General features: G+C 54.6%; 50 protein-coding genes (1 of these 50 running past the window's edge). 34 read left to right on the forward strand and 16 right to left on the reverse strand.

Annotated features, from left to right (window positions below; genetic code table 11):
- Positions 1–605: 605 nt before the first annotated feature.
- The 4 genes from AB8B75_RS14310 to AB8B75_RS14325 all read right to left on the reverse strand — a co-directional run bounded on the left by AB8B75_RS14310 (position 606) and on the right by AB8B75_RS14325 (position 3,821).
- A complete protein-coding gene (locus tag AB8B75_RS14310) occupies positions 606–2,183 on the reverse strand; it encodes an arylsulfatase (RefSeq protein ID WP_405363238.1) in 1,578 nt (525 codons plus the stop codon).
- A gap of 109 nt (positions 2,184–2,292) precedes the next feature.
- The gene (locus AB8B75_RS14315; protein ID WP_405363239.1) at positions 2,293–3,159 is read right to left on the reverse strand and encodes a DUF302 domain-containing protein; all 867 of its coding nucleotides are present in this window, start codon (positions 3,157–3,159) and stop codon (positions 2,293–2,295) included.
- A gap of 17 nt (positions 3,160–3,176) precedes the next feature.
- Positions 3,177–3,557 carry a DUF4345 domain-containing protein gene (locus AB8B75_RS14320; RefSeq protein ID WP_405363240.1) on the reverse strand — a complete coding sequence of 127 codons (381 nt, stop codon included), beginning with the start codon at positions 3,555–3,557 and terminating at the stop codon, positions 3,177–3,179.
- A 105-nt stretch (positions 3,558–3,662) separates the two neighbouring features.
- Positions 3,663–3,821, reverse strand: coding sequence for a hypothetical protein (locus tag AB8B75_RS14325; protein ID WP_405363241.1), 159 nt, complete (start codon positions 3,819–3,821; stop codon positions 3,663–3,665).
- 347 nt (positions 3,822–4,168) lie between these two features.
- Between AB8B75_RS14325 and AB8B75_RS14330 the strand changes: the two genes are divergently transcribed.
- Positions 4,169–5,263, forward strand: coding sequence for a hypothetical protein (locus AB8B75_RS14330; RefSeq protein ID WP_405363243.1), 1,095 nt, complete (start codon positions 4,169–4,171; stop codon positions 5,261–5,263).
- A 483-nt stretch (positions 5,264–5,746) separates the two neighbouring features.
- On the opposite strand, the gene AB8B75_RS14335 is transcribed toward AB8B75_RS14330, so the two are convergent.
- From AB8B75_RS14335 to AB8B75_RS14360, 6 genes are all read right to left on the reverse strand, one after another.
- The gene (locus AB8B75_RS14335; RefSeq protein ID WP_405363244.1) at positions 5,747–6,745 is read right to left on the reverse strand and encodes a HupE/UreJ family protein; all 999 of its coding nucleotides are present in this window, start codon (positions 6,743–6,745) and stop codon (positions 5,747–5,749) included.
- Positions 6,742–7,572, reverse strand: a complete 831-nt coding sequence (locus AB8B75_RS14340) for a peptidyl-prolyl cis-trans isomerase (RefSeq protein WP_405363245.1) — start codon at positions 7,570–7,572, stop codon at positions 6,742–6,744. The genes AB8B75_RS14335 and AB8B75_RS14340 overlap by 4 nt, the downstream gene beginning before the upstream one ends.
- Positions 7,573–7,653: 81 nt before the next feature.
- Positions 7,654–7,845: a hypothetical protein gene (locus tag AB8B75_RS14345; RefSeq protein WP_405363247.1), complete on the reverse strand. Its 192-nt coding sequence runs from the start codon at positions 7,843–7,845 to the stop codon at positions 7,654–7,656.
- Positions 7,846–8,045: 200 nt separating this feature from the next.
- Positions 8,046–8,996, reverse strand: coding sequence for a DMT family transporter (locus AB8B75_RS14350; RefSeq protein ID WP_405363248.1), 951 nt, complete (start codon positions 8,994–8,996; stop codon positions 8,046–8,048).
- Positions 8,997–9,195: 199 nt separating this feature from the next.
- Complete coding sequence (gene leuB, locus AB8B75_RS14355; protein WP_405363250.1) at positions 9,196–10,302, reverse strand: 3-isopropylmalate dehydrogenase; 1,107 nt, start codon at positions 10,300–10,302, stop codon at positions 9,196–9,198.
- Between the two features lie 152 nt (positions 10,303–10,454).
- Positions 10,455–11,390 carry an AraC family transcriptional regulator ligand-binding domain-containing protein gene (locus AB8B75_RS14360; protein ID WP_405363252.1) on the reverse strand — a complete coding sequence of 312 codons (936 nt, stop codon included), beginning with the start codon at positions 11,388–11,390 and terminating at the stop codon, positions 10,455–10,457.
- Between the two features lie 171 nt (positions 11,391–11,561).
- Here AB8B75_RS14360 and AB8B75_RS14365 point away from each other — a divergent pair, with 171 nt between their 5' ends.
- Positions 11,562–12,230, forward strand: coding sequence for a DUF2306 domain-containing protein (locus AB8B75_RS14365; RefSeq protein ID WP_405363253.1), 669 nt, complete (start codon positions 11,562–11,564; stop codon positions 12,228–12,230).
- Here AB8B75_RS14365 and AB8B75_RS14370 read toward each other — a convergent pair.
- The 3 genes from AB8B75_RS14370 to leuC form a co-directional block, all read right to left on the reverse strand.
- Positions 12,220–13,398: an endonuclease/exonuclease/phosphatase family protein gene (locus AB8B75_RS14370; RefSeq protein WP_405363255.1), complete on the reverse strand. Its 1,179-nt coding sequence runs from the start codon at positions 13,396–13,398 to the stop codon at positions 12,220–12,222. The genes AB8B75_RS14365 and AB8B75_RS14370 overlap by 11 nt on opposite strands.
- A gap of 318 nt (positions 13,399–13,716) precedes the next feature.
- A complete protein-coding gene (gene leuD / locus AB8B75_RS14375; RefSeq protein ID WP_405363256.1) occupies positions 13,717–14,322 on the reverse strand; it encodes a 3-isopropylmalate dehydratase small subunit in 606 nt (201 codons plus the stop codon).
- A gap of 175 nt (positions 14,323–14,497) precedes the next feature.
- Entirely contained in the window at positions 14,498–15,904 is a 1,407-nt protein-coding gene (gene leuC, locus AB8B75_RS14380; protein WP_405363257.1) for a 3-isopropylmalate dehydratase large subunit, read from the reverse strand.
- A gap of 286 nt (positions 15,905–16,190) precedes the next feature.
- Between leuC and AB8B75_RS14385 the strand changes: the two genes are divergently transcribed.
- The 4 genes from AB8B75_RS14385 to rlmH all read left to right on the forward strand — a co-directional run bounded on the left by AB8B75_RS14385 (position 16,191) and on the right by rlmH (position 19,165).
- Entirely contained in the window at positions 16,191–16,385 is a 195-nt protein-coding gene (locus AB8B75_RS14385; RefSeq protein WP_405363258.1) for a hypothetical protein, read from the forward strand.
- Positions 16,386–16,794: 409 nt separating this feature from the next.
- On the forward strand, positions 16,795–18,120 hold the full coding sequence (locus AB8B75_RS14390) for a mechanosensitive ion channel family protein (RefSeq protein ID WP_405363259.1): 1,326 nt from the start codon (positions 16,795–16,797) through the stop codon (positions 18,118–18,120).
- 181 nt (positions 18,121–18,301) lie between these two features.
- Positions 18,302–18,670: a ribosome silencing factor gene (gene rsfS / locus AB8B75_RS14395; RefSeq protein ID WP_405363260.1), complete on the forward strand. Its 369-nt coding sequence runs from the start codon at positions 18,302–18,304 to the stop codon at positions 18,668–18,670.
- 24 nt (positions 18,671–18,694) lie between these two features.
- Positions 18,695–19,165, forward strand: coding sequence for a 23S rRNA (pseudouridine(1915)-N(3))-methyltransferase RlmH (rlmH, locus tag AB8B75_RS14400; RefSeq protein ID WP_405363261.1), 471 nt, complete (start codon positions 18,695–18,697; stop codon positions 19,163–19,165).
- Positions 19,166–19,408: 243 nt separating this feature from the next.
- Here the strand turns inward: rlmH and AB8B75_RS14405 are convergent, their stop codons facing one another.
- Both AB8B75_RS14405 and AB8B75_RS14410 read right to left on the reverse strand, forming a co-directional pair.
- Complete coding sequence (locus AB8B75_RS14405; protein ID WP_405363262.1) at positions 19,409–19,759, reverse strand: hypothetical protein; 351 nt, start codon at positions 19,757–19,759, stop codon at positions 19,409–19,411.
- 41 nt (positions 19,760–19,800) lie between these two features.
- Complete coding sequence (locus AB8B75_RS14410) at positions 19,801–20,505, reverse strand: DUF599 domain-containing protein (RefSeq protein WP_405363263.1); 705 nt, start codon at positions 20,503–20,505, stop codon at positions 19,801–19,803.
- A 68-nt stretch (positions 20,506–20,573) separates the two neighbouring features.
- Between AB8B75_RS14410 and AB8B75_RS14415 the strand changes: the two genes are divergently transcribed.
- From AB8B75_RS14415 to AB8B75_RS14550, 28 genes are all read left to right on the forward strand, one after another.
- Positions 20,574–22,022 (forward strand): FAD-linked oxidase C-terminal domain-containing protein, encoded by a 1,449-nt coding sequence (locus tag AB8B75_RS14415; RefSeq protein WP_405363265.1) that lies wholly within the window; start codon positions 20,574–20,576, stop codon positions 22,020–22,022.
- Positions 22,023–22,085: 63 nt separating this feature from the next.
- Entirely contained in the window at positions 22,086–23,213 is a 1,128-nt protein-coding gene (locus AB8B75_RS14420; RefSeq protein WP_405363266.1) for an FAD-binding protein, read from the forward strand.
- 103 nt (positions 23,214–23,316) lie between these two features.
- Positions 23,317–24,603 carry a glycolate oxidase subunit GlcF gene (glcF, locus tag AB8B75_RS14425; RefSeq protein WP_405363268.1) on the forward strand — a complete coding sequence of 429 codons (1,287 nt, stop codon included), beginning with the start codon at positions 23,317–23,319 and terminating at the stop codon, positions 24,601–24,603.
- Between the two features lie 148 nt (positions 24,604–24,751).
- A complete protein-coding gene (locus AB8B75_RS14430; RefSeq protein WP_405363269.1) occupies positions 24,752–25,573 on the forward strand; it encodes a trypsin-like serine peptidase in 822 nt (273 codons plus the stop codon).
- Positions 25,574–25,576: 3 nt separating this feature from the next.
- On the forward strand, positions 25,577–26,413 hold the full coding sequence (locus AB8B75_RS14435) for a trypsin-like serine peptidase (protein WP_405363271.1): 837 nt from the start codon (positions 25,577–25,579) through the stop codon (positions 26,411–26,413).
- Positions 26,414–26,539: 126 nt separating this feature from the next.
- Positions 26,540–27,007: an Hsp20 family protein gene (locus AB8B75_RS14440; RefSeq protein WP_405363272.1), complete on the forward strand. Its 468-nt coding sequence runs from the start codon at positions 26,540–26,542 to the stop codon at positions 27,005–27,007.
- Between the two features lie 249 nt (positions 27,008–27,256).
- Positions 27,257–27,844 carry a DUF4157 domain-containing protein gene (locus tag AB8B75_RS14445; protein WP_405363274.1) on the forward strand — a complete coding sequence of 196 codons (588 nt, stop codon included), beginning with the start codon at positions 27,257–27,259 and terminating at the stop codon, positions 27,842–27,844.
- Positions 27,845–27,952: 108 nt separating this feature from the next.
- Entirely contained in the window at positions 27,953–29,134 is a 1,182-nt protein-coding gene (locus AB8B75_RS14450; protein WP_405363276.1) for a substrate-binding periplasmic protein, read from the forward strand.
- Entirely contained in the window at positions 29,134–29,925 is a 792-nt protein-coding gene (locus AB8B75_RS14455; RefSeq protein ID WP_405363277.1) for a class I SAM-dependent methyltransferase, read from the forward strand. Before AB8B75_RS14450 ends, AB8B75_RS14455 begins: the two co-directional genes overlap by 1 nt.
- Positions 29,925–31,616, forward strand: coding sequence for a transporter substrate-binding domain-containing protein (locus AB8B75_RS14460; protein WP_405363381.1), 1,692 nt, complete (start codon positions 29,925–29,927; stop codon positions 31,614–31,616). The genes AB8B75_RS14455 and AB8B75_RS14460 overlap by 1 nt, the downstream gene beginning before the upstream one ends.
- The gene (locus AB8B75_RS14465) at positions 31,613–32,209 is read left to right on the forward strand and encodes a hypothetical protein (RefSeq protein WP_405363279.1); all 597 of its coding nucleotides are present in this window, start codon (positions 31,613–31,615) and stop codon (positions 32,207–32,209) included. Before AB8B75_RS14460 ends, AB8B75_RS14465 begins: the two co-directional genes overlap by 4 nt.
- A 172-nt stretch (positions 32,210–32,381) precedes the next feature.
- On the forward strand, positions 32,382–32,963 hold the full coding sequence (locus AB8B75_RS14470; RefSeq protein ID WP_405363281.1) for a DUF4255 domain-containing protein: 582 nt from the start codon (positions 32,382–32,384) through the stop codon (positions 32,961–32,963).
- Positions 32,963–33,691 (forward strand): hypothetical protein, encoded by a 729-nt coding sequence (locus tag AB8B75_RS14475; RefSeq protein ID WP_405363283.1) that lies wholly within the window; start codon positions 32,963–32,965, stop codon positions 33,689–33,691. The genes AB8B75_RS14470 and AB8B75_RS14475 overlap by 1 nt, the downstream gene beginning before the upstream one ends.
- Before the next feature lie 13 nt (positions 33,692–33,704).
- Positions 33,705–35,879, forward strand: a complete 2,175-nt coding sequence (locus AB8B75_RS14480) for a cadherin-like domain-containing protein (protein ID WP_405363285.1) — start codon at positions 33,705–33,707, stop codon at positions 35,877–35,879.
- Between the two features lie 29 nt (positions 35,880–35,908).
- Positions 35,909–36,367: a phage tail protein gene (locus AB8B75_RS14485; protein WP_405363286.1), complete on the forward strand. Its 459-nt coding sequence runs from the start codon at positions 35,909–35,911 to the stop codon at positions 36,365–36,367.
- A gap of 4 nt (positions 36,368–36,371) precedes the next feature.
- Positions 36,372–36,827: a phage tail protein gene (locus AB8B75_RS14490; RefSeq protein WP_405363288.1), complete on the forward strand. Its 456-nt coding sequence runs from the start codon at positions 36,372–36,374 to the stop codon at positions 36,825–36,827.
- Positions 36,827–37,000 carry a hypothetical protein gene (locus AB8B75_RS14495; RefSeq protein ID WP_405363289.1) on the forward strand — a complete coding sequence of 58 codons (174 nt, stop codon included), beginning with the start codon at positions 36,827–36,829 and terminating at the stop codon, positions 36,998–37,000. Before AB8B75_RS14490 ends, AB8B75_RS14495 begins: the two co-directional genes overlap by 1 nt.
- 3 nt (positions 37,001–37,003) lie before the next feature.
- On the forward strand, positions 37,004–37,693 hold the full coding sequence (locus AB8B75_RS14500; RefSeq protein WP_405363290.1) for a peptidoglycan-binding protein: 690 nt from the start codon (positions 37,004–37,006) through the stop codon (positions 37,691–37,693).
- 3 nt (positions 37,694–37,696) lie between these two features.
- On the forward strand, positions 37,697–39,463 hold the full coding sequence (locus AB8B75_RS14505) for a phage baseplate assembly protein V (protein WP_405363292.1): 1,767 nt from the start codon (positions 37,697–37,699) through the stop codon (positions 39,461–39,463).
- A gap of 11 nt (positions 39,464–39,474) precedes the next feature.
- Positions 39,475–39,765 carry a PAAR domain-containing protein gene (locus AB8B75_RS14510; protein ID WP_405363294.1) on the forward strand — a complete coding sequence of 97 codons (291 nt, stop codon included), beginning with the start codon at positions 39,475–39,477 and terminating at the stop codon, positions 39,763–39,765.
- Position 39,766: 1 nt separating this feature from the next.
- Positions 39,767–40,204 carry a GPW/gp25 family protein gene (locus tag AB8B75_RS14515; protein WP_405363296.1) on the forward strand — a complete coding sequence of 146 codons (438 nt, stop codon included), beginning with the start codon at positions 39,767–39,769 and terminating at the stop codon, positions 40,202–40,204.
- Positions 40,205–40,212: 8 nt separating this feature from the next.
- Complete coding sequence (locus AB8B75_RS14520) at positions 40,213–41,163, forward strand: hypothetical protein (protein ID WP_405363297.1); 951 nt, start codon at positions 40,213–40,215, stop codon at positions 41,161–41,163.
- Between the two features lie 116 nt (positions 41,164–41,279).
- Positions 41,280–45,245, forward strand: coding sequence for a baseplate J/gp47 family protein (locus AB8B75_RS14525; protein ID WP_405363299.1), 3,966 nt, complete (start codon positions 41,280–41,282; stop codon positions 45,243–45,245).
- On the forward strand, positions 45,242–46,099 hold the full coding sequence (locus AB8B75_RS14530) for a hypothetical protein (RefSeq protein ID WP_405363301.1): 858 nt from the start codon (positions 45,242–45,244) through the stop codon (positions 46,097–46,099). Before AB8B75_RS14525 ends, AB8B75_RS14530 begins: the two co-directional genes overlap by 4 nt.
- Positions 46,096–48,273: a hypothetical protein gene (locus tag AB8B75_RS14535; RefSeq protein ID WP_405363302.1), complete on the forward strand. Its 2,178-nt coding sequence runs from the start codon at positions 46,096–46,098 to the stop codon at positions 48,271–48,273. Before AB8B75_RS14530 ends, AB8B75_RS14535 begins: the two co-directional genes overlap by 4 nt.
- Positions 48,274–49,190: 917 nt before the next feature.
- On the forward strand, positions 49,191–52,334 hold the full coding sequence (locus AB8B75_RS14540) for a contractile injection system tape measure protein (RefSeq protein WP_405363303.1): 3,144 nt from the start codon (positions 49,191–49,193) through the stop codon (positions 52,332–52,334).
- A complete protein-coding gene (locus AB8B75_RS14545) occupies positions 52,327–53,682 on the forward strand; it encodes an ATP-binding protein (protein ID WP_405363304.1) in 1,356 nt (451 codons plus the stop codon). The genes AB8B75_RS14540 and AB8B75_RS14545 overlap by 8 nt, the downstream gene beginning before the upstream one ends.
- A complete protein-coding gene (locus AB8B75_RS14550) occupies positions 53,679–56,957 on the forward strand; it encodes a hypothetical protein (protein WP_405363305.1) in 3,279 nt (1,092 codons plus the stop codon). The genes AB8B75_RS14545 and AB8B75_RS14550 overlap by 4 nt, the downstream gene beginning before the upstream one ends.
- 129 nt (positions 56,958–57,086) lie before the next feature.
- Here the strand turns inward: AB8B75_RS14550 and AB8B75_RS14555 are convergent, their stop codons facing one another.
- Positions 57,087–57,671: the final stretch of an NAD-dependent succinate-semialdehyde dehydrogenase gene (locus tag AB8B75_RS14555; protein ID WP_405363306.1), read on the reverse strand. The gene runs 894 nt beyond the window's last position; 585 of the gene's 1,479 nt are visible here — the last part of the coding sequence; its start codon lies beyond the right edge, outside the window; its stop codon occupies positions 57,087–57,089.

Below are 57,671 nucleotides of genomic sequence, written 5' to 3' on the forward strand. Positions count from 1 at the left end.
GTGTCCAAGCGAAGCCGACGTGACGACTGAGAACAATGTGATTGGCAGAGGCGCTCACCTTTCTCACGCTGCAAGCTGCGGAACTCCGCTCTCGACCAACAGCAAAAATCGTAAGTTGCGAGCCCCCGCAACCAACGATAATTGCGAATCCTCCGCTGGCCCTGCCGCGGAGGTTTTTGCGTTTCTGGCCCCGGCGCGCAGAGATCGTCTGTTGCGCCCTCCCGCAACCAACTTAACCTGCGAAGCGCCCTCCGGGGCGCTTTCGCACGACTGGGCTTCGCTTATGTCACTGAAAAACATTGCCAGTTTCGACCGCGTCACAAGGATGGTGAGGGCTTTGAAGTGCGCTTGGACACGATGCTCGTGGAAGGGTGGCTGGTCCAGTGAAGCTTGCCCAAGTGGGATCGGTCTGCGGCAGAAGTAGTGGATTGAGCACCAAATTAGTCGAACAGGTTTTGCATGGGCAAGAGGCGAGCATTTCTGCTCGTCTCTTTTTTGGGTCCGCCCGACTTGTGTCGGTGTGGGCTGTCGTGAGGAGGTTCCAATTTTACCAAAATCTTGTGTTGCCCCGCAATGAAAACTGCGAGGCAACTCTGCATGCGAATTTATTGCGACATGCCGCCTTCGCTGGAAATCTGCTTCTCAACGTTGCCTTGGTTTGCGACGACAGTGCCGCGCGGTGGAAAGTCCTGAAAGCTCTGCAAGTGTCTTTGCACGAGCTTTGCTGCGGGTCCGAAAGCCCACATTTTCTTGCCCATCCATTCGGTGTACATGCCAGACTCTTCCGCTGCTTTTTCATAGGGATCGCGGCGCAAATTGACGAGCAAAGGTGCATTCAATTCGTCTTTTGGTCCCCCCCAACCATGATGCTGCACGACAAAATGTGCTTTCCAGTCGCGGTATCGGATGGCCTGCAAGTTGGTGCCTTCGTAGTAGATGATTTCCTCGCGGTTGCTCTCTTCGCCGCCTGTCAGATAGGACAATTGATTGTACCCATCCAAATGGACATTGTAACCTTCGTAACCTGACAGCAGCTCTTCAGGCAGATTGTCCGGCCCGCCAGCGGCGGCAACCAGCGTTGGCATCCAGTCCATCCCAGAGAATATACCATTTGCAACGCGCCCTTCCGGAATCTGCCCGGGCCAGCGAACGATCGCAGGAACTCGAAAGCCACCTTCCCAAGTTGTGCCTTTCTCTCCATGGAATGGTGTCGTACCGCCATCAGGCCAGGTTAATGTTTCCGGGCCGTTGTCTGACGTGAAGACGACAATCGTGTTGTCGCTGACGCCAAGCTCATCAAGACGCGCAAGCACCTTTCCGACATTGTCGTCCAGCTCTTTCATGACAACATCCTGCAAGCCCCGCCCATTTCCAAGCATTGCTTCATACTCGGGGCTGAGATTGGTCCAGACGTGTGCACGCGCGGGCGCCATCCACACAAAGAATGGGGATGCGCCTTCCACCGCCCGATTGATAAAGTCGAGCGTTTTCTCTGTCACTTCATCGTCCAGCGTTTTCTGTCGCTCGGGCGGTGCCGGTCCGTCGTCTACAATGCGCTGGTTGCCCACCAAGCCCCATCGCGGATCCACGGTTTCATCTGTTTCTTCAGTTGCAAAGGCATAAATAACGTTGCGCGGACCAAACTGTGCTTCGAATTCAGGATCATCCGGCCAGTCCGGGTCAGACGTGTATTCCATGGCGTTCAAGTGGTAGAGCCATCCCCAGTATTCATCAAAACCCTTTGTTGTGGGCAGGAACTGGTTTTGATCGCCAAGATGATTTTTGCCGAATTGACCAGTTGTGTAGCCAAGCAATTTCATCATGTCGGCTATTGTGGGATCGTCATTGCTCAATCCCACCGGATCGCCAGGCAATCCGACCGTGTGCATCCCTGTACGGATCGGGAATTGACCGGTCAGAAATGAGGAGCGCCCCGCAGTACAGCTTGGTTCGGCGTAGTAGTCAGTAAGCCGAGTACCCTCGGCAGCAAGTCGATCAAGATTTGGTGTTTCAATGCTCTTCACGCCCTGATGATAGCTGCCCAGACTGGCCCAGCCGACATCATCAGCCATGATGACCAGAATATTGGGGCGGTCCTCCTGCGCAATAGACGATGTCGTCATGACGAAAGTTGCCATCAGACCGGCCACCATCGATTGGGTTATTTTAGGATTAAAGTCCAAGGTCTCTCCCTTTCTTTTTTGATTTGCCCTGAACACATTCAGGGATTCCGCAACGATAGGTAATCGTCGTTAATTGAATCCTAAGCATTGGAATTATGCGGCGGGACTTTCACTGTGTGATTGCATTTGCGAACGTCTCCGTCAGTCTTTTGTTTAACATTGCATGGGGCTTGGCGGAGTGCCCGTAGTGCAATTCAGCCAAGGCGGCGATATCATTGAAAAGGACAATTGCTTTTCCGTCCTCTCCTGCATAGACGAGCAATTTTTGACAAAAGGCGTCAAGTCCGATCGCGGGGAAGTCGGCCATTGCGACGCCCCCTGGAGCCGGTCCACCAAACAGCAGGAGCTGCGCTGGCATCAACTCAACGTCGATTGTTGCCGCTTCCCGCTGAAAATCGATTTCTCCGAACCAGATCGTATCAGATTGCGCTGTGATTGCCTTTTTGAGGCGGTCGACGGTTTCAGCCACCGGAAATTGTGATCTGAGTTCAATGATGGCGAAGTCCCTGTCGACTCCTTCGGTTGCCATAGGTTGAGGTGTCGTGTCTTTCAAACTCCCGAACGCGGCCTCGATACGTTTGTCGAAATCGGAAAGAGTTGAACCGGAGGTCAGTGGATGTCGCTGTGCAAGAAATGATCCAGGTGTGTAGATCACCTTAGATGCCCCGTTTTCAGCGTATGACAGGACACGAAACGGCAAATCCAACCCGGCGCGCACGTTCTGCTGCAAAATCATCGTATTAACGCGAAGATCTGAAAACAATTGTACGCGGGAAGGCGGCATTTCCACTCCTTCGGCAGCGGCGAGTCGAGCATGATCTATCGTCAGTACCGGCGTAAGACTGGCATCCTCTACCGTCTGGCTTACCACCTCGAAAGATTGATCAACCGCTATTTGAAGTGTTTCTTGGCTGCTCGCGGAACTGCACAACGACAGGACCGCCAAGGTCGTCAGGAAGACTTTTTGAAATGACATCAAACAACACCCTTAATTCAACGCAATGTCGTCTTTTTCAGGTTAATTGCCGCCAGCGTGCCGAAAACGATTTCGGCTCCAAGAAAAAAAAGCAGAACGAAATTTGGCGTTCCGTCTACCAGCAGGCTGATAACCCGACCCGAAGCAAGACCACCCATAAAGACTAGGAGGGCCCAGAGTGCTGGACGCGTCAAAGACGGGATCGATGCGCCTGAAATCCAAAAGGCGACGTTTGCCAGGTAGAGCCCCATGATCGCGCGAAAGACATGGGTCTGGTGCAATCCTTCCACCGGAAACCCCAACAAGTATGGCAATGTGATCGACGGAGCGAGGCCATAAAACAGCGCGATGGGTACAAGCCCGATGGCAGCCAGCATCAATAGAAGTCGGTCGGACAATTCGATCTCTCCGGGGAATAGGTTTTACAACTCCAAAGAAACGCAACTTGGGGTCTAACACAACCTCCGGAATAGATATTTGGCGCGTCCGTTAGCATTTATCCTTCATTCGATTGGTTTAAAACGGGGTATCATTGCAGCGCGTTGTCCCACTTTCTTGCCGCCTGCGATAGAGCGCTGTTTCGTGTTTTGTGCGGCGTTTGTTGCCACTTTGGTCGCCACAACTTCGGCCATCGACTCCACGATCACTCGCGAGGCAGCCATTCGAATGTTGCTTTTGCCAGGCTGCCAAACCCCCGTGCCAATGGTGAGATGGTCAAAACCGAAAACTTGCAATCTGATTGTCAAAAGAGGGCGCCGCTGCCAAACCAAAGAAGTGCACGGCTGCTTTAGTGCTTTTGGTAGATGCTCTAGTTTCTGGTGTGGCTGAAACCTGACGAGAAATGATGTAAGAAGATTGGGTACCAGCTGATCCTGTTCTATGGTAGCATGATCGTTGAGCATAAGGTGGATGAGGTCATTGATACTTTGAACCCAATGTACGATTTCCATGCAACCAAATTGGGTCAAACCGGCTATGCGATTTACGCTGGCAAAATGGAAGCATGGGCATGGTAACTTCATACGCCTCAGGGCGTTACGGACGACTTCGCCAGCGGTTTTCGGACGGGGTAACCAAGTGGTTGCGACGTCTGGCGGTTGCAGCGTTATGCTTTGTTGCAGGACCGGCTCTTTCCTGCGCTTTTGACATGGTCAAACCGGAGCGGACGGCAATCGATTGGATTGTGGACGCAGAAAAACTGGTGCTGGCGCGTCCCGACAACGAAAATCCCTTCGTCTACAAAGTGAACCGCATCCTGGTTGGCAACGATGAGATACCGCCCATCGAACAGCTTGTGGACACGCCAAGTCGTCGACATCTGGCAGCGGTCCCTGCCGATACCGTCTTGTTCGCTCACACTCTGGAAAGCGGGTGGCAACGGGTTGCCTATGTCAATCAGAGTTTCCAAGATATCCTTGAAACTACGCTGGATCATCGTCTGTCTTGGCAGAATGCAATGCCGCAAAGCCGCTTGGATTTCATCGTTTCTTTGCAAGACAGTCCTGTACTTACACATGAAACCATAGTCATCGGCGAGCTGGATAAAGTGCCCTACGCTGAATTGCGCCAGTTGGATTTACGTTTTTCCGACGAAGACCTGTTGGAAAACCTATGGACCAAAACGGGATATCAGTACCAAGCCATTCAAGCGTTGCTTCTGGGTCTATCGGGAACGCCCGCCGCGAGAGCTGAAATTCATGACTTTATCAACCGGGTCGCGGATTGGAACTGGGCCAACAACCTTGGCGCATTCGCGGCCGCCTACATTGAGCTTGAAGGTGCATCAGGTGTCGAGCATTTGGCAAACACCATGCTCCTTGATCCAAAGCAGCCGCTGGACAAGCTCGAACAGATTGTCATGGCGATGTCTGTACATCACGGCATTGGCAATCCACAAATCATGACAGCCGTACAAAACAGCATTGACGGATTGGTCAACGAGCGTCCCGAAGCAGGTGTTATTGTTGCACGACAGTTTTCCCTACGCTCCAACTGGTCGCAAACCGCCGTTTTGGAACCGCTGATGCGCGCGCGTTCTGTCGCCTTGGGTGATCTCGTGACGATTGCCGCCTATGTGGCGCGCTCCAAAGAAGCTGCCAATTGACGGGTGAGGTAACATTTTACGGATCGGTTGTCAGAGTATTTGGCAGCTATCCGAAGCCGGCACGCCCAAGCAGTCCTGTTCGGGCGCCGGTCTTTGGCGGCTTGCTCGATATTGCCGCTACCGGGAAACTAGACACTCGCGGACGATTTCATTGATCTGGAATGGAGCGACTTGTTGCCCAAAGTACAAACTGCTTTGGCGGACGTCCTAAGGGACATGATTGATCATGACAAGGCGTCCAAGTCGAGCCAGGGTGCTGGAACTGGCTATGCGTTGTCAGTAGACAAGATCGAGCTGTTTCGAGCCCAGGAGAGGTTCCTGAAAGCCACAAACACGCGGTCAGCAATATGATTTAGGCGGTATTTTTGCTGGTAGGAAATGCTCTGAAGAGGGTAATAGCTGCGTGAAATATCGACGGTGGTTGCAAGGGTGCAGTCAGATTTAGCGTGCAGAACCTGATGACTATGGTTTTGCGCATTGCGATCAAAACCCTGCAACGCGCTCGATGACCCAAAAGGCGGCGAGGCTCCCGATGCCATAACTGGCAAAGCGGGCAAGTGATCCGGCTTTGTGTTGCAATTGGGGATAGAGCCACCTGAGTGCGAATCCTAACGTAAGCACAAACGCGATGAAGAGAAGCTGTCCAAGTTCCACGCCGATGTTGAACGCAAAAAGCGCCAGTGGGATATCACCTGTCGGCAAGCCTATCTCTTCCAGGGCTCCAGCAAAGCCCAATCCATGAACCAATCCGAAACCGAAAGACACGATCCAAGGAAACCGTTCGGAGACCGGATCGCGGTCCGCGACGGGTAACGACAGCTCGTAAGCGAGAAAGACGATGGAGAGAGCGATAATCGCTTCGACCGGGGGTGGCGGCAGGTTCAGCCAGCCGAAAGAGGCTGCCGCCAGTGTGATGCTGTGAGCAACTGTAAAAGCTGTGATCGCCCAGAGCATCCGCATACGGTCACGGATCAGCAGCACAAGGGCCAAGACGAACAGCAGGTGATCCACGCCTTCCAGGATATGCGTCACGCCGAGTGCCACATAGCTTGTCAGGATTTCGATCTTGCCTGGGTCCTCGGGCACGGTGAAAGAGGTATTTGACGATGTCAGGCGATGCACCTGCGTTTGGCCCGGCGCCAGTTCATATCGCACGAGCGTGTCCGTGCTGGTGCGATCAAGCCCCAAGATTTCGATGACGCCGCCCCGCAAACCACCCGGGCAGTTGGTCACCCATTTGGTCGTCCACGCGCGGCCATCAAAACGCGGTGTGGCTAGGGCAGGATGCACGCAGTTTCTTGGTAGTTGCGCCTCGATTGTCATCGGCTGACCGTTGACATCCGGAGCCCGCCAAGTCACCCGCCAGCTGTCATTTCCGATCGATACCAAATCAAGGAAGCCAGGATCGAGGCCGTGCGCCGACACAGACACTGGTAGCCAGTTCACGATCACCATGATCAGGATCAGCGCGTATCGTTTCACTGGCCCAGCACCGCATCAGGGTCCGGCAAGGATACCGAATATTGCTCCAACAATGCCGCATTGAAGGTCGCCCGCATCTGTTGCATCTCCGATGCGCGCCATTCTGCTTCGACCCGGTCGCGGATATCGGCGAGTGGCGAGATCGTGCCATTGATCGCGTCGATGACCCGCACAAGGTGCTGACCATAGGCGCTTTGCACCGGACCAGACCACTTGTCTGCAACCAGTTCTGCCAGGCTTGCATGGAAACCCGTGCCAAATGTTCGGTCGATCACGGGCGCGGGCGTCAAAGGAAGGGTAGGGGGCAGTAGGCTTGCCTTTCCGATTGTTGATGGATCGGCGCCTTTTTCGAGCCTCGCTCGAAGCTCGCTTGGATCCCCGTCCGGCGGCAGGATTACCTGCTCGAAAGCCATACGGGCAGGTTGCATGAAACGTTCTGAATTCGCATCGAGATAGGATTGGAGCGTGGCGTCGTCAGGCGTCAGAGCGGCGGCTGCTGACTCAGCAATATACTGCATCTTCAGGTTCAGCCGCTGCCGGATGATCGCGTCGCCCTGATCCAGACCGAGAGCGAGCGCCTCCCTGACACTCGCCTCTTCCAGTGCCCAGTTGCGCATCAATCCATCCAGTTCCTGCGTTGTAGGCGGCCTGTTCCATGTTGCGGAAAAGCGCTCTGCAAGCATACGTGCCTCTTCGTTGCTCAGAGAAATGGAATCCAATCGCGCGGTAGGGGGCGTTTCGTTCAACAATGCAAAACCGGCAAATATCAACGCACCGAGGGCGAAGAAATGGAATAGAGAAGATCGGAAGATCATGCGAAAGTTCATTGATTGCTCTCTAGTCTGCAAGTCCTGAAGGCGACTCGCTCAGCTACTTTGCTGGCGCTGGGGGACAGATCAAGTGTCAATTCATGTCGAGACAGTCGGCAGAGCTACAGCCATCACCCCTGTTGCTGCAATCCGGCAACCCACGGCAGTACCTGCGATGCATTCCAGCCGCGCCTGCAAAGAGGTCAGGAGTGCAAGCAACGGCACGCCCGGAACGAAACCAGAGGCGGCGAGCAAGGTGTAGTGGAGGCCATAAGGCAGGACCGTTGCCAAAGGAAAAACGATGCCGCCATGCTTCAAAAAGCAATTGAGCCAAAAGAAGCATCCATCCGGCTGAAGCTCTGTCAGCTTTCACGACCGCAATCCGCTTTTGAGTTAAACCAATTTAAGAAAACCCATCGCCACCTATCTAGAACTTTGAAAGCTTGTTGATTGCTATTCTGCGAAAGAGACGGGCAGAAATGTGAGACCAATCATTTTTTCGGATTCCTACGTTTTATGAAAGTTGAGACACGCGGTGACGTGCCCGTCTCCGGGCGCGAGCGTGTGCGCAAAACCGGCTGTTCTGATCCAGGCGACTTGCTTTCCCGGAGTACAATAAACAACCCGCTGGCAATAATGATACATGACCCAATGATTGTGTGAGTATCTGGTTTTTCGTCAAAGAACATCAATCCGTAGAATGTTGCCCACAGTATTTGGGAGTATTGCATCGGGGCGACCACAACAGCCTCACCTGTGTTGTAAGCCGCGATCAAAAATCTTCCCGCGATCCAGGCAAAAATTGCGACAATCCCGAGTTTGCCTAAATCTTCGATTGGCATAGGTTGGTAGACCACGGGCAGAACGGCGGCCATGACGATAAAATTTGCCATCATGGGATAGAGCATGATAACAACTGTGCGCTCTTCACGGCCTATTTTGCGGACAATGATCGATGCGATTGCTCCGCAAATGGCCGAGATCAAGGCCGCTAGATGACCAAGCTCAAGACTTGAATTCCCGGGCCGTAGCACAACCATCACCCCGCAAAGGCCGATCGCAACGGCGATCCACCGCCGAAGCTTGACCTGCTCCCCCAAAATCGGAATGGCAAGAATTGTAATGAGCAGGGGGGAAGCAAAAATAATTGCGTAGACCTGTGCTAATGGTAGGACCGAAAAGGCATAAAAGGCGCAGAAACCGGTTATTACGGCCGCAAAGGTACGAGCGACCATCCACCAGGGGTGTTTAGGGATCAGGGTTCCTGGTGTGGCGTCGCGCAGCAGATACAGCATTGCCAGCGGAAAGCTGAACAGCACGCTGAAAAACACGATTTGTACCGGCGAGTACGAGCCCCCTAGCACTTTGATGATCACATCATGGCTTGCAAAAATGCCAAAGGCGATGAGTGCGTAAAGAGCGCCCTTTGCGTTTTGGTTCATTGCATCCTCGCTTCGCCCGTTGATTGGCTTTGACTCCCTTGCGAAAAGGGAACCAAGCTTTCTCACGTCATTTAGGCACCTATTCCGAGCACCTTCTGGTCGCGGTGCGCAATGGACGTCTCGCGCATTTTTTCAATCTGGTCAGACAGGATCGGAATACAAAGGGGATCCAGAAATTGCCCACTGTTCATTCTGACTGTCAGAGGCTCGCGTCAAGTGAAGCCAGAATTACGTCGCCCATTTCACTTGTTGTGATCGGTGTGCCGCCTTCTTCGCCCATCAAATCTGCGGTGCGTGCGCCATCGGCCAGAACTTTTTCAATCGCGGTTTCAATACGCGTTGCTTCATCCCCGTGATCAAACGAATAGCGCAGTGCCATTGCAAAGCTGAGGATACAGGCAATTGGATTGGCTTTGCCTTGTCCCGTGATGTCCGGTGCTGACCCGTGGACCGGTTCATATAGCGCGCGAGGCGGGCCATTGTCGGTTGGCGCGCCAAGGCTTGCAGAGGGCAGCATGCCCAGGGAACCGGTCAGCATGGCCGCGCAATCGGACAGAATATCGCCAAAAAGGTTATCTGTGAGGATCACATCAAACTGCTTGGGTGCACGTACCAATTGCATCGCGCCATTATCGGCGTACATGTGAGAAAGTTCGATGTCGGGGTAATCTGTGTCGCGTACCTTTTGCACGACTTCGCGCCATAGAATACCGCTTTCCATGACATTGGCTTTTTCCATGGAGCAGACCTTGCCGGTCCGGCGGCGCGCCAGTTCAAAGGCAGATCGCGCGACCCGGTCGATTTCACCTTCGGTGTAACGCTGCGTATTGATGCCCACACGCTCGTTGCCTTCTTCGAAAATGCCGCGGGGCTCACCGAAATACACCCCAGAGGTCAATTCGCGGACGATCATGATGTCGAGACCGGCCACGATGTCTTTCTTGAGCGATGAAAAGTCTGCAAGAGCGTCAAAGCACTGTGCCGGGCGCAGGTTCGAGAAAAGATCCATTTCCTTGCGCAGGCGCAACAGGCCACGTTCCGGCTTCACACTGAAATCAAGCGCGTCATACTTTGGCCCGCCGACAGCGCCCAGCAAGACGGCATCCACCGCAAGTGCGCGCGCCATGGTGTCATCATGCAATGGCGTGCCATGCGCGTCATAAGCGGCTCCGCCCACCAGATCTTCGCTGACGTCAAATGCCAGACCGCGTTTGTCGCCAAACCAGGTAATGACGCGCTTGACTTGGGCCATCACTTCCGGGCCGATACCGTCGCCGGCAAGGATAAGGAGAGAAGGATTGGCCATGATGAGACTCCTGCAACTTGTTTTGCAAGCGGCCTATCGCGCGACCCGGTCGGGGTCAAGAAGCCGACCATGAGAATAAAAGGTTATGGGCAGTATCAGAGTGTTTCCCGAGCCTGCATCGGGGTCATTCCGGTCCAATTGTGAAAAGCGCGTTAAAATGAGTTCGGATCCCTGTAGGCCAGCAAGTATGAGATTTCAGCGATGCTCATTTCACCTTGTGCCAGCAAGTCTTTGGCCATAGCCGCACGCGTTGCATCGAGAACGCTGCGGTATGTTCGGCCTTCTTGATGCAATCTACGTTGCAGACTGCGCCGGCTGATGTGAAGGCGCGCGCAGACGTCATCAGCAGAAGCTTTCCCGGCTGGAAGCATGTCTCTGAGTATGGCTTCGACGCGGTCAGCGGTCGTGTCACTTGATCTGTTTTCGTTGAGCCGCCTTTGCAGTGTCGGAACAAAATCGTTCAACAGAGTCGCATTGGCAGAGATCAACGGTAAATCGACATCCTCATTTCGCAAAATCAACTCTGCCTGGGGACTGTAGTGGGGCATACAACCGAAATAGTCTGCCAACTCATCCTTTAGTGGATCAACGGACGGCCCGCCTACAGATAGCGGCACAACATTGTTGCCTGTGTAAACGCGCGCTATCTCAACAAAATAAACCAGATCGAATACTTCGACATCCTCAGGCAGACTTGCCAAGGAATCAGACACCCCAAATACAAGAGAGACGCCCTGTGGCACCTCCTTGATGGTCAGTTTGATTGGCGCAACAAGGGGCTTGAACAGTGCCAGCCGCGCGAGGCCTTCGCGGTAATTCCGACTGCTGGTGAAAGCGATCATCGGTGAATTGTATGGGCGGCCAGCAGTGAGCTTTGCCAAAAAAAGGGGCGCATCTGGGCGGTTGCATTCCACGCTAATAGCCCGCCACATCTGAAAAAAAGTCTCGGCATCAACGCCGCGATCTTCATTGTCTATGTAATTCGGTGGCAATCCGGTTCTTTTCAAGACCCGCGTCTCGGAGAGATCTAGCATTGTGCATATTTGGCGAATTTGTTGTGCCACGGGGTAGAGGGCTTTGCGGCTCATGTCTTGTCCTTCAGTCAAAGGGATATAGGTGAAATGGTACAGGCGCCTCTTTTTGACCATAGGCAGGTCGGTTTGAGGCGCATTTTGCTATTCAATTGGCGCAAATTGCAAGTCTCGGGCTTGTGCGTCCCAAGGACCGCAACGCTGTAAATCAGCAAGAGGGAGAGAATTGTGTCATCTGCAAACCTTGGTGCAATTTTGACCGGAGTGGGCATCGCGGTTTTGATGCTCGTTGTTTTGCCCTTCGCCTTGCATTCGACACAACTGGGAACTAGCGGACTGTTTGCCCCTGGGAACTTGGAAACGCGTTTTTTTGCGTCTGGCCAATCCTTCAGTAATTACGCCATTTTCTGGCACATGCTGTTAGGTGGGGTGCTGACGCTGTTGATTCCCCTCCAGCTTTTGAGCGCTTTGCGAAATCGCTGGCCGATCGTGCATCGGTGGAGCGGTCGGTTTCTTTGCGGCTGCGGTTTACTGACAGGCGTGGGCGGTTTGGGCTACATTACCTTGCGGGGGACGATTGGCGGCGTTTGGATGGACGCAGGTTTCGCGCTCTACGGTGTTTTGCTCTGTTTGAGCGCTTTTCAGGCCATACGTTACGCGCGCGCCAAAAGATTTGCCGATCACAGGCGCTGGGCGCTCAGGTTGTTTGTGCTCAGCATGGGGTCCTGGCTCTACCGAGTGCATTATGGTGTCTGGTTTGCACTCACGGACGGCATTGGGTCGACCCCGGCTTTCGATGGCGCTTTCGACCTTTTCCAGAACGTCGCCTTTTTTCTGCCTTATCTGTTTTTGCTTGAACTATGGTTGCGCGCGGGAAATCGAAAAACTAACGCGTGATATCGATCCAAACGAGCCGATGTCGGCTGGCCAACATCGCATCTTCGCCGAGTTCCGTGGCCCGATCTGGCCAAAGCACGCCACTGTCCAGAACGCGCCAGTCCGAAGATGGCAAGACATAGTCCACACGCAGGTTTCCAGGCTCTGGGTCTGTCCAGTCTACTGTGTCAAAGGGATCGCCTGAGACCAAGACGCTGCCTTTGCTCTGTGGCATCGGGTCTTGCAATCTGGGATCGTCCAGAATGCTGGAGATCGCGGCTTTGATCCCTTCGCCGCCGCGCCGATCCTGATTGAAGTCTCCTAGCAAGACAAACCGTTCTCTAGGCGCGGGCCCGAAGGCTTCATCAAGATAGTGCTGCCAAAAAACGATTTCATCGTGATTGCGTTTGCCGTTTCGGTCCTCGGGGCCATCGAACACCGGCGGACTGGCGTGAAAGGTCATCAGGGTCACTCTGCCCAGTTTCGGTACATCTATCGGGACCACCCAATGCCCGGTGGTGGACAAACGTTGGATCTCTTGTGCCGCTGCAGAAGGGAAGGCGCCTTCGTCGGTATAGGGTAACATTGCGTCTGGAACATCGCGCCACAGGGTCGATGAAAAATCCTGCAAAGCCACGTAATCAATCGGGAATTTGGACAGAATAGCCATGCCACCCTGCCCAGAGAACTGGCCATAGCTTTGCGTATCGCGCGGATCCCCCAGATGGCCGTCGCCATCCATATCCAATCCGGTCGGCATGCCCGTATTGGGTCGGGCGGCAAATTGAAATGGATAGTCCAGACCCATACCCGCCAAGGCCTGGGCATAGGCCGAAAGTGCCTCGCCTGTCAGATCGTAGTCAAAGCTTTGCAGGGCTATAATATCTGCGTCGGCGGCTGTTATTATGCGTAATGTCGCCATGACCTGATCGTCATCCCCGCGCGCAATATCGCGGAGCAAAAGGCCCGGTCCTTTGCGCTGTAATTCCGTATTGAAACTGGCAATGCGCAGATTTTCGGCCCCGGCATCCGTACAAAGTACAAGCAGACCGACTGCGATTAGGTAGCGTGCAAATTGATACTTTTTGTTTTCGCCAGATCTATGTGACGGCGGTACAAGGTGATCATCGTGGTCGTGCGGTTTCTTGTCATTCCGTTCATGAACATACCGGGAGAATAAAAGGCCCATGCGGTCACTTTTCCGATCAGGGTTTGATGGTTCTCGATGGAAAAGAGTCTACCAGATCGGAAGTCGTCTTGACTACTGCGAGAACAAAAACTGGCAAAAGAACACCCATGTTGATGGTGAAGCGCTCATGGCAGAACAGCTGCCTAAGCCCACAATGGTTTGTGGCGGGGTTAAAGTGTTTGGTTTGTCCGAATGTTGAATGCTGCAACTCGCAGTGATCCCTCAATCCGAGCCGGTGCCGCACACAAGGATAGCAACAACAATCTCATCACAGGAAAGAGGTAAAAGCGCGGTCCCATCGACCTGCGCTTTTTTCCATCACACCCACGGACGCGCCTGTGCCGCTTGTTTTTCGAAAACATCGATTGAGGCTGATTTTTCCATGGTCAGGCCAATGTCGTCCAGACCATTCATCAGACAGTGTTTTTTGAAAGGATCGACGTCGAAACTAAATACTTCACCATCGGATGAAGTGATGGTCTGTGCATCGAGGTCAACGCTGATCCGCGCGTTCGATCCCTTTTCAGCATCTTTCATCAGGATATCGACCTGTTCTTGCGGTAAGGGGATCGGCAAAATTCCGTTCTTGAAGCAGTTGTTGAAAAAGATATCCGCAAACGACGGTGCAATGACACATTTGATCCCGAAATCCTTGATCGCCCATGGTGCATGCTCGCGGCTCGAGCCACAGCCGAAATTGTCACCCGCCACCAAGATTTCAGCCTCACGATATGCGTCCTGATTGAGAACAAAGTCGGGTATCTCTTCGCCGTCGTCGTCGTAGCGCATTTCATCAAAAAGATTGACGCCCAGACCGGATCGTTTGATCGTTTTGAGGAACTGCTTGGGTATGATCATATCGGTGTCGATGTTGATCATCGGCATGGGCGCCGCAATACCGGTCAGTTTGTCAAATTTATCCATTTACAGTCTCCTTGCACGCATGTGCAGTGTTTTCACATTGAATGAGCGTCGTATGAAAGCCGCCCCTTTTGGCCAACTGAAATTGACCAGTCACGCGCATTAAATTCTCGTCATACGAGACAATTGCACCAATGCTGTCGATGCTCCATTCAAACAGATCGTTCATTCCTGCTTCTCACATCATCTCGCGCACATCCGTCAGTTTGCCGGTGATCGCGGCCGCGGCCGCCATTGCAGGCGACATCAGGTGTGTGCGTCCGCCGCGACCCTGGCGCCCCTCGAAGTTGCGGTTGGACGTGGCGGCACAGCGCTCGCCCGGCGCCAATTGATCGGGGTTCATTGCCAGGCACATGGAACACCCGGCAAGGCGCCACTCGAAGCCAGCCTCCTTGAAGATGTCCGCAAGGCCTTCTTCTTCGGCCTGCGCGCGCACCAGTCCGGAACCCGGCACGACCATGGCCCGAAGGCCGTCTTTCTTTTTCTTACCCTTCAGGATCGCTGCCGCAGCGCGCAAATCTTCGATCCTGCCATTCGTGCACGATCCGATAAACACCGTGTCGATTTCAACCTGCGACAGTGGCGTGCCGGGTGTCAGCCCCATGTAGTCCAAGGACCGTTGGGCCGCGCCAACTTTTCTGCCTTCAAAATCATCTGCTGCTGGAACGGTCGCCGTAATGGGCAAAACGTCTTCTGGCGAGGTGCCCCAGGTGACCACGGGCGCGATGTCTTCGCCTTTCAGCGTGACAACCAGATCCCAATCCGCATCGTCATCTGAGTAAAGTGTTTTCCACCATGTGAGTGCGGTTTCCCACTGTGCGCCGTTGGGGGCATGGGGCCGTCCTTGACAGTATTCAAAGGTCTTTTCATCAGGCGCAATCAGCCCTGCACGTGCGCCACCCTCGATGGCCATGTTACAGACAGTCATGCGCCCTTCCATGGAAAGATCGCGGATCGCTTCACCACAATATTCGATCACATACCCTGTGCCGCCTGCCGTGCCCGTGGCCCCGATGACGGACAATGTGATATCCTTTGCCGTGACACCTGGTCGCAATTTGCCGGTGATCTCGACCTTCATGTTCTTAGACTTTTTCTGGATTAACGTTTGCGTGGCCAAAACATGCTCGACTTCCGAAGTGCCGATTCCATGGGCCAAAGCGCCAAACGCGCCATGTGTCGCCGTATGGCTATCACCGCAGACAACCGTCATACCGGGCAGCGTCCAACCCTGTTCGGGGCCGACAATGTGCACGATACCTTGGCGTACGTCCGTTACCGGGTAATAATGTATGCCAAACTCCTTGGCGTTGGTGTCGAGCGCTTCGACCTGAACGCGGCTATCTTCGGTCATTGTGGCGGCATTGGCGCGATCCAGCGTGGTGGGCACGTTGTGATCCGGTACGGCAATGGTCTTTTCCGGTGCGCGTACGGTACGACCGGTCATGCGCAGTCCTTCAAAAGCCTGCGGAGATGTCACTTCGTGTACAAGATGGCGGTCGATGTAAAGAAGGCAGGTGCCATCCTCGGCTTCATGGGCGACATGGGCGTCCCAGATTTTGTCATAGAGCGTTTTGGGGGACATGTGGTCCTCTCCCGTAATGTGAAAATGAGCAGTTGGTGGAGTTTGAGCGTTTATAGTCGCGCAAGCGCGGTATGGGTCGCTCCGAAAAAGCGTTCGCGTAGACGCGCACGGTCCATGATGTCAAAAATCCGTTTCATGCTACCGCTGATACACTGCAGGTCGATCTCTCGCAAGACCACGGCGCGGTGCAGCGACCAAGACCGCTGACTCGTGTCTCGCAATACAGCGTTACAGAAACGCATAATATGTTGATTGGTTTTTTATACCTTGGGGGAGGTACGTAATCATGAAATTTTTCTCAACCTGCGCCGCTTCGGCGGTCTTTCTGGCTTGCGCTGCTGCAAGTCAGGCTGGCGTGGTCACATTAGATGAATTTGGGTTTGAGCTCCAAAATGGCGGCGCACTTGGCAGGGCAACAGGAAAGGCTTCCAAACTGGTACAGATTTGTCAGCTGATATCGGCGGTGCGTCCGTTGATGTAGAATGGGTCAGTGCAACAAGCGTCGATGTTAGCTTTTCCGGGGGTGTAGATGACATGCTCGGTGTGGAGTATATCCTGTCGGACCTGGATTTTTTCAACGGTACATCCATCAAGACCATCTCAGGCGTTACTTTTGACCGCTTGGGCAGCGACATCGATGAGTTCTTCGGAGATACCGCTAGTGGTCAACCGCCGGCGAGCGCGTTCTTTGAACCGTTGCTAAGCTTTGATTGCAATTCGTTTACAGCGAGTTTCAGTTCCTTTGACTCGGGTCTGGTCGCGGACGAGCCCAGGCTCCGCTATCAGCTTCGGCTCGGCAGTGTTGACTCGTCCGAGTCTACACGCGGGCCGCCAATTGCTGCAGGGTCCAGTGGGTTGTTGATCCCAATCCACTATGCAAGGCTTCGCGTATGGCGGATCCGATTGCAAATTTCGAAGAACCCCTGGGCCATGTTCTTATGTCCGCGGATGAGATTTGGAACCTAATTTCCCTGTTTGCAGCAGATCTGATTGAACCGGGCTGGCGGCAGAACCAGGCGTTGATCCTTTTGTTTTTGGCCGTTCTGGCCTATGTGCTGCACGGTGTGACCACTCGGGCGATTGAGACCCGCGTACGGGCAGTTGAAGGCTGGTCGAAGTGGCAACTACGAATGATCATTCAGATCAAGCGGCGTATGGGGCTGATCCTGTTTTCGATCATGGCCTACACGGTCTATCTGGTTATGCAGAGCCTCACCTGGCCATCTCGGTCCTATCTGATAGGAGGTGTCGCGGCACTTGTAGCGACCTGGGTGATGATCGCCTATGCCGGGCGCCTTGTGCGCAACCGGTTCCTGCGGCGGATCGTGGTCTGGGGACTGTGGGTCTACGTAACGCTCCAATTCGCCGGCGTCGGCGACGAAGTGTCGAGTTTTCTGGATGGGCTGGCCTTGGAAATCGGCGAGTTCCGCATATCCATGTTTGCCCTTCTCGTCGCGGCAGTAGTGATCGGCTTGCTTTTTACCGGCGCGCGATTGCTGAGCACGACCGTTTCCGCGAGAATTCGAATGAACGAAGACATTAGCCCCTCCATGCAGGTGTTGGCGGTCAAAGCGGTTCAAATCATCCTTTACGGGTGTGCGTTTTTCATTGGGATCAAAGCCATTGGAATTGATCTGACGGGATTGGCCGTCTTGTCCGGCGCCATTGGTGTGGGTTTGGGCTTCGGGCTCCAAAAAGTTGTCTCCAATCTGGTGTCCGGGGTTATTATTCTGCTGGATAAGTCCATCAAGCCCGGCGATGTGATTTCGCTGGGCGAAACTTTTGGCTGGATCAATGCGTTGGGCGCCCGTTACGTCAGCGTTGTCACCCGTGATGGCCGGGAATACCTGATCCCAAATGAGGATTTGATCACCGGCCAAGTTGTGAACTGGTCGCATTCGGACCAATATGTGCGGCTGGATATCTATTTTGGCACCTCTTACGGCTGCGACCCGCATCAGGTTCGTAGGCTGGCCATTGAGGCCGCAACCAGTGTCAGGCGGGTTTTGGCGCATCCGAAGTTGCCAGTGTGTCATATCGTTGGCTTCGGCGACAGTTCTGTGGATTACATTCTGCGGTTCTGGATCGGTGACCCGACAGGGGGGCTGACGAACATCCGTGGGGACGTCTATCTTGCGCTTTGGGACACCTTTGAGGCCAATGACATATCGATCCCGTTCCCTCAGCGTGAAGTGCGGATGTTGGGCGACGCCTAAGATTTCAGCTTTTGAAGGATGTGGCGTTAACACTTCTGCAACCCCGTCATTGAATTGTTGCGATGCAGTTGTTACCCTAAGGTATCCCAGCGTCGGGGGTCTGGCGGCGCGTTCTAAGGAGGACAATGTCCTGTCAATCCATGCTGAAGCAGCGGATGCTGCTCAAAACAGGCACACAGTAATGATGACTGTGGCCGATACAGCCACCAGCGATGCGCTCCTGGCGACTATTCTTTCATCTCTTTCCGACAGCAAGGCCGAAGACATCGTGCAGATTGATCTGCGCGGTAAAACTGAAATCGGTGACTATATGGTCATTTGTTCGGGCCGTTCGACCCGTCAGGTTTCTTCGATCTCTGAAAAACTCGCCCAGACGGTCAAAGACGCCTTTGGACGCACCGCGAAGATGGAAGGCAAAGATACAGGTGACTGGGTTCTGATCGATACAGGCGATGTGATCGTGCATGTTTTCCGTCCGGAAGTGCGCGAATTCTATCAGCTTGAAAAGATGTGGCAGCCCATGGCCGGTACGGAGACGGCGACCAACTGACCCCCTCGGGGTGGTTGCCTGATCATGCGCGTGCATATTATTGCGGTCGGTCGCCTGCGGGCGGGGCCGCAAAAAGAAATCATCGACGACTATGTGACGCGGTTTGACCGTATGGGCCGGGGCCTGAACCTGGGACCTGCGCGGGTTATTGAAGTAGATGATCGTAAATCTGCGGGTAGGGAGGCCGAAGCGGAGCTGTTGCGCCGGGCAATCCCCGACAGGGCTTTTTTCGTGGCTCTTGACGAGCGCGGCCGAATTGACAGTTCACCCGGTTTTGCGGCGCGGATGGCGGAATGGCGAGACGCCGGGCGCAGTGATCTGGCCTTTGTCATAGGCGGTGCTGATGGGATTGCGGCTGAATTGCGAAGGCAGGCTGACTTCTCACTGTCGTTTGGCAAGATGGTCTGGCCGCATATGCTCGTGCGCGTGATGCTGGCCGAGCAACTCTATCGTGCCGCGTCAATACTAGCGGGTGCACCTTACCATCGGGATTGAAAATATCCCTTTTGGGCAGGTGACATGTGGAGCCAGCTTACCTTGCGGGAGCCCGGGTCCTTTCTGAAATCTGGTTCACAACAGGTGCTTTCACGATTATTGCAGCACCGCCAAAACGGCTTGGTTGTGTTGCCAAACCGTTCGTTTTGAATAGATTTTGCGCGGCACTGAAAAGAATCTGGCCTGTGGATTGATCAGAAATAGGTGTATTGTTGAACATCTGGACAACCGCGGCGGATCCGGTCAGCGCAGGTTGACGATCTTTGTTTCGGGGTTCCAACCGCCTGGCAGGTCTCGTGCCTGTATTTGAACTTGCGTGGTGCCTTCAGGAATACGGACGCCGGAAAGTGATCGCGTGAAGGGTTGTTCTTGAACATGCGGATGGGCCAATTCACGGATGGCGATTTGATTGCCATCCATGTCCAAGACACGCCAAGCATCGGCATAGTGATCCCAGCCAGTGTCAGGGTGGGAAATTGTCACGTCAAAACGCCAAGCGTCACCGGATTTCCTGACTTTTACGGCATCAACCTGAGGCGGTTCCGCAAGGGCCGGCAGAGCAGTCAGAAGCAAAGCCAAAAGTGCGTGTTTCATTTTAAGTCCAACCAAAACATTACCAATTCAACTTGATGTACTTAGGTAGCCAACAAAATTTTACGAGAGTAAGATGCGAATTCTCTGCGCCAGATGACGACCACCGTGCAGATGGATGCAAACATCAGCGCGACGGGTCCGGCAAGCCATGCCGCCGCTGCCAGCGCAAAATAGAGCGATCTGAGCCCGCGATTAAAGCTTTTGGCGCCGGTGATGTTGATCTGGGCTGCTTTTTCGGCCTGGACATATGCATCAGCGTGGTTTGGGTCATTGGGCACAGCGCCCATCAGCACCGAGCAATAACCAAAGAGCCTATTGGCCCAAACGAATTTTAGAAAGGCGTTGGTGAGAAAAAGCGTCAACACCATCAATTTCAATTCCCACACGATGGTTGGATGATCCGTCAACGTAATATCCGAGGCGACGCCTGCCAGTCGCTCTGCATTGCCAATAACGGCAAGCGTGCCACCAATCGCGATCACAGAAGTAGAGGCGAAAAACGCTGTGCCCTGTCGCAACGTGCCCAGGACATGTGCGTCAAAGATACGCGGTTCGCGGGTTACCATTTGGCGCATCCATTCCTGCCGGTATCCCGCCATCAGCATTGACGTGGAAACATGCTTGGCCGACGGGTGTTCGACCCGAAACCCAACGGCAATCCAAAGGAAAAACAGCAGGCCAAGGGCGCAAAAGTCCAAGGGTTCGAAAAGGGCGATGCGATCTACAAGCGTCATGACGTGACGCATCGCATCTCCGATAAAGCTTGCCAATGGGTGAAATTGGTAATATTATTTTACCAAATGGAGGAATGCCCATGCAAATGCCTACACCGGACAAGAGCGTGCTTGCCCGCAAAGACCGCGTTGTGGCGCGATTGCTCTCCGTGTTGCCGGAGGATGCGGTCATCCACGATACGGCGGAAACCCGTGCCTATGAGTGCGATGCGCTGACCGCCTATAAATGCCCGCCCATGGTGGCGGTGCTACCGTCAACGACACAGCAGGTCTCGGACGTTTTGCGGATTTGCCATCAGGAAGGCGTTCCGGTTGTCCCGCGCGGGTCAGGCACTTCGCTGGCCGGTGGCGCGTTGCCAACGGCTGATTGTGTGATTTTGGGTGTGGCGCGTATGAATGACGTGCTTGAGACGGATTATGACCTTCGCGTCATCCGGGTTCAGACCGGCCGCACCAATCTCAGTGTGACCGGGGCTGTCGAGGAAAACGGATTTTTCTATGCACCTGATCCTTCCAGCCAATTGGCCTGCGCGATTGCGGGGAACATCGCGATGAATTCCGGTGGCGCGCATTGTCTGAAGTACGGCGTGACGACCAACAACCTGTTAGGCTTGACCATGGTGATGATGGACGGTGAGGTGGTCGAGATTGGCGGCGCGTATATGGACAGCGGGGGGCTGGATCTCCTGGGTCTTGTGTGTGGGTCAGAGGGTCAGCTTGGTGTGGTAACGGAGGCCGCCTTACGCATTTTGGCCAAACCGGAAGGGGCGCGACCGGTTCTGATGGGTTTTGACGACAGCGAAGTGGCAGGCGCCTGCGTCAGCGACATCATCAAGGCTGGTGTCCTGCCCGTTGCCATCGAATTCATGGACCGTCTGTGCATCGAAACCTGCGAAAATTTCGCCCATGCAGGCTACCCTCTGTGTGAAGCTCTGCTGATTGTTGAGGTCGAAGGTTCAGATGCCGAGATTGATCACCAATTGTCTCTTATCATGGACATTGCGCGTCGGCATAACCCGGTTGAACTGCGTGAAAGCAAATCGGCTGAGGAAAGCGCCCTGATCTGGTTGGGTCGGAAATCAGCTTTTGGTGCAATCGGACAGATCAATGATTACATGTGTCTGGATGGCACCATTCCCGTGAGCTCGCTGCCTTTCGTGCTACGCCGGATCGGCGAGATGTCCAAGGAGTACGGCTTGCAGGTCGGTAATGTGTTTCATGCTGGTGATGGAAACATGCACCCGCTCATCCTGTTTGACGCCAACAAGCCTGGCGATCTGGAGCTTTGCGAAGCTTTCGGCGCGGAGGTCTTGAAGCTTTGTGTCGAAGCGGGCGGCTGCCTGACAGGGGAGCATGGTGTCGGCATCGAAAAACGCGATCTGATGACCTACCAATACGCGCCAGCAGATCTTGAAGCTCAGATGGCGGTAAAGGATGTCTTTGACCCGCAGTGGTTGCTCAATCCGGCGAAAGTATTTCCGCTTACTGTATCGGAATCCCGTCGTTCTGTGGCTCTGGCAGCAGAATAGCTCAACCGGCCGACACTTGTTGCGCTGCAACGATTAGACCTAATATTCTGGAACTTAACCTCTATGACACCTGACACCGAAGAAGCCTTGGCTGAGACCATCAAGGGGGCTCAGGCACCGCTCGCGATCAAAGGGGGCGGAACGCGTGGCATGATGATCGAGGGCGACACCCTATCGGTCAGTGGCATTTCTGGCATTTCGCTATATGAACCCGGTGCATTGACCATCGTTGCAAAAGCCGGCACCCCTCTATCTGAAATCAACGCGGCTCTGGCCGCTGAAAACCAGCGGTTGGCCTTTGAGCCGATGGATCACCGCGTTTTGATGGGTACTGTTGGTGAACCAACGATCGGTGGCGTGATTGCTGCCAATGTCAGCGGACCGAGACGGATACAGGGCGGCGCGGCGCGCGACTATGCGCTGGGCGTACGGTATGTCGATGGTTCGGGCGCCATTGTCAAAAACGGCGGGCGCGTCATGAAGAACGTGACAGGATATGATTTGGTCAAGCTCATGAGTGGCGCGTTTGGGACACTTGGCGTGCTCACCGAAGTAGCATTGAAAGTACTGCCGACACCGGAAACCCAGGGCACCTTGCTGTTGCGCGGTCTTGATGACGCACAATCCGTGCGCGCAATGTCTGCTGCCATGGGGTCCCCCTATGAGGTCAGCGGTGCTGCGCATTGTGCCCAGATTATGGAGGATGGTGCTGTCACGGCTTTGCGTGTCGAAGGTTTTGAAACTTCAGTGAGCTACAGACTTGAACGGCTCAAAGAACTGCTGAGCCCGATATGCACAGATGTCACCATCGGCGATGCAGCCCTGACCGAGTGGGTGTGGCGTAGCGTGCGGGATGCTGAGCTTTGGAAGGACGTTCCAGAGGATATCTGGCGCATTTCCTGCAAACCATCGGATGCGCCTATGTTGATGGCGCGGTCGGGTGCGGTGGGCTGGTACTTCGACTGGGCCGGAGGGCTGATCTGGGTGCGGATGCCACCGGGTGGGGATTTGCGGACGAACCTTGGTGAATTCGATGGACATGCGACCCTGGTGCGCGCATCGGATGAAACGCGCGCCGTGCTGCCCACATTCCATCCTCAAAAGCCGGGTGTCGCCAAAATTGCCGCCGGTCTGCGCGCGCGGTTTGATCCGCGTGGCATATTGAACGCGAACCTGATGGCAAGCGTTTGACATGTCTGGCGCGCGGAGCTTGTCCGGCAGGTCTTTCGGCTGCGACGTCCCTGTCACTTGGCTAGAGGGCATTCTCGCAAATTCATTGATAGGTCCAACGTAAATGCAAACGACTTTTTCTCCTGAGCAACTCAAAGATCCGGGTATTGAACGCAGCAACGAGATTTTGCGCACCTGCGTGCATTGCGGTTTTTGCACTGCAACCTGTCCGACTTACCAAGTACTGGGGGACGAACTCGACAGTCCCAGAGGCCGGATATACCTGATCAAGGATATGCTGGAGAATGACCGTGATCCGGATGAGAAAACGGTCAAACACATTGATCGGTGTCTCAGCTGTCTGGCCTGTATGACCACCTGCCCCTCAGGCGTGCACTATATGCATTTGGTCGATCACGCGCGCGAATACATTGAAGAGCGCTACAAACGACCCTTTAGCGATCGGGCGTTGCGATGGGTCCTTGCACGTATCCTGCCTTATCCGATGCGCTTCAGATTGGCGCTCGCAGGCGCTAAATTGGGACGCCCCTTTGCCCGGTTCATGCCGGACGCGCGGTTACGCGCGATGTTGGAGATGGCACCCAAGAAAATCCCGCCTGTCAGCCGAAACGATGACCCACAGAGTTTTGCACCCGAGGGCCCGCGCAAAAAACGGGTTGCCTTGATGACCGGTTGCGCCCAACGCGCGTTGAATACAGATATCAACGATGCCACCATTCGCTTACTGAAACGGCTGGGCTGTGAAGTAGTCGTTGCGGATGGCGCGGGCTGTTGCGGAGCGCTCACCCACCATATGGGCAAAACCAGCGAAAGCCACGCAACGGCGGCGCGAAACATACAGGCATGGTCGCGTGAGATGGATGGCGATGGATTGGATGCCATTGTGATCAACACCAGCGGATGCGGTACAACGGTAAAGGACTACGGCCATATGTTTCGCAATGAACCGATCGCTGCGAATGCCAAGCGTGTTTCGTCTCTGGCAATGGACATCTCCGAAGTCTTGATGCAGCTGGATTTGCCTGAAGGTGACACGCGCAACACGGTGGTGGCCTATCACGCGGCATGTTCGCTGCAACACGGCCAGCAGATCAAGACATATCCAAAGGATCTGTTGAAGCGGGCGGGGTATACGGTGGTTGAACCCTCTGACCCGCATCTGTGTTGTGGTTCAGCGGGTACCTACAATCTCATGCAGCCCGAGATCTCCAAAAAGCTGAAAGATCGTAAAGTGCGCACTCTGCAGGCCAAGAACCCGGACATCATTGCAGCCGGTAACATTGGCTGCATGATGCAGATCGGATCCGGGAGCACTGTTCCAATTGTGCATACTGTTGAGCTCTTGGACTGGGCCACTGGCGGGCCGAAACCCGCCGCTTTGGAGGGGTGATTGTGGCACCTCGGCCATGAATGGCCACTTTTTTGCGGCTTTTTTGCCGGTAAACAAACTCTAAAAAGAACGTTAATTGACCTTATAGAGGCCCACTTCCGCCGCACCTGACTGACACCTTCGAGCCATCAACTCGAGGGAAGATCAAGTGAAACAGTGGATTCTTTCTGCTCTCCTGACCGCCGCTGTAACATCGGCAGCACTGGCCCAACCGGGTCGCCTTCAGTCATTAGAAGATGGTGTAAATGCGCGGCCATGGGAAGCCGTCGGCCGTTTGGATCTGGGCGGTAAAGGCTTTTGTACCGGCGCGCTGATCAGCCCTGATCTCGTCCTGACCGCGGCGCATTGTCTTTTTGACAAAACCACAGGCGCGCGGATCGACCACGAGACGGTTGAATTTCTCGCAGGTTGGCGCAATGGCCGCGCCTCGGCCTATCGCCTCGTAAGCCGCGCGGTTGTGCATCCTGACTATGTATATGCAGGAAAAGTATCCTCTACACGGGTGCGGAATGATATCGCCATTTTGAAATTGGCTCGCCCGATCCGCAATACCACGATTGAGCCCTTTGATACCGCCCCCCGGCCGAAAACAGGGGATCAGGTTGGTGTCGTAAGCTACGCACACAACCGCGCTCAAGCGCCGTCCTTGCAGGAACTCTGTACCGTTCTGTCGCGGAAAAGAGGCGTGTTGGTAACGTCCTGCGCCGTGGATTTCGGTTCCTCAGGCGCCCCCATTTTCATCTACGTGAACGGCAAGGCGCGGATCGTCTCTGTGGTTTCAGCCAAGGCAGAAATCGAGGGCACCAATGTCTCCCTAGGCACTGCCTTGGGTCCACCTCTGGACTATCTGCGCGCTGAACTCGTGGCAGGAAAAGGTGTCTACCAACGCAGCCCCCGGATCTCCGACCGCCTGCGCGTGGGTGAGGGGCGGGCCACCTCCGGCGCAAAATTCATCAAGCCCGGGAACTGAGCCATGAAACGTGTTCTCTTTTCTTTGCTGGCCGTTTGTGGATTGAGCATGCCTGACACCGGGCTGGCACAGTCGAATGCAACACTCAATGGTTTAGACACTCAAAACGAGGCATTGGCGTGGCAGGCCGTTGGCCGGCTTGACGCTCAAATGAACGGATTTTGCACGGCCACGTTGATTTCGCCGGAACTGGTACTGACCGCCGCGCATTGCGTGTTTTCAAAGCAGACCAAGAAGGTCATGAAAGGGGGCGCTTTGACGTTCAAGGCGGGACTTCGGAAGGGGACCTCGGTTGCTGAACGCAAAGTGGCGCAGGTCGAAGTTCATCCAGGCTATGACCACTCCCTGGGAACGACCGTGCAGAATGTGCGCCACGATGTCGCCCTGTTGCGGCTTGCGGAGCCGATCCCGACTCATGTGCTCAGCCCGTTTGTAGTACACGGATCTGAAATGACTCATGGCCCGGTGAGTGTTGTTTCCTATGGGCGTGGGCGCGCAGAATTCGCCTCCCGTCAGAGCGCATGCCGCATGTTCGATGAATACCGCGATGTGGTTTTGATGGATTGCGATGTGACCTTCGGATCCTCTGGCGCACCGGTTTTCAACCATAAAAATGGGCGAGGTCAGATCGTTTCTTTGATCTCAAGCATTGGCAAGTTTCGCGGCAAGGATACCAGCTATGGAATGGTTTTGCCGAAACTTGTCGCAGAACTCAAAAAACAAATGCGGGTCAATGCATCGCAGCCAGTCGCAAGTGCACGCCGGATCAAACCAGGCGAGGTGCAAGCAGTTGAACTGGCTTCAGGCGGGGTGAAATTTGTTAGCGCCGGTGGGTCTTGAACGCCGAAAATCTGTCCTTACATCGAGTATGCCGGGGTGCCTTATGAGGGTTCCGGTATAACCCATTGTCGGCGTGTGTCCAAACGGAGCCGCTGACGCGTGATCGCTCAAAAAGAGGATAACACTATGCGTACTTATGATTTTGCACCGCTTTACCGCGCTACTGTCGGTTTTGATCAGATAGCGGATCTGATGGACCGCGTGCTGACAACAGAGGGCACTCAGCCCGCCTATCCGCCTTACAATATAGAAAAGCTGGACGATGATGCATATCGCATTTCCATTGCAGTTGCTGGATTTTCCGATGCGGACCTCTCCGTCGAGGTGCGCCAGAACGCGTTGATCGTTTCCGCCAACAAGGCCGAAGACGACACGGCGCGCAACTATCTACACCGTGGCATTGCGACGCGTGCTTTTGAACGTCGTTTCCATCTGGCGGATCATGTTCAGGTCACCGGTGCGGCGCATGTGGACGGCATGTTGAATATTGATTTGATGCGGGAAGTGCCCGACGCACTGAAACCACGCCAGATTTCGATTTCTTCGACCAAACAGATTCAAAAAGACGTCGTAGACACGAATTCCGTCAACTGATCTTGTAAACCACCTTTGATTTTAGACAGGCCCGAACCTTTGGTTTGGGCCTGTTGTGTTTGTTGCTGAAATTTCCCGTTTAGAGATTGTTAACCTAGGCCCCATATCTGTCGATTGGGTATTGGACAGGTTCTCTTCAATGAGTTGGGACCTGGCAAATGCGGAACACCACGGATCTTCCTGCATCTTGTTTGATTGACGGGTCATGGTCCAAAACTTCGCGTTTAGGTCGTACAAAAAGGAAAAGCGATGGCACATATTTTTTCTTCTGAGCGGCCTGGAAAATCGCTGGTAACGGCCGCCTCGGCAAGTCAGTCCGTGAGTGGATCAAATCTGACCTCGCTCCAAAGCCAGGCAGATCACAGCCCCATCCCTAATCAACTTTCAACACTTCAGCGCGCCGCAGAGCCTGTGCAACGCATGGAGGAAGAAGAATTGCTGCAGGGCAAGGCATCCGGGTCCGCGTTGGCCGTTGACCCCGTGCAACTGCAAACGGATACTGGCGCAGCAAATGGACTACCATCCAACCTGAAAGCCGGGGTCGAAACCTTGTCGGGCGTCGATATGAGCTCTGTTCAGGTACACTATAATTCTGCCAAGCCAGCACAGTTGCAGGCGCACGCCTACGCGCAAGGTCAGTCCATTCACCTTGGTCCCGGTCAAGAGAAGCATTTGCCGCATGAAGCCTGGCATGTCGCGCAACAGGCGCAAGGACGTGTGCAACCCACCATGCAAATGGCTGGGCAACAGATCAATGATGATGTCGGCTTGGAAAGCGAGGCAGACCGAATGGGCGCGAAGGCAGTGCAAGCGGGAAACGCACTGGTTCAGGAATGAGCATTCAATTCGACCCAGGTTGCCGCAACGGACTTTGACCGCGCTATGTCGATACACCAGCCAGCTGTCAGAATAAGCCTTTCGGCGATGCATTGGGCTACTGTTGTTATGCTTCTGGTATTGCTGTCATCACAGGCTGCATTAGCTTCTTGCCGCGCGACGTCGACTGGCACAGGCAAAGCAGACGTGGTTGTGGCCATCCGGGACGCCCCACCCTTCACAGCACGCAGCGACAGCGGCCTGGTCGAAGGGTTTGCCGTCGATATCTGGACCTCTATCGAACACGAATTGATCGCGAACGGATTGATGGTCAAGAGCAACATCATCATGTGCGACGGCATCGACGATCACCTCAGAGCTTTGGCAAATGGCGACGTTGACGTCGTGATATCGCCGCTGACGATCACAGCACAACGCATGCAAGAATTTGATTTTTCACAACAATACCTACAATCAGGTCTGACGTTAGCGCATCGGACGTCGAGCGCCATTGATTTCGCGGCGGCGACAGGTGTCATTATGCAAACGATCTCGCAGCCGGGGGTCATACGCGCCATTCTGGCCTTTCTAGCTATAAACTTGGTTCTTGCGGTATTGATCCGAGCAGCCTTGCGAGCCGGTTCCTCAGAGCAAGAAATTGACAACGGGATTGGTCATTGGTTCGACAGTATGGTCGATGCACTGGTGCGCACGGTTGGGTTAAAAGGGTTGTCAGAAAAATTCCGCACCCGGTGGGGCCGTATGCTCGAAATCTTTATGGCGCTTTTGGGAACTGTGCTGTCAGCTACGATCCTGGGTGTTCTGACAACTGCTTTTGTGGGCTCGATCGGCGGCTATGGCGCAACACCTGCGGCTCGCCTGCCGGATATGCGGGTTGCGACCTTGGAAGGCTCAACCGCACAGGCATTTCTGATCGCGCAATACCCAAAGCCCGAGGTCAACAAAACGCATGCGGTATGTGCTGCAGCGTCAGTGGCGCGCGATATCGACAATTGCCTGGTATATGCATCCTGGGCCGAAGCCGTTGAGGGTTTGGACAAGGGCGAAGTTGATGCGGTGTTGGGAGATTGGGTGGCGCTCACCTATTTGTCGCGGCTCAGTCAATATGTGAACCGCATTTCCGTAGAATCGAAAGTCTACCGCAATGAACCTTACGGTTGGGGAATATCGCGTGACCGCAGCGACTTACGGCGGGGTGTCGACAAAGCCATGATTGAGTTGATGCGCGACCCCAAATGGCGCAAGCGGGTTGAAGCCTATTTGGGCGTTGGCACAGTGGCACCCAACTGATGCTGGATCAAGAAGTAGAGCAAAACGCCATCGGACACTCCACTATTGCCTCCTCCTATCAGGCATATTTTTCGTCTGGTCACTATGACCGGCGCTATCCCAGTCCGAATGAAACAACATGGCGACGCATCTGCGAGACCATTACACCAGAAGCACATCTGATCGATTTTGGCTGTGGCAGCGGTAGGTACCTGATGCGTCTGCAAGGCAGGGTTGATCGCGCTGCGGGTTTTGACATCAGCGCCGCAGCCATCGAGTTGCTTAAGCAACGGGCCAGCCAAAGCGGTTGGGATGATCTGGCCGTCCTCGGACCCCGACCAGATGCAGTGCAGGGTTACATTGAAAAGAATGGTCGTGCAGATGTCATGCTTTGCCTCTTTGGCGTTCTGGGTCACATAGAAGATGCGAAGATGCGCCACGAGGCGCTGCTCCAAATGCACCGCGCGCTGAAGCCAAGAACAGGGCGTTTGCTGATCTCTGTGCCGAATCTGGCTCGGCGTTTTTACACCGAGCAAAAGAACGCCGGACCAGATGCCATGGGCGCAATACGGTATGAACGGCACATGGAGGGCACGCGCGTGGTCTTGCCCTACCAGCTGTTCGATCCTGCACGCTTGCGCAGGGAATTGGCAGCGGCCGGGTTTGAACTACGACGTCTGAATGCAGAAAGTGTTCTGCCTGAAAGCTGGTTGCTGAACAACGGATTGGCGCGCCGGGTCGATGGCGTCATTACGCCACTTTGTCCGGCTCGTTGGGGCTATGGCATCTTTGCCGAGGCGGCGCCGGTGTGATGCAAGCCCTGCGTCTATGCCTGATGGTGCTGCTTTGCTTTGGGCAGCCGGTGGCATCACAAACACCCCCCGTGCCCCGGTCGGAGCGTCAGGCGGAGATACCGGAGAACCCAAGTGGACGGCTGGAACACATCCTGCGCCGTGGAACATTGATTGTAGGTGTCAAAGACGACTATCCGCCCATGGGATTTCGCGACCCTTCTGACGACAGTATCGTTGGGTTTGAGCCGGATATGGCCAAGGCCCTTGCGGATCGCTTGGGTGTTGATCTGGTGTTGGTGCCCGTATCCTCCAGCAATCGCTTAGGCCGGGTCAATCAAGGTCAGGTAGATCTGGTGATCGCCACGATGGGTGATACTGCCGAACGGCGCGGACAGGCCGGGCTAATTCAGCCGAACTACTATGCCAGCGGCGTTGCGCTTTTTGGACCCAGGAACTTGCCTTATTCCGATTGGGGGCAATTGCGTGGTCGGCCTGTGTGTCTGGTGAAAGGGGCGTACTACAACCGTATCCTGGATGATACGTACCTCGTTTCCGCACAGTATTACCCAAGTCCAAGGGATGCGCTTTTGGCGCTCAGGCAGGACGCTTGTGTCGGATGGGCTTTCGATGATGTGGCCCTTGTCAGCCTTGCCGCTGACATCAACACGTCGGAGTTCGCAGTTTCGCTTCCTTCCATCCTGACAGCGCCCTGGGCCGTTGCGGTGGCCCAAGGGGAAGAAGACGCGCATTGGGGGCGATTTGTTTCAGATCTTATTGCGGAGTGGCATGCGAGTGGGAAATTTCTGGAGCTACAGGACAAATGGGGTCTGTTGCCGAACCCTTATCTGACTTCCGCCCAGGACATCTGGTCTCGGCAAGGCGCAGGCGGATATTATTGTAAGCGAGACCCGTCCACAGGTCAGTACAATGCCAATTGTGTCACAACGGATGTGCTGCGCACTGGCGCGCCGCCTGTCGATGAGCCTGATTGGGCGAAGGCTATCGAAAGTGCTACCGGCTGGGATCTGTCGGTGTTTTTTGATGCCTATGATCGCGCAAGGCTTGCGCGCGGGCTTGGTATGACACTTGCTTTGAGTCTTTGCGCCATTTTGGGCGCGTTGACCATCGGGATCACTCTGGGGCTGATCAATGCAAGTCTGAAGGCAGCGGGAGCATGGGCGGGTATTTTCAGGATCCCCGTGCTCGCTGTCATCACACTGGCGCGCATGACCCCTCCGATTCTACAGCTTTACATCGTGTTCTTCGGGCTTGGAGGGCTGATGAGCCATGCTGGCCATATCACGCCGGGCGCCTTTGTGACGGCTGTCCTGATCTTTTCCTTCTATGCGGGTGCCACAAATGCAGTGCTGGTCACGCACGGACTGATGCAAGTGCGCGCCTCTCAAACAAACATAGGCTGGATCCAAGCGCTACCTCTGGCATTAGTCCGGAGCTATGACGGGTTGGTTGCGACCTGCGTGAATATTGTCAAAGCGGCGGGCATGGCCAGTGCGATTGCGCTCACTGAATTGATCGCCACAGTCAATTTGATCATTACCGAAGGAGGCGATGCTACTGTGCTCATGAATGGGTTGCTGGTGCTCTATTTCTGCTTTGTAATGACAGTGCTTTGGGTCTTTCGTGGGATCAAAAGTGCTCTGTTGCATAAACCCACCGGCCGCCCGGTGACGCAGGAAATGGGCGCATGATCGACATTTTGATGCAGCGCACGCCCTACTTGGCCGGTGGTTTTGCAATGAACCTGGTGATTTCGGGCTTATCGATGACACTGGGTACGCTGGCGGGCTTGGTTATTGGCTTGATCCGCGCACGGGGCGGTATTGCGGGTAAGCCTGCGCGACTGGCCACGGATGTCTGCCGCAATGTTCCCAGCTTCGTTCTGATGTTTTACATGGCCTTTATGTTACCCTCTGAGATCGAACTGGGCGATGAGATCTACAAGCTGCCATTGTGGTTCAAAGCCACTCTGGCGCTTACCTTTCCTGTCATCGGATTCACTTCGGATCAAACAGTAGGCTACTTCAGGCAAAAGGCGACCGGGCTAAAAGGGGCGCGCGAAACATTCGTTGTGGCCTGGGTGCAGTACTTCCTGATCATCATCATGGCCTCTGCAACAGCCTCGGTGATAGGTGCAGACGAAATTGTAGGACGTGCCAATATTGTGATCGCCAGCAGTAACAACCCTGCCTTCTTGCTGGTGACTTATTCCTACGTTGCGTCTTGGTTCATTGTAACGGGATTGGTGGTAAGTGGACTAAGCAAGCAATTAGTTCGAGCATAAGTAGGGTTTTGTTAACCAATTTCACCAAAAGATTGCACACTCATGAGTTGATTTTTTGAATCACCTCATCATCGCCAAGCAGATTAATCTTGAAATTAGGAGGTATTGATGTCGGTCGGCGTATCTAGACCTGACACCTCATACTTTACGCATCGCAACGGAGCCACGCCTCGTGATTGATTTGGCGTTGGCCCTTGTCGCTCAGCGGCTGAACAGTCATTTGGCAGCACGCTATGGTGTGCAAGACGAACTGGTGAGCTTGTCGCCATTGATCGACGCAGAAGGCAAACCAACGGCCGACGCGCGCAATCGGCTGGTGATGTTTCTGACCAATATCGCGCAGGACACAAGCAACCGGTCCGCTGGCGTTAGTCGAAGATCGGCGCAGGTTGTGCAAGCGCAGCCCATCCATCTTGATATCTATTTCATGTTGGCATCGGCCTATGACGCGGATACCTATGCAGAGGGGCTTAAGCTGATTTCTGCTGCGCTAACATTTTTTCAAGCGAACTCAGTTTTGACGCCGCGCAATACGCCGGACATGCCGGCAGGTTTAACCCAACTGAGCCTCGACATTGCGAACCTGAAAGTCGAGGAAATGAGCCAGATGTGGGGTAATCTCGGTGGGCGCTATGTACCATCCATAATGTTCAAAATGCGATCAGTCATTATCGATGCGTCTGCTGTTTCCGAGGTTGTGCCACTGGTCACCCGACCGGGTCAATCGGTGCTGCCGGGCGAGGTGGCGTCCTGATGGCATATCGACAAGTTCTGACGCTGACACTTTCACATGACTACTATGGATCGGCCGCGATGCCGCTTCGGGTGGCTCCCACTGATGCGTCTGCATTCAAAAAGACCGGACTGCTGCTGCGCAACAATTCAATTGGTACTGTGGTTCTGGCGGACGATGCGGACACCGTTCCCGAGGTGCTCGCTTTAGACGTGCTGGTATCGTCACCGGAAGGGTTTGTTGTCACCAAGGGCGCCGATTGGGGCAATATACTGGTTTTTGATGTTGCAACAGAGATCTTTGAATTTGACCCTGCGCAGGCGCAAGCAATACTGCCGCAATCGTCGGCCAAATGCCTCGCACGCCTCAACATTGCGATCTACGAAGATCAGGCGCGCAGCTGTCATCTGCATTTTAGCACGGTTGAAGCGCTCTGGGCCTATCACGTTACCGGGGCGCAAAGCTCCGATGATCTCGAGGTTGTGGATCCCAAGGCGCAAACCACGTTTTCATCCCAAGGTGCCGTGACCTTGCCGGATGGCCGGCAGGCGCTCGTAATTCGGTCCGACGACCCTTTGCCTGCCCAGGCGCGTCCTGATCAGAAATTTGCTTTACAACGGCCCAGTGCGTTCGGGCCTGAAACACTTGTACCAGTCCTTCCCGCAGCGGGGATTTCGTTCAAACCGATCGACCAACAGCCAGGCGTCGCTGCACGCCTGCAATCAGACATTTACGTCTCACTATGGTGAAGGAGATCCGAAGATGGCCATGAAGACGCCGGGCGTTTACATCGTTGAGAAAAACGCATTCCCCAATTCGGTTGTGCAGGTTGCAACCGCCGTTCCGGCCTTTGTTGGCTATACCGAGAAAGCGATGAACGGCAACGTATCGTTGTCCAACACGCCTTGGCGCATCACGTCGATGTCGGAATTCCACAGCTATTTCGGCTTTGCGCCCGATCCGAAGTTTGAAATCGTCCCTTGGGCTGAATTTGATGACGTCTCGCCTCTGTCTGCCGAAGGGGCAGCCAAACCCGCTGCCCTGCCGCGCGCCAAATTTACCACACAAGGGCCTCAGGGTTCTGAAGCATATGAACTGGTCCAGTCCAACAAAGCCTATGCGCTCTATGGAGCGATGCGGTTGTTCTTCCAAAATGGTGGCGGGGCTTGCTACATCGTTTCAGTGGGCACCTACGCCGATGACGAGATCGATGCCAATAAAATCATGGCTGGTATTTCTCTGCTGAAAAAAGAACCCGAACCCACTATGCTCGTGATCCCGGAAACCACCCGGATGGTGCGGCAGAACGCGGTCAAAGTGCAACAGGCCATGCTCAAGCACTGCGGATCGGATATGAAAAACCGCTTTGCCATTCTCGATATCTCCGGCGGCCATCTGGCGCAGGCGGACCCATTGGGCAACCCGGTTGCGACATTCCGAAATGACATCGGCATCAATGATCTGGATTTCGGCACCGCCTATTATCCATGGGTGGACACGTCCATTTTCCAGTCGCGCGATTTCAACTTTGAAAACATCGATCCCAAGAGCCGGAAGATGTTGATCGGATTGATGAAGCGGAGCGTCAAACGTGATCCGGAAATTTCGCCAGAGATTGACCGGGTGGGTGCACCCGTTTTGGCTGGCGATTTCACCCTTTCGGTCACACGCGGTGGGACGATAGCAGTCACAGAAAAAGATGTCGTATCGACCGACGATGATACAGGCGATGAAGATCTGGTCTATCAGCTTGATGGCGGCACCGATGATATGGCGGGCGCATTGCAGGTTGATGGAGCGGATGCGACCACTTTCACACAGGCCGATCTGAAAGCCGGCAAGGTTTCCTATGTGCATGCGGCCAAGAGCGGCAACAAAGGTAAATTCGATCTGATTGTCACTGACAAGAACGGTATTGCCACGGATGCCAAGACCATTGACGTCGAGGTTGTCGGCGGTTTGCTCGATCCGAGCGCCGTCGAGGCAGGCACCGCCGTGGAGATCAACGTGCCTGCAGATCATCCGGAAGCGGATAAAGCCACGGTTAAACTCATCGATTCTGATGATGCAGATGGCAAGGCGAAGTCACAAAAAGGCGTGGGCGACTGGACGGTCGGCAATGCTGGAAAGGTGACCTTCAAACCCGATCCTGAATTCGCGGGTCCTGAGGCCGTGGTCAGTTATACGATCGTCGGCGGTGACGGAGTCGAAACCGCTCCTGCCTTGTTGCGTGTGTTGATGGATGGTCCAGTGACCGGACCTGTGTTTGATAATCCTTCGGCGGCGACAATCGACAAAACTCTGCGGGCCACAGTGCCGCTCTATTCGGATGTGATGAACGAAATCACTGCCTATATGAACGGTATGCCGCCCGCGGCGGCGATGGCCGGGATATACACTGCCGTTGACGCCAATCGAGGTGTCTGGAAAGCGCCAGCGAATGTATCCGTGAACTCGGTGGTTGCACCCAAGGTCAACATCAACCACGAAGAGCAGGAAAATCTCAACGTCTCGACAACGGGCAAATCGATCAACGCGATCCGGCCATTTGTGGGCGAGGGTACATTGGTCTGGGGCGCGCGTACGCTGGATGGTAACAGTCTCGACTGGCGCTATATCAATGTGCGCCGGACCATGATCATGATCGAGGAATCCATCCGGCTTGCCTCCAAGGCCTATGTGTTTGAGCCCAACAACGCCCAGACATGGGTGACCATGCGCTCGATGATTGAAAATTTCCTGACATCAGTCTGGAAAGCGGGCGGTCTGGCAGGTGCCGTTCCCACGGATGCCTTCAGTGTTCATGTGGGGCTCGGCGAAACAATGACCCCGGTTGATATTCTCGAAGGCATTTTGCGGATCACCGTTTTGGTGGCCGTGACGCGCCCTGCGGAATTCATCGAAGTCACCTTCCAGCAGCAAATGCAGAAATCGTAATAGACGACATCATATAAAGGACGACAGATATGGCAGATGATGGTTCCGCGCAAACGCAGGCGGTCTGGCCCCTCCCGAAGTTCCACTTTCAAGTCAAATGGGACGACACGGAATTGGCATTCCAAGAGGTGTCCGGCCTGGATATAGAAACCCAGCCACTGGAATACCGCGCTGGCAACAACCCGGTGTTTTCCACGATCAAGATGCCTGGCATGCTGAAGACGGGCAACATCACGATGAAGAAAGGCGTTTTTGTCAAGGACAATGCCATTTGGGATTGGTTTGCTGAGATTAAGATGAACACGATCAAACGCAAGGCGCTGACGATTTCATTGTTAGATGAGGCACAGGCGCCGACCATGGTTTGGAAAGTGCAAAACGCGTTTCCAGTCAAGGTCACGGGCACGGATCTCAAGGCAGAAGGCAACGAGGTGGCTGTAGAGAGCATCGAGATTGCGCACGAAGGCTTCGTGATCGAGAACGCATAATCTCATGAACTTGATGGACCCTCCTGTAGCGTTTCATTTCTCGGTGTCATTTGTGGGCTTACTCCCGCCTGTGCCCGACATGGCGTTCCAGGAGGTCTCCGGCCTTGAAAGCTCAATCGATCTTGAGCCCTTGGTTGAAGGTGGCGAAAACCGTTTTGTGCATCAATTGCCCAAGTCGGTGAAACATCCCAATTTGGTACTGAAACGCGCCGTCACGACAATGGCCAGTGGTTTGGTCCTATGGTGTAAGTCAACGCTGGAGGGGGATTTCTCCGAAGCCATTGTGCCCAAAGATCTGGTGGTTTCATTGTTGAATGAAAATCGCATTCCGGTGGCCACATGGTCGATTGGAAACGCCTATCCGATCAAGTGGTCGGTGAGCAATCTGGACGCGATGAAGAACGAACTCGCGATTGAAACAATCGAATTTTCTTACACAACGTTGAAGCGGATGATGTGATGGCAGTTGAAATCGGCAGTCTTGTTGTGCGCGGTACCTTTGGCCAACCTGCGGACAAGGTAGGCATCAGCGCACAGGACCTGGAAGAGCAGATGTTGATCCTGCGCAGCACAATATTGGAAGAGATGCGTGACATGATGGACGAGGCGGAACGCCGCGCGCGGGACAGGTAGAGCGTGGCCAAGCTGAAGATCATTCGCTGCAAGATCAATAATGATCGGATTGAAGAGCAATCCGGTGAGGACAATATTTTTGAAGCAACAATCAATCCGGAGAAATATACCCATAAAATGGGTCTGAAATATGCCGGCACATCGCCGGCGGGCGGTGCTGGCGCCATTGGCAAGTCAGCGGCGATCACCAAGTTCGCCAGTACCGAGCCGGAAAAGCTCGACTTCTCCATCACATTGGATGGCACGGGCGTCGTGGCAGACACGCGCGACGTCACCGTGGCGGAGCAAATCACCAAACTGCGCGACATTGCCTATGACTACGATGGGGAAACCCACGAACCAAATCCGGTTAAAGTGGTTTGGGGCGATGGACTGGAGGCTTTTTTCGGGCGTCTTACCAGTTTTTCAGTTGATTATACACTATTTCACCCGGAAGGAGCTGCGCTGCGCGCCAAAATTACGCTGGCTTTTGTTGAGGCTATTACGGAAGCCCAAGAAGCGCGTGAGGCGGGGCGATCATCGCCTGACATGACCCATATGGTGCGTGTTCGGCAGGGCGACACATTGCCGTTGCTGTGTCAGAAGATCTACAGTGACGCGACACGATATCTGGAAGTGGCCCGCCTCAATAACCTTGATAGTTTTCGCACGCTGACGCCAAATACGCTTTTGCGTTTTCCGCCAGTGAGGTGAAGCATGGCTGATAGTCCGACAAAAGATACCGATGGTCCAGTTGGGGTGAGCCTCAAGGTAAATGGCAGCCCCGCAGCAGATACGCTGATGATCGCGTCTGTCAAAGTTTACAAGCAAATTGGCCGCATCCCGGAGGCCGTCGTGACCATAGAAACGGGCTCTGTGGCAGAGAACGAGTTTGACGATATCGACGGGTCGTTCTTCGATTTGGGAAATGAGATTGAGGTCTCCGCATTTTATGGATCAGGGGAAGCGGGGGAGCTTTTCAAGGGCGTCATCTACGCCAAAAGAATGCGCATCCGAGGGGTAACGCCGCCGCAGCTGATCCTGACTTGCCGTGACAAGGCCACAGTTTTGAACGTCGTCAAAAAGACAGCGCAATTCACTCAACAAAAAGACAGCGACGCGATGAGCCAGATCATCGAAGGTGCGGGGCTAACTGCGGATATCACGGCCACCCAGATGAGCGTCCAGGACCAACTACAGCATAACACGACGGATTGGGATTTTTTGCGCCTGCTCGCGGATCGCAATGGCTATGTGCTGGTGACAGACGGCGGTACGGTTAAGGCGGATGCGCCCGACACCAGCAGTGCCGCGGTTCTGACGCTGACCTTGGGTGTTGATATCATCTCTTTCGATGCGGCGGCAGATACAAGTGGTTTGATTGGTGGGGCTTCTGGCATCGCGTGGGATGCTACCGCGCAAGCTACAGTTTCCAGCAAAAACGACGCCCCGCCAGATTTGACTTGGGGGGATCTCACAGACAAAAAACTCTCCGATGTGATCGGCGGGCCGGAGCATATTTTTGCGACGCCCGACATCATTGAGCCCGCCGACATCGGGGTCATGGTCACGGCGCGCAAAATGCGGTCTTCATTATCGGCTTTACAGGGACGTTGCTCATTCGTGGGCAGTGCACTGCCGCTGCCCAACACCGTGATCGAGTTAACTGGTGTGGGGGAGCGCTTTGGCGGCAATGCCTATATTGGCGGCGTCGAGCACAGCATCGAAGGCGGCGAGTGGACCACCGAGGTGATCATGGGCTTGCCGGACAGGTGGCGTACAGACAATCCTGAACCAGGGGGGGCCGAAGCCGCCGGTCTCACTGCCCCGATCCGCGGTTTGCAGATCGGTAAGGTCACCAAGATTGTGGAAGACCCAGACAGTCGGTTGCGCGTCCAAGTGAACCTGCCGTTGTTCGGCGAAGAGGACACATTAGTCTGGGCGCGGTTCGCAGCGCCCTATTCAACGGCGCAGGCTGGCATCCAGTTCATGCCTGAAATAGACGACGAAGTGGTTGTGGCCTTTCTGAACGCTGACCCCAATGCGCCAGTGATCCTTGGATCGCTGCACAACGGATCGAACGCGCAACCCTATGCCCCGGACGAACCTAACACTTTCAAAGGTATCGTCAGCAAATCACTGATGAAAATCGAGTTTGAAGACGAAAAGAAAATCCTTACGGTCGAAACCCCGGGAGGGCATAGCCTGGTGTTGGATGATGACGCGAAAACCATCACCATCACCGACAGCACCGGCAATTCAATGGAGATGGCCGAAAGCGGTATCACCCTTGATAGTCCCGGCGACATTAACCTGACGGCCACAGGGAATATTTCAATGAAGGCCACAGGGGACGCGAGTCTCGAAGGGATGAATGTCAATCTGACAGCGAATACGCAGTTGAAGGCAATGGGCAACGCAGGAGCAGAATTCTCTTCCAGCGGTCAGGCTGTCGTCAAAGGCGCCATTGTGATGATCAACTAGGAGGAAAAGCCATGCCACCCGCCGCCAGACTAACCGACATGCAAACCTGCCCTATGATCACCGGTATTGTCCCCCATGTGGGCGGACCGATCATTGGCCCAGGCGAAGCGACGGTTTTGATCGCAAGCATGCCAGCTGCCGTGGTCGGCGACAATTGCACATGTGTTGGTCCGCCTGCGACGATTGTCAAAGGTTCGGCCACTGTGATGATCGGGGGCAAACCCGCTGCCCGCATGGGGGATACCACGTCTCACGGCGGGTCGATCGTGCTCGGTGCACCGACCGTGGTGATCGGCGGATAAGATGAAGCAGAATGATCCCTCCTTCCTGGGTCGTGGTTGGTCTTTCCCGCCGCGCTTTGATGGTCACACAGGGCAGGCATACCTGTCGCAAGGCGAAGAGGATATTGTTGAAAGCCTGCGCGTCTTGTTGGAAACCCGCCCAGGCGAGCGCGTGATGCATCCGACCTATGGCTGCAAATTGCACGATCTGGTTTTTGAACCGATGAACGGAGAAACCAGGGCGGCCATTCGGGTTGCGATCACCCAGGCGATCTTGTTTTTTGAACCGCGCATCACTTTAAAATCCGTCGCAGTGACAACCCGCGACTGGACCGGCGGTGTTCTGAGGATTGAGCTGGCCTACACGGTCAATCAGACGAACACGCGTCACAACATGGTCTTTCCTTACTACATAAACGAAGGCACGCTGGTTTCCGGCATGCCTGTACCTCTATCGTGATCGCGCGCGTGCTGGTGGATTTTGCACAGCAAATAGGTGTCCGCGTCGCTGGCCGGCGGATCCTTGTGGGTGTGACCGCGTCTGCTCTGGCGCTGACCAGCTGCGGGCCCATCGAAGCATTTAAATCCAGCAGCATCGGGGAAAGGCTGGGCCTCGCACCCATTGCACCTTGCGAGGTGACAAAGCTGGAAGGTAAGCGTTTGATCGGCGCTTATCTGCGGCAAGTAACGGCCACAGAAGGTTACGACATGTTCACCATCACTGGTGTTCCTCGTAACAGTGGTTTGCCGCGCAATCTGACATTCGATGACAGCAAAATCCGCCGGTTGTCGTTGTCTGCGGAGGGTAACCTGTCGGGATCACGGCGGTCGGTTGTAACACCGGGCAGCGGATTCCCTGATGCAGGGACATTGCCCGCTGTCTATGACATGGCGTACCGAGCCGAAGGGATTGACTATGCCGGTCCTCTTGTGGTCGGGCAAAGCGCCACGGGTTTTGAAATCCCGACTACCGGTCGCACGCTCTATACCGGCGCAGTCCAGTTTTCGATGACCCGTTTCTTTGAAGACGGCTCGGTTGAAACTTCTACCGCGCAAGGCAGGTTCAATGTTGACATCGGCTACGGGTCCGGCCGCGCGCGTTTCACGGCGACGGCGTTGGAAAATTCAACCGAGGCGGACGTACCGTTTGAAAGCCTGACATGGTCCAATCTTGGCATCTGCGGTACGCGCGTTGTTAGCAGCGGACAAGGCAGCGTCAAAACCGTATCTGCAGAGGGGCGTACAACCAGTCCGTTTGTGATAGGTCGCGATGTCGCGCCCGCGCGGTCAAGTTTCGAGTCAATGCAATTTGCGAGCAAGGATCGACCAGCGCCACCTGACGCGTTTGGCGGTATTTTCTCGATTGAGAGCGACGTGGGGACCCTTTCGGCGGTGTTCCTGTCGGATAGATCTCCTTGAACGAGTATCTTTTTCTTGCGCAAAACCTGAGGTTGATACACTCTAATGCTGGAGGAATTTAGCTTGCTGATTACTGGACCAAAGGGTGCCTCCGCGCGGTGGATAGGACCTCCGGCATGACACTGCTCCCAATTCCACGGTTAGATGTGCTGAACAACTGGAAAAACATTGCGGTTACCCCAGGTGCGTCAGCGCACTCGCGACTGCCTCAGCCATTGGAAAACAGGCAAGTCAGATTGCGGTCTTTGAGTGTGGCGGAAGCATTTTGCCATGCGGGCGAACATCTGGGTGCCCAAGACGCCTTTTTGCGGAACGCTGCAGACGTTGGACCCTGGGCGCGGTTATTTTTGTCCGAACCTGCCTATCTACTGGCCGAAGTGATCTCATTTAATGCCGATGATGCGGCGCTCAAATTTGAGATTGCCATCGAAGAAGATCCTGACAAAGCCATTCAGCAAATTGGCGATCTATCGCGCAGGCTAAAAGACTGGCTCGAACGCATTGAAGCAAGTCACCAGGCGCTTTTTTCGAAACAGATCGCTCAGATCAACGCGGAAGCCGATTTACTGAAGCGTTTGAAGGGTCTGTCCCGCAACAAGACCAAAGATATTTTGGCTGCGGTAAAAACCTGGGGTGTGTCGGCGCGCGCGCTGTCCGGCGATCGTGACGCTCTGCAAAAGGCCCGCGCTATTGAAACAGGTCTTCGGGGCAATCATGCGCTCTTGCGTAACACTGTGGCGTCATTGCAACCGATTGCGCAGCGGGGTTTTGACGCTCGCATCGCTTCCGGCGACATGGATCCGGCGCTGGGATTGCTGATAGCCGAATTGCGTACGGCGATGCGAGTTGAAACCCAGATTGATGAATTCTTGGACCGTTTCACTCAGTTTTACTATCGGGATGTCATCGGACAAGTTCCGGCAGGTCCATCACAGGAGCGGGTTCTGCTCCATCTGCCACAAATTCGAAAATCAAGTGTATTGGAAAAGGGCACGTCACTGCAGGCCCGCACCGAGACAGGCACGATACAGAATTTTGAAACAGCTGCGACCGTACCGATAAGCCAATCCAAAGTGGCGCGCACCGCGGTGCTCAGCTATGATACCGATCCGATGATTTCCCTGAATGCGACGCTGGGAGGCATCACGGGCGTGCGTGCCGCAGCCTATTCGCCTGGCGACCGCAACAAGATGGAGCCTGTGTTTTGCCCCAACGCGGATGATGCTGTTCGGCTGGGCTTGGACATTTCATCCCCAATATTTCTGATGGCAGAAGGTGAACGGTGGATCGAGGTGTCGATCAACATGGAACGGCGCAGCGCAATGCCAGCGCTGTCAACCCAGCGCGTCGGCCATACGCTTACCGACACCGGCTCTGAACCGTTGGACCCGGATCTTGTTCTGGCTTTGCGAGAAGATTCTGACCTCGTAAGGGCTTTCAGCGAAACCGATTTGGAGACAGGAATTGAAGTGATCGCTCGCCGGGTGCAAGCACTGGCAGCGGAGCGGCGGGTTACATTGTCGCTCTCTTTGGTGTACGAGGTCTTGGCCCATCATGCGCTTGGTGTGGAGCCATTGCGTGTGCTTTTGGGGCGCATCGTGACACTGAGCCTGATTGAGACCAGGTCTTTCCCAAAAGGCGACTATTGGACGGCCCTGCAAGCAAAGATCGATGTTTGCCGGACTGAACTCAGCGGACAATCGGCCTTTACGGAAGCTGCCACAGATCAACAATCGATGATTTTTGACGCATTTGAGACCGCTGAAGATGGGTCTTTTGTGCTGGCCCCCGAAGACGTTTTTGAAAAGCTGCTCAGTGATGCCTTTGCGGTCACGCTAAGCACTGCGGATGGCCCGGTGAGTGCGACGGTTATGCAGGTGCTCTCCAATGTCCAAACCGGAAATGCCGGTCTGACGCTCAAGTTGAAACTCAACGATACTGTTCCGGCCATCACTGGGCCTGAACCTGGGGCGGCCCCCGTTTTATCGGTTCGCTACGCTGCAAACGCGCGTATATGTCCGGTATCTTTTTTTGAAAGATACCAGATACGGAATTTCGACATTCGCGTGAAAGCCGTTGGGCTTAAACAACTCATTGCGTTCTCGGATGACGGTCCGGTTGTGACAGATCAGGCATTCATGCCCTTCGGTGCGCGTGCCAAAGAAGGCGCATCGGTCTGGGTAGGCTGCGCTGAAATGGCGCTGAAACCAGTCACGGACGTAGGAGTTAAAGTGACTTGGGCGGACACTCCCAACCCCGCCGGCGGTTTTAAAGGCCATTATGAGCACTATGCCAACACCAAGGAAGTGCCCGATCCAAAGCTGTCTCTGGCCTTTTTGAGTGGCGATGGCTGGAAAGCCCTTGGCACCGGTGACGTTCCGATGTTTGAGCGCAGTGAATTGGGAGATCTCAGCGCTGAGTGGTCCTTTGAAAGTGCTCTCTACGCGCCGTCAAATCCCGCCAACCGCAGTCTAACGCCGCAGGATTTCAGCGCGCGCCAGAAAATCCCAGCGGGTATGGTCAGCCTGACGCTCAGTGGAACGGCTAACGGATTTCTGGCGGATGAATACCCGCTGGCGCTTGTCAAGGCCATGCGACCCAGGCTTTTGCCGCAACGCATTGCAGCGTCGCGGCCGGTGCCACCTGCGCCCTTTGTGCCGCGCATTGCCAAGATTTCATTGTCCTACACTGCGCATGCGAAGATTGAGATCAACGTCCCGCAAACCGCGCGCAAGGGAGAAAAAGTTGTTCAGGTTGGCCCCTTTGGGCAGGTCGAGGTCTTTCCGAAACGCACGCTGCGCCGTACGACCTTGTTTCCAGCCCGGCTTGGTTACGGGCATCTGTTTATCCAGATTGCGGGTTCTGACGCGACAGGGCCGCTGACTTTGCTCTTCAATGTCGCAGACCGAGGACATTTACGCCTCGTACCGCCGCCCAATCCGATTGCCTGGTATTACCTCACCGACAAAGGTTGGTCTCCTTTGCCGGCGACAGCGGTTTCTTCGGATAGCACTGCTGGATTGATGCGCTCTGGTCTGGTCGGGATCAATCTTCCAGAGGACGCCATAAGCACCACCTCTGAAATGCCGGACTCGGGTGCCTGGCTCGCAGCGGTGGCGACCAAACCTGATCTCAGCGCGTTTCCTTGTGTAATCTCGATCGTCACCAACGGCGTCTGGGCGCAGCGGTCGGACACCAGTTTCGACCCTGCTGCCTCATCGCGCATCTGGACGTTTGCGCCCCCGATAGCGGGTGTCGGCGCGCCAATCGAGGTACCCGTTGCCGCAGATGTTCGCGGGCCCGAGACCACGCAAGAATTTACGGCACGCGTGGGTGAAAGACTGCGTCACCGCAAACGATCTGTGACACCCTGGGATATAGAACGACTTGTGCTGGATGCCTTTCCAGAGGTTTGGATGGTCAAATGCCTGCCTCATCTGGATCGGAATAGGCCGCATCCTGCGCCCGGTTGTGTGACAGTAGTGGTCGTGTGCAAACCGCCCGTGTTTGCAACAGATGCTCCTGCAACACCTCAGGTTTTTGACGTTGGAACGCTGGAGCGCATTCGCGAGCATCTCACCCGGTTAGGGCCCGAATTTGCGCAATATGATGTTGTGAATCCCAGCTTTGAAACTTTGCATGTCCGGGCCAATCTGGTTTTTGGAGATGACCGTGATGATGGCGCGTTGGCGCAGCGGCTCAAAACGCACTTGAACAGGTATTTGTCGGTTTGGACGGCTTCTGATCCGCTCAATCGATTTGGCTGGTCGTTGAATGTCAAACTGTTGCGTGCTCATATCAATGCGCTTGATTACGTCCGTCGCGTAAATGATTTTTCCGTGCTGCATTTGGCGTCTGATGACGCAGGAACCCATGTACTTTTGGACACGGCGCAATCGGATACGCGGGGCCCGCATGGGCCCTGGATCACGGCGGCCCAGCCTTGGAGTTTGCCGTTGTCGGCAAGCGATCATGCGTTGACGCCACTTTTAACACAAAACGATGATCGTCCCACGCAGAGTGGAATTGGCCGGCTTGCCATCGGCGACATGCTCATCGTGGGTCAAGGGACGCATTCGTGACAAAACAGGATCGTACGACGCTCAAATCCTTTTTCCGGGAAGGTGCCCTGCCCACAGCGGAGCACTACCGCGATCTGATCGACAGCAATGTCAATATGGTTGAGGACGGATATTCCAAAACTTCGGTAGATGGTCTGAATCTAAACTCTGTAGGCACATCTTTAAGGGTGATGAGCTTATATCAGGGGCTCAGCACGCCAACACCGTCTTGGACGATCGAACACGGGACAACCACATCCGGCCAGATGCCGGGAGCCTTGCATTTCAAGCCTCACCTTGGAGCGCAAGCCAATCAGTTGGACAACAAGACACCTGTCACCGAAGCGCGCGGTTTGAGCTTGACTCGCGACGGGCGCACCGGGTTGGACACAGAAAATCCAGCGTGGCGGCTGGATGTCAACGGCGTTGCACGTATGGCAGGACGGGTGGGAATGCCCTCACCTGATATCGCCCATATCCCTGCTGATGGAAAGTGGCACGATATCACCCTATCCATGACCGGGTGTCAGGCGTTTGAGGTGATGGCGGGCGCAGGCGCAGAGATCAACGCAGGCCACTATGCCATGCTACACGCCATCGCGATGAATGCGTTTCATCCGCGCAACCCAATTCTCAACTGGCTTTTCGGGCGCCGCAAGATCCGATCTCAATCGGCTGTCTACGGCAGCTACGCGGATCGGCTGAAACTGCGCTGGGTCGCTACACAGGAACGTCACCATTTCAAACTGCAACTGCGTTCAAACGCGAATTATGGGGCAGGCAAGAATATTCGCTATTATCTGACACGCCTGTGGTTTGACAGCTTGATGGAAGGATCGCGCCGTAACACGGACCGGGATGAGGGCCTCTTATGACGCTAACACCGGAGCCACAGGATTTTGAGACACTGCGCCGGTCTGCGATAGAATTCGCGCAGGCAGCATCCGGCAACATCTGGACTGACTTCAACTTGCATGACCCAGGTGTAACGCTGCTGGAGCAGACATGCTTTGCGCTGAGTGAAGTCTCGTTTCAGGCCACGCATACAGATGAGGAGTTGCTCACCGACAACAAGGGTGACATTCGATTTGGTGCTCTCTCCTTGTTTTTACCTAAAGAAACGCTGCCTGGTAAACCCGTTACACTGCTTGATCTCGCGGCGACCTTGGGTGAAGTTGAAGGCGTCGCAAGGGTGCTGGTGTCGCGGGGACCGCGCATTGGTCTCTTTAACACAGTCATCATTCCTGCGCGCGCAGAGCCCGGCATTGACCCAAAAGCGCAGGAGGCACATGTAAGAGAGCGGGTAAAAAAAGCCTTCAAGGCGCACCGTCCCTTAGGGTGTGACCTACATCTTTTGCATGTGGCGAGGCGCGCTTCAGCGCGTCTGGCAGGGGACGTGAAGATCACAGGAACCGCCATCCCGGAAAGGGTTGCGGCAGAAATCTACTACCACATCTCAGCAATCCTAAGAGGGCAAGGGCAGGATGTCGGTCATCAAACCAGAGCAGGGGCAACGCGTCGGATCGTCTACGATGATACGCTGAGATTTCTGCATGCGCCGTTTGATCAAGACACCAAGGAGCCGAACCTCGAAGACCATTTGGATCGTTTGCGAGATATTCCAGGTATCGCAGATATTTCTACTTTGTCACTGACACGCCGAGATTTCACGTTACCTCAGGGTGAAGAAAGCGCGGAGGCCTACTACCTCGATCTGAACTTGCCCGAATCCCTTGCCGACATCGATCTAGAGCTGACATTGGATGGTGTGCCTTTGACCTTGGACCCAAGTCAGATCCTAGAGGAGTTTGTGCATGTTTCCGCAGATCATATTGCGCGGGCGCAGCATCATCTGGATGCGAAGGACTGGCTTCCGCCAAAAGCCGGTCAACGGCGCAGTTTCGCGCTTGCTGATGTAGATGCGCTTTTGCCGAACGTATATCGGGCTAGCGCGCAGACATCTCCGGAGGCAGGGTTGCTGGTGCGGTATCGTTCTGCACTCAACACGCATTTGAGCGACATGTCCGCCAGTTTGCGGGATTTACCGACAACTCTCACAGCGCTCACAGACGCAACATCAGAAGATCCCAGCATTCAGCGTCAGCGGGTGCGACTGTTGGACTATTTGATTGCTCACCAGGGCGAAGAAATGCCGCCCATACACCACGCCGGTCTTCATCTGTACCGAAGCGCCGGGGAGCGTGCACTGTTTGAAATGCGTTGGCGTTTGGACTTTCTGGAGGCTTTACCGTTTCTGAACCGAGCGCGCGGCACAGGTCCTGATGGGAATTTACCCGGTGCTTTTCTTGATAAGTTTTTGCTGTTGGCGGACCTTAAACATAACCCGCAAAACGAATTGGCACAGAACATGACGGGGCTCAGAATCGCGACCGAAGTCTCATTTGACGGGGCTGCACCGGATTTTCCACGCAGCGAACTGAAACTGCCCGACGACCCGTTTGACATGTTGGTTAGGCACAAGCCAAAAGCCCAAGCCCTTTCTGTCGAAGAACTAAAAGAAGCAAGCCCATGGATCGCAGATGATGTCTGTGCAGCCGATGCATTCAGAAGGTCCGCCGATCCCAAATCCTTTTTGGTCTCTCAATTGGCTGATGACAGTTTCGCCGTGTTCTTCGACGCAGGTCATCCCACGCATCTGTATTCCTGCGCCAGTTTTATTACCTTTGATGCGGCGGCGGGTTTCACGCAAAAGCTTCGCGCGAGTTGGAGGGCGTTGAACGAACGCGCGGAAGGCGCTTATTTGGTTGAAGATATTTTGCTGCGCAACGCTGGGTCTGATTTCACCCCTAATGTCGCGACGATGGTTCTGACGGGCTGGACTGCCCGGACCAAACAGGCCACGTATCGCGCTTATGTTGAGCGCCTCCTGGAAGGCTTGTCACCGGCGCATTTACTAATGAGGCCTCTTTGGATGAGCCAGGATGAAATGGCAAATTTTGAGGCATTGCATCTTCAGTATCTGGAGGGTGACAATGACGCGAAGCGTGCATTGCGGGGTTTGCTGGCTGATCGGATGAACCCACAATGAGAAACGGCGCAGTTCCAAAACCGGAAGGGCCGGAACATATTCATCTTGTTGGAAGCGTGGCGATAGAATTGGACGTGTTGGCGGATAGCAGCCCTCTTGCGACCCCGGAAGCCTTACTATCCAAGACCAGGGAGTACTTGTTACCAGCTATTGAAGACGTCCTTGACGAAGCGTGCGGCACCGGGTTTAGCGCGCGCGTCGAAGCTCTTGAGATTGAGCTAGGCGCTTGGCCTGCGGACCCGGTGTGGTCCGATGTGCAGCGCGCGTTTCGTGAAAAGCTTAAATCAGCGTTGCAACCCTACTTACAACGATTGGAAAAAGATCGAGTTTTTGAAGCAAATTCAGGAGCAAACCAGTCGCCGTTGACGCAGGAAAAATCGAATCTACCGGAGACAGGCGCTGACTTCCCCGCAAGTCAAACAGCCGAAAAGAGTGCCCCGTCACCCGAAACGGAAACGTTTGAACAGGCAAGGGATGCTGCGTTGTCAGCTTTTCTGACGCAGGTTCACCGGGCAGTATACCGTGAGACAGATCGACGGCGACGCTCTGCGCTGGCGGAAACTGCTGAGGCATTGACAGTAGCTTTTCAAACGGGGCATCCGGTGGATCGGAGGCTGCAGACCGCTCTCCATTCTTTGAGCCCGGACACCAGTGCTGCGTTCTTGTCATGGCTTCGGCACGCAACCTCGTTGTTTGAAACGAAAGTCGCGAAGCAGAGCGCAACCTTGGACAGACTATCCCTGTCCGAGACGCTTTCTACAAAGAAAACACGCGCTCCAAACAGGTCACAAGTATCTCTAGAACGTCATGGAAACACGCCGGAGAAGGCATCCGATTTGACAATGGATCCTGAAAGAAGCGAGCGACATGGCCATCGCTTTAGGGATTTGAAAAATCAAGACAGATTAATTTCGCGCATGGATTCGGTACCCGATTTGAATGCGCTCCAAAATCGACAAGGCACATCTGATCCATCAAGGGAAGGAGATGAAAACACCTTGGAGGTATCGGTGGCGCTTTCGGGCCACCTCGATTTGATAAGTGACTGCGCAAAAGACATTGAACCTGCTCTTGCCGCCATCATTATGGACACTGGAACCACGCACGAAGTGGCATTACGGCGGGCTGTCGCTTTGGCGCCGCACGTAGCAGCGCGCTTGGCCATATCGCGGCAGGTGGATCAAGATGGAAAATCCTCTGCGCAGATTTCTGATCCGCTTAAGAAGGCTTCCGCGACGCATCAGGTTTTGAGTGCAACTGCCGGGCCTTTACCCTCACAGCTGGCCACTCGTGGAAAAAGCAATGTTGAAGAACGCCTCTTGCAGGCGTCCCGCGTCGGGGTTCTTCCTGATGACAGCATTCAGAAATGGGTGTCCCTGCTGACTGCGGCTGGGCACAGTTTTGACGAGGCAACTGGCGCTCTGGTGCATCTGCGCGGGCCTGCCGGGGCATTGAGGCCGTCGTACAGATCTGAAAATTTGGAGCTGACAGACTCCGCAAGAGCCGAGTCAAACCTGGACGAAATAGAGCGGCATGGGGCTAAGGACCGCTCAACTGATTTGCAGGAGGCGTCAAAGGAAAGAGACTACACTGCCGCTGGTACCGATGAACGGCTCGGCGATTTGCCAACAAAGCAAAAAACAGGACCGATTCCTCAAGATCAGCCAATCGCGCTTAAAACCAACGACGTGCAAGCTGCGGTGCCTTCGAACGCGAATAGCGACGTTGAGCCTGGTTTGTCCAAAGCGAGCCGGGCATCCTATGAGCCGGATCTGGTTACAGAGATGCAAGATGGCCGGCCAGCTCACGGTATTACGGGAAGTGATTCTGATCGGTCAGGTCAAAAAGGGACAGGTCAATCGCGCCACCCCGCAAATGTCGCGCGTTCCGACGTAGGGTCAAAGGAAAAAGATCAAAACAGGTCTCCCAATGACGGTGACCGCGATCATGACAAGCCAACGGAGTCGCAAAAATACAGGCGTGTACCGGACCAATCAGCTACAGTGCATTTGAACGCGAAGCGCGGTGTTGAGTCCGATTTGTCAAAAGCGGGCCGGGCACCCGATGAGGCGGATCTGGGTGCAAAATTGCAAGATGGTCGGCCAGCAGACGGTTTTGCGGGAGATGATCCCGTAAGGTCCGGTAAAAATGAGACACATCAATCGCTCGGATCGACAAACGTGGAGCGTTCTGATGGCCGGCCGGAAGAAACAGACCAAAACAGATCTTCCAAGCACGGTAACCGCGGGCAAAACAAGTCAACGGAGACGAAAATACAAGGGCATGCATCAGACCAATCAACCGCTGATACCTCATCTGACGTTTCAAACATTTCAACTGGACAGGATGTTCTTAATGTTTCGGATCAAAGTTCGACTTCCGAACCTACTAAGCAAAGCGCGTCATCGACAGAAGATCGTACAGAAGCCCCTAGCGTGTCAAACCTGCCTGAAGGTGTGGCGGATATTGAAGGGCCTGATACTTCACTCAATAGTCCAGGCGCACCGAAGCATCACGCTGAAGAGCAAAAAACTCCATACCATCGTCATTCAGAAGAAGGGCCTCCATCCGAAAAAAACTTGGACGCAAACCCGAATGCGCCGGGCCATGCGGATGCGGCCCGAAGTGGCGGCGTATCTGCTGCGCAAGCAGTTGGTCCAACCATTGTGTCCCTTGCGGAAGCAATGGATGCAGAAAGCGGGACACACTGGCTCTCTCTTTTTGATCTGATTTGGCACGCTTTGCCGACCTCACAAGAGCATTATCACATAAGGTCTGCACAAGGATCTGGCAGGCAACCTTCCGTGTCTGGCAATGCTGCTCAAAGCGACATAGTGGATGACCTTCAAGGTTTCGCAATCGCCGTGGCGTCACCAGAGCAATTGCAAAACAGTGCACCGGAACTTGGTACCAGTGCGCTAATGCGCAAAGACAAAGACTTGGATGTGCCGACTGCTGATTTAGGCGGAAAAGACGATATCAAACAGAGCAGTTCTGGCCCTTTCGATCATGATCAAAGCGCATCCTCACGGATGATTACGACCAATCAGACCGAATCGAGCGGGCATTCCGAAGCCTCCGACGACCCAGAGCTCGCGCGACGAGCCGGAGCGGGCGGACAACATGTTGCGCATTCAGAGCACGATCCGATCGAAACGGAGCCGGTGGATCCAAAGAACATCGCGCGCGAAACCTCTTCGGAACGTCAGTCGATTGAAAGTGTCAAATCTGCTGAAGTTGCGCGAGATAAACACTACTTACAGTCGGTAATGGCTCTGGTGACCGCGTCGCGGGGCCCAGATGATCGGTTCGAACCCTTTCTGGAAAAACAGTTGAATGCGATCTTTCCCGAGCCTGAAACCCGGCAAGTTGCTCTGCGGCACGTCGCCGCCCGCCTGAGTTATCCTGACCGTACTTATTCGCCTGCACTGCGCAACTTTGCGCTTAAAACCGTCGAACAGCTTCTTTCGCAAAGCGTTTCGCCCCCAGCAACAAATGGCGCACAAGTTGGCGATGATGGACCTTCTGCGGTCGCGGCTCATCCTAACCAGGCATATCTATCGCAACGCGGCGGTTTGGTGCTGTTTCACCCATTTTTGCCCTTGCTTTTTGAAAGGCTGTCTCTTCTTGACAACAAACGACAAATTCCAAAGGAAAAGCTTTGTGTGGCGCGCCGTGCTCTGCAATTGATCGGTGACCCCGAGGCGCATGAGGGTCAGCCAACCGATCCGGTGGAAAAAATGCTGCTTGGGCTGCCGCAAAGTTGGGCCGCTTCCTCGGGTGAGAAAGCCGAGTCTCCAGATTTGGCTTTGATCAACGGCTTGCTGGCCTCGGTGGTTGAGCGCTGGGGCGCGCTCGGTCAAACATCGGTGGATGGTTTGCGCGATGCCTTTATTTGTCGCAACGCAACGCTGAGCCCGCAGGAGATGGCTTGGATGTTACGGGTTGAAGTGGGTCCCTTTGACATGTTGCTGGATCGGCTGCCCTGGAGTTTCGGGACAATTGGTTTGCCCTGGATGCCAGAACCTTGCGTCGTGCATTGGAGAGATGGTGATGCCTGAGGCCAAACAAAAAAGGGAGCTAAGCGGCAAACCTGCCACTGAACACGCCCGTGCTATCAGCGCTGAGTTGGCGTGGTTAGCCGAGGTCATCGAAACGCGCCTCAAGCATTTTTTCGCAGGCTCAGACACAGATTTGGCGCTCGCTGACCCGCCCGAGTTGCCACCTTCTTCCGCTTTGGCACAGATGGTGGTGCGCTCAAAGCTGTCCGCCCAAGCGCGCCTGATCCTGGCTTTGGCCATCGCTCCGCATGTGCATTCCTCGGTCCTAGACCCGTTCTTTGTCAAAAACACGCCCATTGATCGGGTTTTTTCCCAGTTTGGTGGCATCATAAGCGAAAATGCCTTCCATCCAACGGCTGAGACCGCCTTGTTTCTGGTAGCGGGGACTGACACGACAGCACGCATTCAAGCAATGCACAATTTTGATGTGGATAACCCATTGAGGCAAGCCGCAGGGCTTGAATTGGGCACCGCATCAAACACGATTTTCGCGGCGACGCTACAGCTCCCCGTCCACCGTGTCGTTGCCTTGTGCGAAGGATCGCCCCCCAAACCTGATTTCTCGCCCAATTTTCCTGCCAAGCGCTTACAGACCGGGCTTGAATGGGAAGATCTCGCCTTGCCGCGCGACCTGCAACACAATCTGGGCCATATCGCTGCTTGGCTCGAGAACCGGGACCAAATTCTGGGCGAATGGGGTCTCTCACGTCAGGTGGGACACGGTTTCAAAGCACTGTTTTACGGACCGGCGGGGACCGGGAAGACCCTGACGGCTTCGCTGCTCGGAAAACGCACGGGATTGGACGTTTATCGCATCGATCTGTCGATGGTCGTGTCGAAATACATCGGGGAGACCGAGAAAAACCTCGGAGTGGTCTTCGATATGGCCGCCGAGCGGGAGTGGATACTGTTTTTCGACGAAGCCGACGCGCTTTTTGGCAGTCGGACAGCGACTACGTCCTCAAATGATCGTTATGCAAATCAAGAGGTCTCTTACCTGCTGCAGCGCATCGAAGATTGTCGCAGTCTTGTGATCCTTGCAACCAACCTGCGCGGCAACATTGACGACGCATTCTTCCGCAGATTTCAGATGGCGCTGGGGTTCACGAGACCGGAACCGGAACAGAGGCACAAGATTTGGTCCGGGCTCCTGGCAAAGGTTCCACTGGCCGCTGACGTAGATCTGGACAAGATCGCGCAAACCCATTCACTCGCGGGTGGATCGATTACAAATGTGGTGCGCCACGCCGCGATATCCGCCCTTCGCCGCAAGTCCGATACGGTGTCTGCCAAAGACATTCAGAATGCGATTTCCAGCGAAATGCGCAAAGAAGGACGCACAGCATGACCTTGTTGATCCGGATGATCTTGGCGATCTTTGCCATTGTGATCAGCTTGATGCCAGAACCCGGGCGGGCCCAGCTAAATGATCAGGCTTTTTGCAGGGGGTTGTTTGACACACTATCCGTAGAAGAACTCTTCAGCGCGCCGATACGCGCCGATTTCAGTGATCGTGTGATTGATCAGCAAGATGCAGAATTGTTTGCGACGATGCAGCGTGGATTGGCGACGGCCTTGCAGGACAGCAGCAAATTTCTGACCGATGGAACATGGGGTAACTATACAAGGATCAGTCTTGCTGGCCTTTGTGAGGACATGCCTGAACTGACGGCGGAGAATGGGGCAGCGGAGACAATCAAACTGGCCGTCGAGTATGGCGCCATAACCTCCTATGTCCCTTTTTGGCGCGGACGCCTGACGGCCATTGATGATTTCATTTCGCTGGAACCTGACGCGGCGCCTAACCTGACACTCTTGCGCCTAGCGGGGCCGCCTTCTGTAACCGCGGCGGTTTTGCGACCCGGCGTGCGCAACTCCTGTTCCGATTATGAAAACATCGCGTTATCCGATCAGGCACAAACGGCCTTGGAAATCCTCGCAGCAGATCAAACTCTTGAAGAGTTGTGTAGTGCGCTACCCATTATCGCAGGGGGGGCGGACTTTTCAGAGGTTCTGGATGTTTATGGTGCACTGGAGGCGGGTTTTCCCGGGGCTCTTGACGATTTGCAAGATCCGGGTTTCGCGCGCTGGATGGCAAAGGACTTGCAACGGCGATTGTTTCTTTTGGCTGGTACGCGGTACACTGTAGCGTCGCTGCTCACCGAATTCGCAAAAACCAAAACCACGGAGGCCCCGCCTTCCGCGGTCGTCGACCTGCTTTCATGCAAGATCACATCTGCCCCCACGACCCTGACATTCTATAGCTTTGATGCGCCGCGGCTGCAGCAATTGGTTCAAACAGTGGACGTCGCGGGATTACTGGCACCTATGGCCGAGCAGAGTTTTACCGCCGCTGAGCTTCTGGACAAGGCAATCCGCGCGATCCTCAAAGAAGCATTGGACCCATGCGCATTGGACAGGGTGAGCCAATTGGTGCTCAACCAAGATCAGCTTGGACTGCGGTTCCAGCTTGATCCTGAACGGGTAGCTGGATTTGTGCTCAACCCGGATCTGATTGACAGCGCGCCGATATTGGCACCTCTGACCGGCGTGAAAGTGGCCAACCGCGAAGACCTGATAGCTGGTCTTGAGATCAATTTGTCAAATGCGTTGACAGAAGCTTTGAACGCGCAAATCGAAACGGCGGCTGAATTGCTGGGCAGTGCCGCAGAAGAGGTCGCAGAGCCGCTGGATGAGGCGCGGGTTGATCCGGAGAACTTCGATCCTCTTGAATTGCCACCATTGATTGGGATCACCGATGCCAGCGTCACGGCGGCATTGCAGACTTTGACCAATGAAGTTTTTACGCAGGCGATCAATGACGGTCCATTTTTAATTGGCACCAATGCTGAGCTTCTCAAGGCAGATGTGCGTGCGCTTCTGCGCCCGCTTGTTCCTGATCAGGTGAACGAGATCGTTGCCCGCGATATGGCCTTGATCGACTCCGCCATCAGCAGTGACTGGCAATTGACGCCGGATTTGATGGATGAGATTTTATTGCTGCCAGACATTCTCCAGGTTGTCGGCGATCCGACTGCTGCGAACTTGGAAGACCGCATGAAAGATCTGTTGCGCATTTCCTACCCGACAGAGCGACTTTTTCTGGCCGCACTTGCCTCTGTTCCGGCAGCAACAGGGCAGCCGTTGGAGCCGCCTTTGTCACCTGAACTCATGACGCGCGCCACTGCTGTTGCCGCCACCCATGTGGACAACGCTGCGGATCCGCGCCTGTCTGGCAAATTCGCGATGGCGGATTGCGATTGTGTACCGATCCGCAATTTACCCGAAAACAGCACTGTTTATGGGTTCTACCCTTTCTGGTTTTCTCCGCTGGCCGACTCTTCCCCTGAGAGTGAAGATATTGAACCGGTACCGGCACCAATTGATTTCGGTCTGACCAGCCGTATCGCCTTTTACGGCTTGGAAATTCAGTTCGAATTTCCAGATGCCGCGCCCGGCGATCGCAACCTGCAGCTCAACAATGTGACACATTGGGTCAAGATGAAACGCGACTTTATCAACAGCGCGCATCAACACCGTGCTGAAGTGGACCTGTCATTTGATTTGCGAAGCTGGGCAGACTGGTCCGAAAGAGAGTTGTCTTATGCCATTGAGCGTATCGTGGAGCATACCAGCCCGGTCGAGAGGTTTCAGGACAAGTCTCTTGAGGGTATCAGAAACGCGATACCGACGCTTTTTGACACGATGCAGCCCGATGGTGTGACTTTGATTTTTGAGGACTACTCAGGTCGTCCCAATGACAACATCAACGTCAGCAAGATGATCAGCATCATTAGGCAGGTCCAAAACGAACTCGAACCACGTGGTCAAACCGTGAATGTGGCTTTCGACTTCTCCCTGATCGATGTGGCGCCGAATGAAGCCCTGATGAACGATTTGCGCGAATTGCTTATTCCGGGCGAAGACGGGGAAAAAACGGTTGATAAGATATTGGTGTTTCTGGAGCGCCCCACAACCGAGACAAAAAAGAACCTGAGGGCGCGGATGGATCGCGGCAATTTTCGCGGCGCGGAGAGGTCGACCGTTTTACGTAGTTTTATTCCCGTTCTGCCGCCAAGCGCACATGAATTTGTCAAACAACGCCCGCTTCAGGGTCAGGATCCTGACCCGAACAAAGAAGCCTTCAGTCAGTTTCGCGATGACGTGGTTTATTTTCAGGATAACTTTGCGGGCATCGGCTTCTGGCCGGTCCCACTATTAAGTGACCCTGAAACGCCCAAGATAAATTTAATCATCGCCGCAGAGTGGAACGCGCCAACTTTGCCCGCGCAACTGGCGCTCCTGCAGGGATCTTTCGATCAGGTCTGCACTTGGTCTTGCCCGCGTCGGGCCTATATCGCGCTGGTAACAATGGCGGTATTTACCGTTGTTGTGCTTTTGGTTTGGCGTTCCTTTTACAGCGGCCTGATTGATAAAATCGCTTTCAAAGTGGGGGTCGTGCGCATCGGAGTTGCGGGTATTCTGGCCATGCTGCTGGTCTTGAGTGCTTGCGATCACCGCGCCGTCTGGCCCCAGGTGTTTTTGACGGCTTTGATCGTAGTGTTGTTGCTCACCCTGCTTTTCAACTTCGTGCAACGCGCACGCAACGGTCCCAAACCCTGACAAAACTGGCCGTGGGATACAAGGTAGTGAAACCAAAATGCGCCGATCGTCGGGGCGAGGCGGAGTTTAGGTGCCTTCTGAAACGAAAAGGGCCGCTTGAAACGGCCCCTTTTCACCTTGCTTCGCGCGTCAAACGGACATGCAGATGTATTTCATTTCAAGATAGTCTTCGATGCCGTGGTGTGACCCTTCCCGACCAAGACCGGATTGTTTGACACCGCCAAAGGGACCAAGTTCGGTCGAGATGATGCCCGTATTGACACCAACGATCCCATACTCCAAAGCCTCGGCGACTTTGTAGACGCGGCTGAGATCTTTGGCGTAGAAATATGACGCCAGTCCAAAGATCGTGTCATTGGCCATGTCGATCACCGCGTCTTCATCTTCGAACTTGAAGAGTGGCGCCAATGGGCCAAACGTCTCTTCAGTGGCGACTTTCATTTCTTGGGTGACGCCAGTAACGATTGTGGGTTCAATAAACGTGCCCCCCAATTCGTGGGCTTTACCGCCGGTCAGGATCGCGCCACCGTTATTGACGACGTCATCCATGTGCTCTTTGACCTTTTCGACCGCATCCGCATTGATCAGCGGTCCGGTGGTTATGCCTTCTTCAAGACCATCTCCAACTCTAAGGTTCTCGACAGCAACCTTCAGTTTGGCGGCAAAGGCATCATAGACACCGGCCTGCACGTAGATGCGGTTCGCACAGACACA

This window comes from Roseobacter sp. (assembly GCF_045106495.1).
Taxonomy (GTDB): Bacteria; Pseudomonadota; Alphaproteobacteria; order Rhodobacterales; family Rhodobacteraceae; genus Roseobacter.

Excerpts from the sequence above, each read along its gene's own strand:
- AB8B75_RS14505 (WP_405363292.1), top strand. The coding sequence starts at position 37,697 with ATGGCTGATAGTCCGACAAAAGATACCGATGGTCCAGTTGGGGTGAGC.
- AB8B75_RS14340 (WP_405363245.1), bottom strand. The coding sequence starts at position 7,572 with ATGAACTTTCGCATGATCTTCCGATCTTCTCTATTCCATTTCTTCGCC.
- AB8B75_RS14525 (WP_405363299.1), top strand. The coding sequence starts at position 41,280 with ATGACACTGCTCCCAATTCCACGGTTAGATGTGCTGAACAACTGGAAA.
- AB8B75_RS14465 (WP_405363279.1), top strand. The coding sequence starts at position 31,613 with ATGATCGACATTTTGATGCAGCGCACGCCCTACTTGGCCGGTGGTTTT.
- AB8B75_RS14460 (WP_405363381.1), top strand. The coding sequence starts at position 29,925 with ATGCAAGCCCTGCGTCTATGCCTGATGGTGCTGCTTTGCTTTGGGCAG.
- AB8B75_RS14385 (WP_405363258.1), top strand. The coding sequence starts at position 16,191 with ATGAAATTTTTCTCAACCTGCGCCGCTTCGGCGGTCTTTCTGGCTTGC.
- AB8B75_RS14450 (WP_405363276.1), top strand. The coding sequence starts at position 27,953 with ATGCTTCTGGTATTGCTGTCATCACAGGCTGCATTAGCTTCTTGCCGC.
- AB8B75_RS14480 (WP_405363285.1), top strand. The coding sequence starts at position 33,705 with ATGGCCATGAAGACGCCGGGCGTTTACATCGTTGAGAAAAACGCATTC.
- AB8B75_RS14550 (WP_405363305.1), top strand. The coding sequence starts at position 53,679 with ATGACCTTGTTGATCCGGATGATCTTGGCGATCTTTGCCATTGTGATC.
- leuD (WP_405363256.1), bottom strand. The coding sequence starts at position 14,322 with ATGGATAAATTTGACAAACTGACCGGTATTGCGGCGCCCATGCCGATG.
- rlmH (WP_405363261.1), top strand. The coding sequence starts at position 18,695 with ATGCGCGTGCATATTATTGCGGTCGGTCGCCTGCGGGCGGGGCCGCAA.
- AB8B75_RS14475 (WP_405363283.1), top strand. The coding sequence starts at position 32,963 with ATGGCATATCGACAAGTTCTGACGCTGACACTTTCACATGACTACTAT.
- leuB (WP_405363250.1), bottom strand. The coding sequence starts at position 10,302 with ATGGCCAATCCTTCTCTCCTTATCCTTGCCGGCGACGGTATCGGCCCG.
- AB8B75_RS14495 (WP_405363289.1), top strand. The coding sequence starts at position 36,827 with ATGGCAGTTGAAATCGGCAGTCTTGTTGTGCGCGGTACCTTTGGCCAA.
- AB8B75_RS14535 (WP_405363302.1), top strand. The coding sequence starts at position 46,096 with ATGACGCTAACACCGGAGCCACAGGATTTTGAGACACTGCGCCGGTCT.
- AB8B75_RS14420 (WP_405363266.1), top strand. The coding sequence starts at position 22,086 with ATGACACCTGACACCGAAGAAGCCTTGGCTGAGACCATCAAGGGGGCT.
- AB8B75_RS14410 (WP_405363263.1), bottom strand. The coding sequence starts at position 20,505 with ATGCGTCACGTCATGACGCTTGTAGATCGCATCGCCCTTTTCGAACCC.
- AB8B75_RS14415 (WP_405363265.1), top strand. The coding sequence starts at position 20,574 with ATGCAAATGCCTACACCGGACAAGAGCGTGCTTGCCCGCAAAGACCGC.
- AB8B75_RS14350 (WP_405363248.1), bottom strand. The coding sequence starts at position 8,996 with ATGAACCAAAACGCAAAGGGCGCTCTTTACGCACTCATCGCCTTTGGC.
- AB8B75_RS14435 (WP_405363271.1), top strand. The coding sequence starts at position 25,577 with ATGAAACGTGTTCTCTTTTCTTTGCTGGCCGTTTGTGGATTGAGCATG.
- AB8B75_RS14485 (WP_405363286.1), top strand. The coding sequence starts at position 35,909 with ATGGCAGATGATGGTTCCGCGCAAACGCAGGCGGTCTGGCCCCTCCCG.
- AB8B75_RS14445 (WP_405363274.1), top strand. The coding sequence starts at position 27,257 with ATGGCACATATTTTTTCTTCTGAGCGGCCTGGAAAATCGCTGGTAACG.
- AB8B75_RS14545 (WP_405363304.1), top strand. The coding sequence starts at position 52,327 with ATGCCTGAGGCCAAACAAAAAAGGGAGCTAAGCGGCAAACCTGCCACT.
- rsfS (WP_405363260.1), top strand. The coding sequence starts at position 18,302 with ATGATGACTGTGGCCGATACAGCCACCAGCGATGCGCTCCTGGCGACT.
- AB8B75_RS14490 (WP_405363288.1), top strand. The coding sequence starts at position 36,372 with ATGAACTTGATGGACCCTCCTGTAGCGTTTCATTTCTCGGTGTCATTT.
- leuC (WP_405363257.1), bottom strand. The coding sequence starts at position 15,904 with ATGTCCCCCAAAACGCTCTATGACAAAATCTGGGACGCCCATGTCGCC.
- AB8B75_RS14440 (WP_405363272.1), top strand. The coding sequence starts at position 26,540 with ATGCGTACTTATGATTTTGCACCGCTTTACCGCGCTACTGTCGGTTTT.
- AB8B75_RS14390 (WP_405363259.1), top strand. The coding sequence starts at position 16,795 with ATGGCGGATCCGATTGCAAATTTCGAAGAACCCCTGGGCCATGTTCTT.
- AB8B75_RS14405 (WP_405363262.1), bottom strand. The coding sequence starts at position 19,759 with ATGAAACACGCACTTTTGGCTTTGCTTCTGACTGCTCTGCCGGCCCTT.
- AB8B75_RS14360 (WP_405363252.1), bottom strand. The coding sequence starts at position 11,390 with ATGAGCCGCAAAGCCCTCTACCCCGTGGCACAACAAATTCGCCAAATA.
- AB8B75_RS14455 (WP_405363277.1), top strand. The coding sequence starts at position 29,134 with ATGCTGGATCAAGAAGTAGAGCAAAACGCCATCGGACACTCCACTATT.
- AB8B75_RS14510 (WP_405363294.1), top strand. The coding sequence starts at position 39,475 with ATGCCACCCGCCGCCAGACTAACCGACATGCAAACCTGCCCTATGATC.
- AB8B75_RS14325 (WP_405363241.1), bottom strand. The coding sequence starts at position 3,821 with ATGGCTGCCTCGCGAGTGATCGTGGAGTCGATGGCCGAAGTTGTGGCG.
- AB8B75_RS14315 (WP_405363239.1), bottom strand. The coding sequence starts at position 3,159 with ATGTCATTTCAAAAAGTCTTCCTGACGACCTTGGCGGTCCTGTCGTTG.
- AB8B75_RS14540 (WP_405363303.1), top strand. The coding sequence starts at position 49,191 with ATGGATTCGGTACCCGATTTGAATGCGCTCCAAAATCGACAAGGCACA.
- AB8B75_RS14330 (WP_405363243.1), top strand. The coding sequence starts at position 4,169 with ATGGTAACTTCATACGCCTCAGGGCGTTACGGACGACTTCGCCAGCGG.
- glcF (WP_405363268.1), top strand. The coding sequence starts at position 23,317 with ATGCAAACGACTTTTTCTCCTGAGCAACTCAAAGATCCGGGTATTGAA.
- AB8B75_RS14370 (WP_405363255.1), bottom strand. The coding sequence starts at position 13,398 with ATGGGCCTTTTATTCTCCCGGTATGTTCATGAACGGAATGACAAGAAA.
- AB8B75_RS14515 (WP_405363296.1), top strand. The coding sequence starts at position 39,767 with ATGAAGCAGAATGATCCCTCCTTCCTGGGTCGTGGTTGGTCTTTCCCG.